This is a genomic window from Pseudomonas sp. BF-RE-21 (genome assembly GCF_019947305.1).
In the GTDB taxonomy this organism is placed as follows: domain Bacteria; phylum Pseudomonadota; class Gammaproteobacteria; order Pseudomonadales; family Pseudomonadaceae; genus Aquipseudomonas; species Aquipseudomonas migulae.
The window spans coordinates 1-56,764 of the sequence record NZ_JAGYGF010000014.1 but is presented as its reverse complement, the minus strand read 5'-3'; the positions used below and the strand labels follow the sequence as shown (position 1 = coordinate 56,764).

The following is a 56,764-nucleotide window of genomic DNA, read 5'->3' as shown; positions in this document are numbered from 1 at the left end:
CGACACGCCACCCTCCACCAAAGTCACTCGGGGCAATGCCGCCAGCAACGGATTGAGGTGCAGCATTTTGCGCGCCTTGCGCCAGGTGCCGTCCGGCACCACCAACAAGAGTGGCTCATCGTTTGCGGTGTAAGCCTGCATCGGTTGCGCATCATCGGCCGGAAACAATAATCGCGCCTGATAGCCCGGCTGATTCAATAGCGCCGGCAAATCCTCGAACACCTCACCCACAACCAATTCGGCATTGTTCAACCCCAACGCCGCCAGCCTTGCGGTGTTCAGCGCATGGTTCACTTCGCTCGGATGCTGCAGCAGCAACACCCGAGTGCGGCTGTCGAGGCTCGGGATCAATGGGCACAGGCAGTGGGTTTGCGGGCGCAGGCAGCGCGGGCATTGGATTCTGGACATGGTTTCAAGCCTGATTGAGCTGCGCCTTGAGCAGGTCGCGGAAGGTCTGGATCAACGGTTCGCGGCTGCGGCCCCGGCGCATGATCATCGAAAACGGCGCCTGGTAACCGAACGTCGCCGGCAGCAACACGCGCAAATCACCCTTGTCGGCCCAGGCCTGGGCGTAATGCTCCGGCAGGTAACCGATGTAGGCGCCGGACAGCACCAGAATCAACTGCGCCTCCATACTTTCCACGGTCGCGGCACTGTGCTTGAAGCCGTGGCGCGCCAGTTCGGCCTGGCTCCAATAGCCGCGGCCGACCATGCGCTGCTGAGTGATGACCTGTTCGGGAATGCGCCGCTCGGTGAACAGCGGATGACGGCTGCTGCAATACAGCCAGTGTTGCTCGCGGTACAACGGCATGTAGACCAGCCCGCTCATGCGCGTGGAAAACGCACCGATGGCCAGATCGAGGCGGTTGTCCTGTACGCCGAGTTGCAGCTCGTACGGGCTCATCACCGACAGGTGCAAATGCACGGCCGGGTGTTCCTGGCTGTAGGCGCCGATGGCTTCGGCGAACGGCAAGGCCTTGTCGCTGACGGTAGAGTCGATGACGCCGAGGTTCAGCGTACCGCGCAATTCGCCCTTCAGCGCCGCCGCGTATTGCTCGAAGCCTTCGAGTTCGCCGAGCAGGCGCAGGGTTTCCTGATGGAACAGCTCGCCTTTACTGGTCAGGCTGAAACCGCCGCGCCCGCGATGGCACAGCACCAGGCCGAGGGCCGCTTCGAGCTGGCTCATGTAGGTGCTGATCGCCGAGGTCGAGAGGTTGAGCTCTTGCTGAGCGTTGGCAAACCCCTGATGGCGGACCACGCTGACGAAGATGCGTAATAGTTTCAGGTCGGGTAAAGCGTTGGCCATGGGGGCTCCGTAGCGTGTATCGGTGAGTCCGCGTTGTTTGACGGCGGTTGCTGCGCAACCGATCGCCAGCAAGCTGGCTCCTACAGGGTCGTGCAGCATTGACGATTATGCTCAACCTGTAGGAGCCGGCTTGCCGGCGATTCGGTTGCATGGACAACCCATCCCTCAAGCCGGGAAGTCTATCCCCCCTCCCGCCATTAGTTTAGAAAAATCTGAACTAAGTATTTGTCCGTAGCGATTCTTCCCGGCCACTACATTTCGCAGAATCGGCCCCTAACGGTGCCCGAGCCTCCCCGGTGCGGTGCAACCGACATAAATAAAACAACGACGATGAGGCCCTACCCGTGGACAAGATTCTTCACCAACCACTGGGCGGCAACGAAATGCCGCGCTTCGGCGGCATCGCCACCATGCTCCGACTCCCCCATGTACCTACCGCTGCCGGCCTGGACGCTGCCTTTATCGGCATCCCACTGGACATCGGTACTTCCCTGCGCCCTGGCACCCGTTTCGGGCCGCGTGAAATCCGCGCCGAATCGGTCATGATCCGCCCGTACAACATGGCCACCGGCGCAGCACCGTTCGACTCGCTGTCGGTTGCCGACATCGGCGACATCGCGATCAACACCTTCAACCTGCTCGACGCCGTGCGGATCATCGAAGAGTCCTACGACAACATCCTTGAACACGATGTGATCCCCCTGACCCTCGGCGGCGACCACACCATCACCCTGCCGATCCTGCGTGCCATCCACAAAAAGCACGGCAAGGTCGGCCTGGTGCACATCGACGCTCACGCCGATGTGAACGATCACATGTTCGGCGAGAAAATCGCCCACGGCACCACCTTCCGTCGCGCCGTCGAAGAAGGTCTTCTGGATTGCGACCGTGTAGTGCAAATTGGCCTGCGCGCTCAGGGCTACACCGCCGATGACTTCAACTGGAGCCGCAATCAGGGCTTCCGTGTGGTTCAGGCCGAAGAATGCTGGCACAAATCCCTGGCCCCCCTGATGGCCGAAGTTCGCGAGAAAGTCGGCGGCGGTCCGGTGTACCTGAGCTTCGATATCGACGGTATCGACCCGGCCTGGGCACCTGGCACCGGCACTCCGGAAATCGGCGGCCTGACCACCATTCAGGCAATCGAGATCGTTCGTGGCTGCCAAGGTCTCGACCTGGTCGGTTGCGACCTGGTAGAAGTCTCGCCCGCTTATGACACCACCGGCAACACCTCGCTGCTGGGCGCCAACCTGCTGTACGAAATGCTCTGCGTACTGCCTGGCGTGGCCCACCGCTGAGGATTGATCATGAACGAGCGTGATCAGGTTCTGCACGCTGCCGCCGATCTGGTGGCAGCCTTTGCCCGTAACGATCGCGAAGCCTACTTCGGCGCCTTCAGCTTTGACGCCAGCTTCGTTTTCTACACCCTCGAGCAGCCTCTGCTGTCGCGCGATGCCTATCAGGCGTTGTGGGACACCTGGCGTGCCGAGGATGGCTTCGAGGTGCTGTCGTGCACCTCGAGCAACGCTTTCGTCAGCCTGCAGGGTGACGTCGCGATTTTCATCCATGACGTGGCCACCGAGCTGCGCATGCAAGGGGAGCAACACTTCAGCCAGGAGCGCGAGACGATTGTTTTCAAGAAACAAGCGTCTGGCCAAGAACAACAAGGCCTATGGCTGGCCTGCCACGAACATTTGTCCGCAATGCCGGAAGGGCTGCCAACCCCTTAGCCAAACAGGTGACGCTCACACACGATGAGCGCGCCTTTATGATCGGAGCAGATCATGAATAACAACAACAACGACCAAAGCCTTACGCACATTGAAACCTACGGGGTCGAACAGATCCCGGACAACGAACGCACCGCAGGCCCGACGGACTTGTTCCGGATGATCTTCGGCGGTTCCAATACCTTTGCCACCGCCGTGCTCGGCAGTTTCCCGGTGCTGTTCGGCCTGTCATTCCAGGCGGGCGTCTGGGCGATTGTGCTGGGCGTGTTGCTGGGCTCGCTGATCCTCGCGCCGATGGGCCTGTTCGGCCCGATCAATGGCACCAACAACGCCGTGTCTTCCGGTGCGCACTTCGGCGTGCACGGGCGGATCGTCGGTTCGTTCCTGTCGCTGTTGACCGCTATCGCCTTCTTCTCGCTCTCGGTGTGGAGTTCGGGTGATGCGCTGATCGGTGGCGCAAAACGCCTGATCGGCCTGCCGGAAACCGACCTGACCCTGGGCCTGGCCTACGGTCTGTTCGCGATCCTGGTGCTGACAGTTTGCATCTACGGCTTCCGTTTCCTGCTGTGGGTCAACAAGATCGCGGTGTGGAGCGCCAGCCTGCTGTTCCTGCTGGGCATCTTCGCTTTCGCCGGTCCTTTCGATGTGAACTACGCCGGCACCGTGAGCATGGGCCAACCGGGTTTCTGGGCTGCCTTCATCGGCGCTGCGCTGGTGGCGATGAGCAATCCGATTTCCTTCGGCGCGTTCCTCGGCGACTGGTCGCGTTACATCCCGCGTGAAACCTCCAAGCGCCGGATCATGGCCGCGGTGGTGATCTCGCAGATCGCAACGTTCATCCCGTTCCTGTTCGGCCTCGCCACCGCCACTATCGTAGCGATCAAGGCGCCGGACTACATCGCCGCGAACAACTACGTCGGCGGCCTGCTGGCCGTCTCGCCGAGCTGGTTCTTCCTGCCGGTGTGCCTGATTGCGGTGATCGGCGGCATGTCCACCGGCACCACCTCGCTGTATGGCACCGGGCTGGACATGTCCAGCGTGTTCCCGCGTGTGCTGTCGCGGGTCAAGGCCACCCTGTTGATCGGTGTGATGTCGATTGCCTTTATCTTCATCGGACGCTTTGCGGCAAACCTGGTGCAGAGCGTGTCGACCTTCGCCGTGCTGATCATCACCTGCACCACTCCGTGGATGGTGATCATGATCATCGGCCTGCTGGTGCGCCGCGGCTTCTATTGCCCGGATGACCTGCAAGTGTTCACCCGCGGCGAGAAAGGCGGTCGTTACTGGTTCACCCACGGCTGGAACTGGCGTGGGCTGGGTGCCTGGATCCCGAGTGCATTGGTCGGTTTGTGCTTTGTGAACCTGCCGGGGCAATTCGTGGGTGTACTGGGGAACCTGGCGGATGGCATCGACATCAGCCTGCCGGTAACCCTCGGCCTGGCGTCGCTGGTGTACCTGGCGCTGCTGAGCCTGTTCCCGGAATCGGCTGCGGTGTTCGGCCCGAATGATCCACGCAGCAAGAGCACGGATTCGCTCGGTAAACCGGCGTTGCGACAAGCCGCCTGATTAAACGCATTACCTGTGGCAAACGCATTACCTGTAGGAGCGAGGCTTGCCCGCGAAGAACGATGACGCGGTCTGCCTGACTGTCCGCGGCGCTCCATTCGCGGGCAAGCCTCGCTCCTACAGAGATGGTTTTTCCACAGGGATTGATTTTCGCCTCACCATAAAAAAGACAATCGGAGACACGCCATCATGGCATTGGATTTATTCGTCGTACTCATCTACGCCGCCGCGATGCTGATACTCGGCTACTACGGCATGCGCAAGGCCAAGACCAACGAAGACTTTTTGGTCGCCGGTCGTAACCTCGGCCCAAGCCTGTACATGGGCACCATGGCCGCTACCGTTCTGGGCGGCGCATCTACCGTCGGCACCGTGCGCCTGGGCTACGTCCATGGCATTTCCGGTTTCTGGCTCTGCGCGGCCCTCGGTTGCGGGATCGTGGCGCTGAACCTGTTCCTCGCCAAACCGCTGCTGAAACTGAAAATCTACACCGTTACCCAGGTGCTGGAAAAACGCTACAACCCGATGGCCCGCTCCGCGAGCGCGGTGATCATGCTGGCGTATGCACTGATGATCGGCGTGGTTTCGATCCTGGCCATCGGCACCGTGCTGCAAGTGCTGTTCGACCTGCCGTTCTGGCTGTCGGTATTGGTCGGCGGTGGCGTGGTGGTGATTTATTCGGCGATCGGCGGCATGTGGTCCCTGACCCTGACCGACATCGTCCAGTTCGTCATCAAGACCGTTGGCCTGATGTTCATCCTGTTGCCGATCTGCCTGTACCGCGTCGGCGGCTGGGATCAGTTGGTGGCCAAACTGCCGGAGGCGAGCTTCAGCTTCACCACCATCGGCTGGGACACCATCATCACCTACTTCGTGATCTACTTCTTCGGCATCCTGATCGGTCAGGACATCTGGCAACGGGTGTTCACCGTCAAGACCGCCAAGGTCGCGCAATACGCCGGTACTGCCGCAGGCCTCTACTGCATCATCTACGGTCTGGCGTGCGCCCTGATCGGCATGGCCGCTCACGTACTGATCCCGGATCTGGACAACGTCAACAACGCTTTCGCCGCCATCGTCAAACTGTCGCTGCCTGACGGTATCCGTGGCCTGGTCATCGCCGCTGCACTGGCTGCCATGATGTCCACCGCCAGCGCAGGCCTGTTGGCTGCCGCCACTACTCTGAGCGAAGACCTGCTACCTAAACTGCGTGGCGGTAAACAGTCGAGCCTGAGCCTGAACCGCCTGGTGACGCTGCTGACCGGTATTGTCGTGCTGGGTATCGCCCTGGTGGTGAACGATGTGATCAGCGCCCTGACCCTGGCCTACAACCTGTTGGTCGGCGGCATGCTGATCCCGCTGATGGGTGCGATTTTCTGGAAACGCGCCACTACCGCCGGCGCCATCGCCAGCATGGGCCTGGGCTTCGCAACCGCTCTGCTGTTCATGGTCAAGGACGGTCTGGATGCCAACACCCCGATCTACTACAGCCTGCTCGCAGGTCTGGTGAGCTTCATTGTGGTGAGCCTGATGTCTCGCCGCCCGGCTGCGGTGGCGAACGCCATCTAAGCTTTCTATAACGACTTGATGCTTTCTTCGACGGGTGTGGCGTCGGTTGCCACACCCGTTTTTTTTCGTCTGGAGAAAACCTTTGATGAAGATTGTTTCTCGCGATCAGTGGTTCGAGGTCAAGCAACTCAGCGACGGCATCCGTCTGATTCACGAGCCTTACATCCGTCCCTTCTACCGCTGCAACCTCTGGCACATTCAGGGCCGTGAAAAGGACCTGCTGCTGGACAGCGGCTCCGGTTTGGTGAGCCTGCGCGAGCAACTGCCGTGGATTACCGAACGGCCATTGGTGGCGGTGGCCAGTCATTGCCATTTCGACCACATCGCCGGCCATCACGAATTTGCCGAACGCCTGGTGCATCCGGCCGAGGCCGACATCCTGGCGGCACCTGACGGCGAAAACGATTTGAGCCGGGCATTCGTCGGCGACGATATGTTCGAGGCGCATCCTGATTGCCCGCTGTGCTACGCCGAGTACCGGGTCAAAGCCGCGCCGGCCACGGGAATGATCGAGGAAGGTGACGTGCTGGATCTGGGCAATCGCGTATTGCAGGTGCTGCACACGCCAGGACATTCACCGGGCGGCATCAGCCTGTATGAAGCGGCGACCGAAACCCTGTTCAGCGGCGACATCATCTACGACGGGCCGCTGATCGAAGACGCTTACCATTCCAACCTCAACGACTACGCGCGCAGTCTGCAGCGCTTGCGTGAGTTGCCGATCCGCACCGTGCATGGCGGGCATTTCGGCAGTTTTTCCGGGGAACATCTGCGCACGATGATTGATGAGTGGCAGCGCTCGCATGGCTGAAGCCTGCTGTACTCGACACCAGGGAAAACAACAGGCATTTAGCGCCGAAGAAGAGCGGATGCTCAAAATCGCCAGGACGGCGAATGATCTGAGTCGGTTTTTGATGGAGATCGGGCGACACTGATTTCGCCCGACTTTTGAATTTACACCTGCTACGCAGCCGAATGCAGCCGTCGACAGCTGCTACAACACGGCTGCGGTGTTCCAGACCTTGACGTTACCGACGACGCTGCTGGCGTCGACGCTGTTCATCGTCAGTGCGAATAGGCACAGGTTGCAGAGGCGGTTCGATCAAACCGAGTGCGACACCCAGGTCATGCAGCCAGTTTTGAATTTTCTCTTTCATGGTGCCCCCTTCAGGGTAGTGCCGAGCGGCTGAAATTCTGTAGCCCCTTCGCACTGATAATAGTCCGAAGTCCTACGAAATGCTCGGCAAAATCCGCAATGATCTGTTACTGAATTGATCAAAATACCTGACCATTAGCTCAGGCAATCGCCTGGGCCTGGATCGACACCCTGGGTTGACCGGTCACTGCTGGCCAAGGGCTTTGCGCAAACGACGGCGCACCCACTGCTCAGCGCTGACAAACGTAATGCCGAGCAGCACCAGCACGGCACCGATGACAAAGTTGAGACTCAGCGCCTCACCCAGCAACACCACACCGAACGTGACACCGAACAACGGCGTCATGAACGAAAACACCGCGAGGTTCGCCGCCAGATACCGGCGCAACAGCCAAAACCACGTCAGGTAACTGAAAAACGAGACCACCAGCCCCTGGAACAACACGCTGGCCACGGCCACGGTGGTCAGACTGACGTGGGTAACCTGGCCGCTGAGCATCGCGATCAGCAGCAGGCCGACGAAACCGACAATCAACTGATAGAACAACGTGAGCGTCACTGGCGCTTCCGACAGGCGCGAGGCCCGCACCACGACCGTGGTAGCCCCCCAGGAGGCACCGGCCAATACGCCCAGCGCATCGCCCATCAACATGCGGTGATCGAGGTTGTCCCAGGACACCCCGCCGGCAAACGCGATGGCAATCCCGACAAACGCCAGAAAAATCCCCAACCATTGCACCGGTCTTAAACGCTCACTCGGCAACAGCCAGTGCACGCCCAACGCGGTGAAGATCGGCGCCGTGTAAAGGAACACCGACATGTGTGCGGCCGTGGTCAGCTGCAAGCCTTCGGAAATGAAGAAAAATTCCAGTCCAAACAGCGCGCCGGCCAGTAATCCACCGCGCCACGTATGGCTGACCTGATCCCAACCGCCCTTCCAGCAGATCAGCAATCCTACAAGCAACGCAGAAATGCCTGACCGACCGGCCGCCTGCATGACCGGCGCGATGTCCGGCGCCGCCCACTTGATCATGACTTGCTGTACGCCCCAGATCAGGCACAACCCGACCATCACTTGCAGGGCAAACCCATCGGCGCTACGCCGGCTGGCGCTCACCGGAACACCTCGACAATACAATCCATGGCAGTGACTCACAGTAGAAAGCAAAGCCCCGACTCAAGGTCGGGGCAAATATTTATGCTGTCGATTATTAACCAGATGGCCAGAAAAAGTAGCCTGTGGGAGACCTTCAAGTCACCACGGACGCCATCTTGCGCGACGTCACTTCAGTTCAATGCGATCGGCATGAATGACGATCTGGCCATTCTTGTACAACGCGCCGATGGCCTTCTTGAAGTTGCCCTTGCTGACACCGAACATGCTGGTGATCACCGCCGGATCGCTCTTGTCGCTCACCGGCAGCGCGCCGTTGTTGTCGCGCAACTTGGCGAGGATCTTCGAGTTCAGGCTGGTGGCGGCTTCTTCGCCCACTGGTTGCAGGCTCAGGCTGATCTTGCCGTCGGCACGGACTTCTTTGATGAAGCCCTTCTCTTCTTTACCGGCGCGCATGAACTTGAAGATTTCGTTCTTGTGGATCAAGCCCCAGTGCTTGTTGTTGATGATTGCCTTGAAGCCCATATCGGTGGCTTCGGCAACCAGCAGATCAACTTCCTGGCCAGGGGTGTAGTTGGCCGGGGTCTTGTCCAGGTAACGGTCCAGACGCGCGGTCGCGGTGATACGACGGGTGTGCTTGTCGAGGTAGACATGCACCACGACATATTCGCCCGCGGTCATCTGACGCTTTTCTTCGGAAAACGGCAGCAACAGATCCTTCGGCAAGCCCCAATCCAGGAAGACGCCGATGCTGTTGACTTCAACGACTTTCAAACTGGCGAATTCACCGACCTGAACTTTCGGCTTTTCGGTAGTTGCGATGAGTTTGTCATCGCTGTCCAGATAAACAAAAACGTTGAGCCAGTCTTCATCTTCGCTGGGAATATCTTTGGGAATATAACGATTAGGCAGAAGGATTTCGCCGTCCGCACCACCGTCCAGATATAAACCGAAGTTAGTGTGTTTAACCACTTGCAAACTGTTGTAACGCCCGACTAAAGCCATTTCCAATACCCTCATTGCGTGGGCGGCATTCTACCCGTTTTTGCAGGCCGCGTTCGGCGCCCGGCCCGGTGGCGCGAGAAAATCCTCTGGGGGCCTTAATTTTCCTGGGGTTTGACAGGCGGGTCTGGCCGCTCGTCAGGCCGACCTGTCGATTCATCGCCCTTCCAGCCAGGTAAAAATCCATTCTTCCCTACCGATGTTCTTATTTAAAACAGCAGCTTAGGGACATAACTCGAATAATAACTTGCGATTAATGGCGCTTTTGTGATGTGTATTTCAGGGGGATATTTGCCAAGCAATTGTCAAGTATTTCCTGTACGATGCGTGGCCAAGTTAATTTTCTACAGGTTAATGGCCGCCATGCGCGTAAAAGCATCCACCAGCAAAGCAAAGCCAGCTCCAGCCGTTGAAACCAGCGAATCGATCAACAATCAGATTGCTGCGTTCCTCAAATCCGGCGGCGAGATCCAGCAAATTGCCAAAGGCGTCAGCGGCCAGACGTTCGGCCCGTCCAAGCAGATTACCTTGGGCAAAAAATAACACCCGCGTTACCTGGTCCCTAAGCGCTTTGAGCTTCGAAGCGCTTGGACTGGAACCCTCCCCGCAACACCCCGCCAAACCCCATCAATATTTCAAAAATCGACGAACGGCCCTCGATGCCGAGCATTCGCCGGTAGCTCCGCCTATTCCGGGCACAACAGTCAGTGCAATGGCCTGGTCACCTTAAAGGCTGAACGCGCGTTTTATTGATTGGCTGAACTGGCAGGCTCATCCTGCGATCACATGAGAACCTACGCTTTCGCAAGGACTCGCCCATGTCGCGCTGGTTGAAGTGTCTCGCCGTCGTCATCACCCTCAGTCTTGCCCTCGGTGCCTGCAGCCGCATGGGCCTGGCCTATCGCAACCTCGACGTGATCATCCCGTGGACGCTCAGCGATTACCTGGACATGAACGGCGAGCAGAAAGGCTGGTTCAACGAGCGCCTCAAGGAACACCTGAGCTGGCACTGCACCACGCAACTGCCAGGCTATCTCGACTGGCTGGACCGTTTGCAGGTGATGGTCGAAACCAATCAGGTCACCGACGCCGCGCTGCAATCCCGCACCCAGGAAGCCAAACAAGCCATCGCCCAGACCGCCCGGGAAATCACCCCGTCAGCCATCGAGTTGTTGCAGGGGCTGGACGACAAACAAGTCGCGGAAATGAACGAAGCCTTTGCCAAGGACCAGCGCAAACGCCAGCAGGACTACGTAAAACCGTCGCTCGTTCAGCAGATCAAGGAACGTAGCGAGCGCATGGAAAAACGTCTGGATGGCTGGATCGGACCGCTGAGCCCGACCCAGCAACAACGGGTCGTAGCCTGGTCAAATGCGTTGGGCGACCAGAACACGCAATGGATTGCCAACCGCGTGCATTGGCAGAAACAGTTCAGTGCGGCGGTTGCGCAGCGTCAGAGTCCAGGATTCCCACAGCGCATCGAGACGCTTCTGGTGAATCGCGAGAGCTTATGGACAGCCGATTACCGCAAGGCCTACGCCAACACCGAAGCTCAGGCACGAAGCCTGTTTGTGGATTTGATGGCCGAAAGCACACCGGCTCAACGCCAGCGGCTGCTGAAAAAAATCGAAGGGGTGCGCATAGACTTCAACGACTTGAAGTGCCTTAAGGCAGCACAACAGAGCTAAGAACAACACAAAAACAATGTGGGAGCGAGCCTGCTCGCGATGGCGGTGTTTCAGACAACATCGATGTCGACTGACACACCGCCATCGCGAGCAGGCTCACTCCCACATTGGTAATCGAAGTTCTTCAGGCAATCTGCGCGTGGGACGCCACCTCATCAAACGTCACCTCTTCCAGGGCATCGTCCTGCTCATCCAGCACCTGCCGCGGATGATCATTGCCTGGAATGCTGCTGTCGATCAGGCTCAACAACCTCGAACCCCGCATCGTCAGCCTGTAATTCGAACCGGTTCCACCCTGCTCTTCAGGTCGAGGCTCGATGTAGCCACGCGCCAACAGTAACTTTTCATACTCGCCGGCCACCGCTTTCAGGTGATCCAGGTTCTCAGGCTCTTCGCCCTCCGTGGCTTTCTCCGCCGCGTACTGCTCGGCATAGGGCCGTGGCGTGAAGCTGGGTGCTGCGTTCTGCACTTCGTGCAGCAGGCGTTCAATCAAATCCCAGTTATAAGTCGTCATCCTGTCCAACCTCCAAAACCTGTGAGTGTGATGGCCTTCATAGCTTGTGACCGACAGCGCTCGCCGCCGTTCAGCGCAGTTCTTTAACGGCGCTGACCGGCGGTATGTCGAATTTGGCATAGGTCAAACGACAAGGTTGTGTCAGTCACCGCCCAGCATTGCGCAGGAGAAAGCCCGATGAACGTTCAGAACCATCCGGTCGTGTCGCGAGAAGAATGGCTCACCGCCCGCAAACAACACCTGGCCCACGAAAAAGCCTTCACCCGGGAACGGGACAAACTCAGCGCCGAACGCCGCGCCCTGCCCTGGGTGAAAATCGACAAGGACTATCACTTCCAGGGCCCCAATGGTGAATTGAAGCTGGCCGACCTGTTCGGCGGTCGCAGCCAACTGGTCATCTACCACTTCATGTTTGCCGACGGCTGGGACGAAGGCTGCCCTGGTTGCTCATTCCTGTCCGACCACATCGACGGCGCCAACCAGCATCTGGCGCATCACGACGTGGCGGTGGTGGCGGTTTCCCACGCACCGTTCGCCGAATTCCAGGCGTTCAAGCGACGCATGGGCTGGAAATTCGATTGGGTGTCGTCAGAAGGTTGCGACTTCAACTACGACTTTGGCGTCTCGGCCCGAGCTGAAGATGTTGCTGCTGGAAAGGCCACCTACAACTACGAAAAAACTGACGGCGCCGAAGAAGAACTCCCAGGTCTCAGCGTGTTTTATCGCAACGAAGCAGGCGAGATTTTTCACACCTATTCAACTTATGCCCGTGGCCTGGACATGCTGGTCGGCGCCTATAACTACCTCGACCTGACGCCCAAGGGGCGCAACGAAGAGCAGATCATGGAATGGGTACGGCATCACGACAGGTATGAAGACAAGGTGAATTCGAGCTGCTGCCATGGGGGGTAGACCACACCTTCGCGAACCAGCTTGCTCCCTCAGCGGTCAGGGCCGGACACAATGTCCGCGAACACCGCAATTCCTGTAGGAGCAAGCTTGCTCGCGATGACTCACTTACAATCAACGCCGATACAACTGACACACCGCTATCGGCTACTTCACAGGTATATACGAATACCCCTTCACCATGGCTTTCCCGTCCTTGGCATCCCGCACCCGAACCATCTCCGCCGCGTACTCCTGCGTGTATTCAACGAAGTACTCTTTACCTGGCTCGACCGAGAGGGTCAGAAATACGTTTCGGGGATGCGGACGCGGCCCGGCCGATACCTTGTGCAGGCCCGGACTCACCAACACCCAGGAATAGGTCTTGTCATTAAGCCCCACCACCGCACTGTCATTGATGCTGAACACGCTGTCATAAAAGCTGCCTTGAATGACCTGGGTCCGCATCATGTAAACCAACGCCTTGCCCTGAGGTGGCGCCGGTGGCTCGAAATAAGGCTGGCTGGAGCTAGTGTGACCGCAGCCGGCCAACAACAGCATGAGCAACAACGCCGGAATACTTTTCATTGCTGCGCTCATTTGTTTTGCCCCAGTAACTGGTTGATCACCGACCCCATCTTTTCCTCGACCGACGCCACTTGGGACGGATCAAAACCGCCCTCGCCCGTCAGGTGGTATTGCCCGAAACCGATCTGCTGATCGCCCTTGAAGAGCCGGACATTGGCATCGGACAAGTACGGGGAAAAGTCCCAGGAACGAATAGCGGTGTAAGTCAGGCGATACTCACAACTGTCCGGAATGGGCGTCGCGTAAAGCCGACTGTCGATGTTGTGCTTGCGCAACAGCGTCTGCAGGCCATCGACGAAATCGCCCACCACCACTTTCGGGTTCTCTTCGATGCAGAGTTGGGAGATTTTGTATTGAGGAGCGACCGGCTCGACTTTGATGTTGGTACAACCGGCCAATACCAGTAGAAGGCTTGCCGTGATGGCTCTGGACAGCATATTCGGTCCCTGAATCCAGAATGATGGCGCAATGATGCCGCATACTAGATCAGCAGAATTTCGGGGTCAATTTACGTCGTTTGACGCGGAGCAGATCGCGGTAGGCTCGCGTTTAGGTCCCAGGAGAACGGCACTGTTCTCAGCAAAAACGGCGCCGCCAATGAAAACGGGCGACCTTTTGGGTCGCCCGTTTTTTATCGCGTGAGCAATAGATGAATCCCTTTCACACCGCAGGTACGCTCGCCACGGGAATACGTTGATCAGGCTGGGTGACATCGTAAACATGCTGTTCGCAATCGGAGCCAATAAACTGGAACTCAACCAGGTAAACCTTGGCTCTTTCCGGGATGAAGGAACTTTGCAGCGGACCGCAGCTATACAAGCCGCTTGCCACCCTGCTATTCGAATATCCCGACACCTGAAACGCCTTATCGGCATCGGCCTGTGCTTCCAACTGCGGGAAGCGTTTGACCGTGGCACTGTTGGCCACTTCGTTGAGTTTGGCTATCCAGCCGAACACCTTGCCCTGGCCCGAATCCACTACAGTTCCAAGCAACTCCATTCGCTGGTCAGGATCGGCGGCACGCTTGACTGAAAACTGTACAGGATGGGTGCTGCCTGTAGCTTTCATGATGACCTTGGCGTGCTGGGCATCTACGGTCACCGTGTTCTGGCGCAGTTGAATGCCGTCTTTCAGCAGGCTGGGGGAAGAGTCCCTGACGTTGGAATGGCAGCCGGTCAATGCGACAGCCAGGGTCAGTGGTAGCAGTGTGATTTTCTTCACGACGTATAGATTTCCTTATAAACGCGTATCTTTTGACTGATAAGAGGACTTACACCAAGGAAAAAATGGGGACAGACCACGTTTTCCACCTGAAAAATTTAATGTTTGCTCGGTTTCCCGGCATCAAGATACCTGCTCTGCGAGGCATACGGCGAGCTCTTTCATACAAGTCAATCCGAAAGCTTAGTCAACCTAAGTAAAATATAACTCCTTTCTATTTTCTATCATTTCGGCCAATCAAAATATGCTTTAGAAAATGTGGCCTATCCTAATTATACTTGGCATCACAAAAAATGTGACCCGCCCCGTTATCTCTTTCTAATTTAAAAATTTACCGATCACAAAATCCATCTCTGACTTAATCTGCTTCAGTTTTTCCTCACTTCCCCCAGCCTCTATTAAATCTTTAACTGTGCATTTTCGATAAACATCGGACAAAACCTCCAGCATATCCTGTGCGTACAGACTATCCTTTGACAACTCAAGACCACGACGGGCGCCTTCGACATATATAGCAGTTTGAAGAATCGCGTTCATGCCAGGAGAGTCAACCCGATGTATACTTTCCGTTTCATCCTGAACATACGCAAACGCCTGCTCAGGCCGAAACCTCTTGTTTACAATAGCATCACTGTAAAGTCTCCGGACCAAGGAAGCCACATCATCAAACTCAAGACAACCCTTCACTTTTAATCCTCCACTGTAAATATACTAAATTGAAGTTTCGGATATCTATCGCAAAATCGCCTGATCATATCAGCACAGCTAGGACACACAGATTTTTCCGATATTAAATTTATTGTCCCCACAGCATTCTGATTACTTCTTTCTAACCTCTGAGCGATAGCTTCAAGGAAAAATGGGGACAGACCACGTTTTCTATACAGGAAATGTAGTCTGTCCCCGTTAGCCCCTCTAACCTTCAACCCGACTTCCCTCAGGTAAAAAGAAATGGGCCGTTAACCAACAGGTAGCCATTGATGCGGCGAACAGCACCAGTAATTCAACAACATAGTCCGAATACTGAGCCCCCTTGATGTTTTGCACCACATTTGAAATAAACAAAAACACCCACGACGCGGCTACACAACTTCCAAAAAAGGAAACAACCATGCAATTACGAAGTGTCTTCTTTACTTTAATTAATACAATCACCAATGCGTAACCCAGAAACGGCAGGAAGAAAGCCAACTGTATGAGAAGCGGGGTCAAAAACGGCATCAACAGCAATTCAGCCCCCCTAACCGAACCCAGCAATTTTGGATTACTCACCAACTCGGTGAGCACTGTTACTGTTCTGATAATTCCAGCAATGAATCCAAGCATTAGCGGACAAAGAAAAAAAGCCAGGAAAACTTTACGACGAGGATAAATAATTTCACTCATGGCGCACTACCTTGGATTTTAGAGCACCCCAGTAATTTGCAACCAAACTCCACCCGAGACGTGTAGAAAATGTGGTCTGCCCCCGTTATCTTATTTTCTATTTATTAAAGGTTTTTGTAGAAATACTGCCACACTCCAAATTTACCAAATAGTCAACTCCATTCCAATTAGCCGCAACCAAGCCCTCATCCTTAACACGAAAAATCACGACGTAGGGTTTGTCCGTCTCGGTCCCATGAGGACTTTCTGCAATTTGCCAAAGAACTTTTCCACTTCTTGCTATCGCAAATACATTTCTATTAAAAATAACACCAATCGCTGGTTCAACCCTAACCGCAAGAAAATCACCACACTCCACAACTTCACCAACCGCACAGGGAAGATCAACCAACTGTCCAGCAATGAAAAGTCTCCCATCCTCAACGCGAAACTCAACCGTACTCATTGACTAAGCCTCACTGGAGGGAATTGGGGGGCAGACCACGTTTGCTATACAGGGAACGTAGTCTGTCCCCGTTATCTCGCATTATCCCAGCTAACAAGAGACGTTCAAACCGCAAGTAGAGATAAAATCACTCATAGCTAAATCAAGAGAACTACTCCCTCCTGCGGAAAGAACATCATGCAAGGTGACAATACCTTTCTCAAAATCTAGAGCAACGTCAAAGCAATTAAACTCGAACTCCCTTAGCAGAACGCCCTCTGAGCGCATCCGTTCATCAAAGGCATCTTTCAAAATAGAACGAACGCTATCGTCCAACTCTTGATCGACAAATCTCTCTATTAGTGTGCCGCCACTGCTCATAACCATTCCTAACTATCGGAAAAATGAGGACAAAAAAAATGGGGACAGACCACGTTCCCACCTGAAAAATTTAATGTTTGCTCGGTCTCCCGGCATCAGGACACGTGCTCTGCGAGACATATGGTGAGTACTTTCATACAAATAAAATCGAAAGCTTAGCCAAACCAATAAAAACAAAACCCCTTTCTATGCCTCATCATTTCGGCTAATAAAAATACGCCTCAGAAAATGTGATCTGTCTCCTTCTTATAATCTTTCCCTCAGCAGTTACAACCGGAGAAATACCTTTTGCACCAAAGCCTGCTTACTCTTCATAGCGAGAGTCTTCTCGCATAAGCCGTAAAACCTCAGACCAGTTCCACAACACCCCTGGAATGTGACTCTCTGGAACTAACTTCCCTCGCTCACTCTCAGGAAAACCATCCATTGCTGTTTTGCAATGGCGATAGAACAGATTGAAACACTCACCTGAGACCTTATCTAAAATGATAAAGCTCTGTGCCTGCTCATCTAGCGCTTCGTATATTGTTCTCATACAGCTTTCTTGGTTTTTAGTGAAAAACTTCCTTGTGCCTTCAACAATACAATCAAAAACACCACCTGACGCCCCCCAACCCGACTTGTCATTTATCGATATATACATACCCATAATTTTCACCGCAGAATTAATATTTTATCTTGCTGTTCCGAGGTTAGCAATTTTATCCAGCCGTTAACCATACCCTGATTTCCGGGTGTAAGATTCCTATAATCAATTGGAACGATATCCGCCTTATCCAAATGGGGAAAATGGGGAAAATGGGGACAGACCACGTTTTCCATACAGGAAATGTGGTCTGTCCCCGTTATCCCTTCTTTCGTCAAGAAGCCCACTGAGTTCTCTCGGGAAAATCACCACTTCTCATAAGACGAATTAGCTTCATAGCAGCTCTTTGAGACCATTCTCCTTCCATATCGAGAGGGCACTCTTTCAACACATGAATAGTTCCATCCTTCTTCCCAAGCCGGATTACTCCAATCTCAAGACCCCTACCGAACGCGTATTCAACATACTCTTCAGTTTCTGCAACTTTATCCATTTCAATATAAAATGCCATATAACCTCTCTCAGCTCCCTAGTGGACTCGGGTACCGAACCTGTGTTTTGTCATGCGAAACACCATAGTCAACTTTAAAAATGCCTTCAAATCTAGCTTCAAAATACTCATGCTTAAACAACTGGACGTCTTCTGCCTTGTAGGTTCCTTTTTGGAATCTAGACCATGCGTCAGCGATACCTGCATCCGGATCAAAACGCCCTACACTTCCATCACGCATTATAGAAAAATGGGGACAGACCACGTTTTCTATACAGGAAATGTGGTCTGCCCCCGTTAGCCCCTCTAACCTTCAACCTGACTTCCCTCAGGTAAAAAGAAATGGGCCGTTAACCAACAGGTAGCCATTGATGCGGCGAACAGCACCAGTAATTCAATAACATAGTCCGAATACTGAGCCCCCTTGATGTTTTGCACCACATTTGAAATAAACAAAAACACCCACGACGCGGCTACACAACTTCCAAAAAAGGAAACAACCATGCAATTACGAAGTGTCTTCTTGACTTTAATTAATACAATCACCAATGCGTAACCCAGAAACGGCAGGAAGAAAGCCAACTGTATGAGAAGCGGGGTCAAAAACGGCATCAACAGCAATTCAGCCCCCCTCACCGAACCCAGCAATTTTGGATTACTCACCAACTCGGTGAGCACTGTTACTGCTCTGATAATTCCAGCAATGAATCCAAGTATTAGCGGACAAAGAAAAAAAGCCAGGAAAACTTTACGACGAGGATAAATAACTTCACTCATGGCGCACAACTTTGTGCTCTTAGAGTACCCCAGTAACTTACAACCAAACTCCACCCGAGACGTGTAGAAAATGTGGTCTGCCCCATTTTACCCATTTTTTTTCAATGACCCAACCAACTCTACTGCCCCATCGGCACCAACTCCAATGAATCCTTTCGACGTGCCTACCGCAAAATCATCGAATGTTATTTCACTTTTGCTCAGGGTGGCAGCGTATCAAAGGTAAACGTTAACGCCTCTTCGACAACAGGACCTCCGACAGCTCGATAGCCAGTCGCTGGCACAGCAGCTCCTTGCGGTGTAACGTAAAAGTCAGCACCTCCCGTAGCCGCGAAACTACCTTTTACACCGTCAAATTAGTTTTAAGACTCTAAGATCATGCCGAAACAACTCTGCTTCGGCTGCAGGCACGCCCGCTAAAATATTGTCAATACCATTTCTCATGATTTGCTCGACGATCAGTTGACGCGCGCTCGAATACCAATTTTGATTCCATCCACCCGATAAAATCAGAAGGACTACTCGCCACATAAAGTCCTCCACCGGACGCTCGAAAGAATTTTCAAATTGATAATCGACATACCCCATGATCTGTTCATGAGGCCACCCCTTCATCACAGCATGATCTCGACACCCCTCGTAATAGCAGTCCAAAGCCCACGCTTTCAGGGTTTCATAAGTCAAACGCTCTTCGTGTAGCATCTTAAAGTCCTTTTTTAGTCGGACGAATCACACCGCCATTATCGAACACATTGACAGTAATATTGGGGTACTTGGCTCTGAATAGCTCAATAACATTTGAACAACTTGCACAGGGCGCCCGCTCCGTTAGTAGATTAATACTCCCCTTCACCGAAGTGTTGTCTCCCAGTTGCGCGGCGATATTGTTCAAAATTTTCGCCTCCGAATCTACTGCCCTGTTCAGCATCTGTGGGGGATTACTCGCCGTCGGTACAACCGAGCTTGGAAACGTCTCAGAGACCTCGCCAACAAACCCCACTGCTTGCTGCTCCGCATTTGGTATGCCAATACGGCTGGACGCTGCCATTGTCGGCTGAATCCCCGAAATGTCGATCTGTGCAACGCCCACATTACCACTAGTTTTAGCACTGCCTGTCAGCATGGCACGCAAGTCTGCAACCTGCTGAGTCAATGCTGTCTGCGTGTCAACCGACACCAAGCCTTTTGCGCCACCTGCAAAATAATCCGGAGGCAAATCACAAGGCCCAGTGTTGTGTACCCAGGTCTTGAGCTCGCCAACGTAGAACGTATGTCCCACATCGACCGTCAGATTGTATGTTTTGCCCTCGGGCAGGTACAGCTCAAGCGATTCGACTTCGGACGAGGTGTTTTCGGTGTCGCCATCAGCCAGTGACTGCAGCAAGTCACCCGGTTTCAGATCGATGACGGGAATGAAGTCACGTTTGGCCGGTACATAGAAGGGGTGACTCGGCGTAACCAGCAGGGTTTCGCTTTCCGCTGCGTCGGCGCCACGAACACTTTTGAGCTTGAGGCGGTAGATCGGCTGATCAGAACGCTGATGCGTTGCCAGAATGGCAGCAGCGAACGGCTTGCCCCCTTTCTCAGGCTTGCTCCAGACAACATCTCCCACCTTGAGCGACTCAATAACGCGGTCGCCTTGCGGTGTAGAAACTTTCGTACCCGCAGCAAAGCAGCAAGGCCCCTTCGTTACTGGCGTTCCCGCTGCGCCTTTTACACCACCATTTTTGACGGAAGCCTGCTCTGCCAGGCTGTCTATTACCTCATCCAGTTTTTTCCCAATAGCCTCGGCGGCCTTTTCCGAAAGCTTGCCACCGGCCTTCGCCGCACTCCCCGCGCCAGAGACGGCGAGAAGCGTCCGAATGGCCAGCAATGTGGTTTGAGCGGTATGAACATCCTGTCCGTAGATGGCGTTCAGCTTGTTGGTAAGTTGCTCATCGAGGCCGACGGCTGCCCCCTCCCCAATCGCATGACCACTTTCCACGAATCCGTCCACCACGCTTTGAGGTAGCTCCTTGGCGCCTTCCCACAACCCACCCAGCACAACATTGGGATGCTCGGTGGCCAGTTTTACGAGATCCACAGCGCCATTTTTTATCTCAATGCCAGAATCCTTCAGTTCTTTGAGCAAACCTGTACTCAGTTCACGACTCACGCCGCTTTGAACGAACTGCTGATAGAACTTCGGATCAGCTGTATCCGCAAACATTTCTGGCCGGAACAGCTGTTGCCCTTTTGCGGTGAACAGCGCTTGTTGTCCGCCGAGGTCATTGGTGAATGTCTGCCCGGAACTGCTCAAGAAGGCTTGCGCTGCACTGTCGTCGCCATCAGTCAAGATGGATCGCCACAGGAAGTCGACATCCTTGAGTGCTTGCTGGCTCAAACGTTTCGTGGCTGCGTCTTCACTGATGCCATTTTTCTCGGCAAACTCTTTGGCATGCGCCTTGATCCAGTCTTGCTCATCGGCGTGAAGCTGACGGTTGTACAGGGTTCCGTTCTGTGCGACCCACGAACCGATTTGCAGCTTGTTGTTATCGGCATCTGGGTCTTGAACAGCGGTTGCCAGCACTCCAATCAGTTGCGAGTTCATGGCCAACAGTCGATCCCTGTCCTCCTTAGACATGCCGGCATAGGCAGAGGCCAACTTACCGACCAAGGCTTCGTTGACTCCTGCCGCTAGCGCCCCAGTCTTGAAATCACCGCCCGCAGCGAGAGAGGCCAGGCCGCCCATCACCGCATGCAAGCCGATTTTGGCGAGGCCTCCTTCGGGCAAGTCGTTCTGCAGGCCGATATCACCCACCAAATTGAAACCATAGGCAGCAAACGCATTCACCAGACTGCTTTGCAAGGCGTCACTCAGGCTGCCCTCGCGCCCCAATGCTTTATTGAGCAGCGCAGAGGTAGTGTTTTGCAGGGCCTGATTCGCGGTGAACTGGGCTATACCTCCCAGGCTGCTCAGTCCGCCTGAATTGTTAACCACGACTTTGCCCGTGTTAGCCAAAACCCCTTTGGTCGAATCGGTCAACGCGGTGCCGGGTTCTGTAGTGGTGTTGGTCCAATCTTTGAACACACCGGCTGAGAGACCCGCCACGGCCCCGGCAACGATGTAATTTTTCATGCTGTCGGCGCTGAAGGTTTCTTTGAACGCGGCGCCAAGATTGCCTTTATTGTTGATGGTGCTGACTGCGGCTGTACTGGCAGCAGAGGTCATCATTGCTGTCAGAGCAGCGTTAGCCCAGCCAACGGCGACAGCGTCCGCCGTTGCGGTCGCTGCAGCACCCGCTGCGAATGCACTGCTCGCCCCTGCGTTCGCAGCAGAAGCCACCAAACTAGATGCCGCACCGGCCGTGAAGTAGCTGACAATGATGACGATAATGATCATCGCCGGACCACCTAGCCCGGAATGACTTTCATCCCAGCTGTCATGCAGCTCTTTGACCTGGCGCCAATCCACATCGCCGCGCGCTTCAACGTCTTTGAGCCAGGCCATGCTCGGGTCAGCCTGGACCATGGCGTCGATCACTTGGCTGACCGTTTGTTGGTCGATGTCTTTGATATCGATGTGTAACCCATCGACTGCTTTGATGAGCGTCCGGCCTTTGGCAGTCAATTGGCTCTGGCGCAGTGTTTCGTCAACCTGGCCTTTGTTTTCCATGCTGGTCCACGCCCAGCTATTGCTGCTCTTTTCGTGGCTTTCCTGATGTGAGTCCTTCACCGCCTCAAACGTGATGCTCCCACCACTGTCCAGCGTAATGTCCTTACCACTCTCAAGCTTGGCCACCTGATACAACTGGTCCCCACCACTCTCCAGCGTCAGGTTCCCTCCGCTGGTGATGTGACTGCCGACATATTTCACATCCGTCACTTCATCACGCTTGGTTTTCTTCGCCCCAAACGCGCCTTTGGCCGTCATGTCATACAGCGTGTAATCCCTGTTTTCCGCGGCGAGCACGTTGAGGTTGTTGCCGGCGTAAACGTAGGCCTCGTCGCCTGCTGTCAGGTTACTGGCCCGCAGCGTTACATCCCCTGCGGCTTTGACCGACAGGTTCCCCCCCGCACTAAACTCGCTGGCCACCTGACGAGTCTGGTCATCGATCTCATGAACCTTTTTGTTGCCCTTCTTGTAGCGGCTCTCAAGGTTGTGTTCGTCCTCGGCCGAGATCAGGTTGATGTCGCCGTCGGCGCTGGCGTTCAGGTCCTTTCCGGCACTGGCCTTGCTGGCCACGGCGTTGAGGTCGCGGCCGGCGTGCAGGGTCAGGTTGCCCGCTGCGGTTACGCTGGAGCCCAACTGGGTGAGGGTTTCTTCGGTGCGCAGGCCGCGACGCAGGGCGTCGCGGGTGACGGTGCGGTCTTCCACTGCGAGCAGGTTGATGTCGTTGCCGGCGGTCAACGTGGCATCGCCGCCGCTGCTGATCTGGCCTTTGCTGGTCAGGTTGTTCGCCGCGTTGATCGTCAGTTTTGACCCGGCGCTGATGCTGCTGCCGGCATCGAGTTGCGTGGCGCTGCCGGCGCCGATGTTGAATGCCGTGGCGGTGCGGTCTCGTAAAGGGTGCGAACGACGCTCCCTGCCTCCAATTACTTCAATTGCAGTAATCGAACCATTCAAAAGAAGATCGTTTCTGTGGCAAGGGGCGGTCCCCTTGCCACAGTGGCCCGGACCTACTCAGTTGGGTCTATCTGATCCAACATCCGATTAGCCGTGATCTCCGCCAGCATGATGCTGTTGGAGATGCCCAGCAGGGCATTACGCGCTCCACCATCGAGAAGGTCCACCAAGTGATGGACCATCACATCGACCGAGGCCAGCGTCTCAACCAAAAAAACCGCCAGGGTTTCGGTCGTGACCTCTGGATCCACAGTAAATAGGGTGCTGGGTGTACGCGGGGTAGCTTTAATGTCGGCAGCCGACGGAAAGTGATAATCGAGAGCCCGCTCGGCGGCCTCGTTGAGTTTGTTTGAATCGGGTTCGTACGGGGATGCCGGATCGGTATCTGGCGGATTCGGTGTAGGCTTTATCATTTGCTGAGTTATCCGAATGATTCGCCAACTCTCTCCGCTGCTAAACGAAGAGGGTGGCAGCTGCACGCAGGTTAGCAGACCGGGAAACTCAGCAATCCGGCGCGCCCGAGGGCGCCCTGCGTACAGCTACCATCAAATACAGGTAATGAAATACCTGCAGACAGATGCACGCACAGCCAAGTTATCGCGAGCTGCTAAACCCGACCACTGATGGGCAGTGGCAGGGAAACAGTAGAGTTCAGGGTCAAGGCGCACAAGCCGGCGGATTCTGGCGTACCCGTAGGCAACGGCGCAAGGTCTTGTAGCTTTCAGGACGTAACACTGAGCACTTTTAAACAAGCATCATTTCACGACCAAATGGAAGAACGAGATAACACACAAAACCCACGTCGATTTTTGAGTTTGAATGATCCACCTACGGCGCAGCCCCTCATATACCACTCAGCCAACGCAACTAACCACTAGAAGAGACTTGTTTCATCCAGTCCTCCCCAAGCCGAACCAAAATATTCATAATATGGGAAAATGGGACAGACCACGTTTTCTATACAGAAAACGTGGTCTGTCCCCGTTACCCCTTGTCCCCGTTACCCCTACTCCGTGGCACCTTCGCTTCGCCACCGTTCAAGATGGAGCGTATGACTTGGATAAAACCATCATTTTTATGGATGATGTACCGATCCGGCTGGGGTTTGAAGGACGTAGGTCAATCCCGAATTTTGGCGATTGATATTTCACGAGAAGGCTTCGAGTGGGCTCTAGCCCATAGCTGCCCCAGTCATCCCGATGCATTAATGAGCAAAGAAGAATGGCTCCAAGTAAAGGAGCGAGCACCGGTCCGAATCCAGTGGGATCCAGAACGAGACTTGTACCTCAAACCGCAAACACATCGTGCCATTCAGATCGGCCTAAGCAAACAAGCCGTTGAGCTTTACATAAATGAATGGATAAAGAACATAACTGACGTAACATCATTGGCGCACAATCTTCACGACTTAGTCCTTGACAACAACATCGAAAAGGCACTAGCAATGCTTCCACTCGAAAAACATACCATCTAACAACAAACAATATAACAGTCTCAAACCAAACCCTAACTAAAAACTGATTACATAGAGGCTAGCAATCGGCCTGCAAGTTCGGACATAACAGGATTTTCTGCCTGAGCCAAAATTCGCAGCTTTTCCTTAGCACTATCCGTACCTACATCATGCAACGCATGTATACACTTAACACCCAAAGAATACTCAGAACCTATATATGGATGATCAGCCAGCGCAGCTTTAAATAAGTAATCAACAGCACCAGGATATTTGAGCGATTGCAATGCACTGGCAATATCTTCATGGCAAACATGCCAATCTTCAATTAACAGACGACTCAAAATATCTGGACACCCCATCAAAAAGCCAAATATAAAACCAATAATCAGCAAACACTCCACGCTATCAGCGTCTTTAATTGCAAGCGCAGCTTCTAACTCCTGACACACGTAACCTTCCGGAATATCGCTTCCAACGAAAACTAACTCAATAAATTTTTCCTTTGAAACTCTTTCAAACATAAGATCAAACACCAACCTTTGCTGCTCACAATTCATCGCTCAATCTCCGAAAACGACCTTATATAATAATTAAAAATATCTAACACCACTCCTTTACCTAGACCAATATTAATTTGGGGAAAATGGGGACAGACCACGTTTTCTATACAGAAAATGTGGTCCGCCCCGGTTACCCCTACCGAGGTACCAGTGGCTTTTGCTCCAATCAGGCAGCAGGATTAAATGATCGCAGCTACGTTTTACGCAACGTCCACCATCGGCAGCTCAAATCAGGTTCAAATATAACTCTGGCCTCTGAAATTGAATCACAAATATCAAAGACAACACGGACTCCCGCTTCTGAACTATCCCGCACAATCTCGATAGACTTCACGTTTTCTGACGAAATGATAGCGAGTTCCTGCATGGCGAACTTCAATATAACCTGAAACGACCCCATAACCGCGCTAAAAGAACAATCCAATTCAAGATCGCTATTTCTTGACTTCACTTTATAACGACACAAGGCCAAACTTTGGTCGACCTCAACAGGTTCGATACCAAACGCCTCCAAAAAATCATTTTCGTTAGGAAACTCCATTACTGCATCCTCAGTGAAGCGGTATGACCGTACTCAGTTTATGAGTTCCGTCATCAAGAATCTGGAACGTGCTCTGAAAGTTAGCAGCTTTGCCCGACGGCCCCACGAATAATGACTCTTTAACCTCGAATTTTCCATACTGGTTTGAGAACGTGTTTATCACATTACCTTCAGTTTTAGCCGAAAGCGCCAAGTGATCCGATAGCATCTGGCGACCAGCGGCATTGGTGATGTTCTCGATCGGGTATTGCGTCACCTCGATCGGAATCGGCGCCTGATTGGCGAGTGGCTGCCCGGCATAGTTGGCGTTCCAGGCGTTGGTCGCGGCCTCGGTGCCCCGGCAGGCACTCTTGCTGACGTTACTCAGGAAGGGATAAAAAGAGACAGACCTCAACTTTATTAATAAAAATGTGGACTACTATCGATACATCCGCCTCAAAAAATGTGGTCTGCCCCGTTATTGAAATTCTTTAATACCCGTACCACTGCCTTCAACTTTAAATATTTGAGTATTGCCTGATGAACTGGCTTTTGCAGGTACAGATGTAACCGTAGCGCCATCCATAATGAACGATTGCTTAATATCGTCTATCGTTCCCCCAAAATACTAGAGGGCTGGTCCACAAGATTACGCGGTATTCCCGCCTGTGTGGCTAAGTCTTCTCGCAGCCCATATCGGGCGATAGCTGAAGTCGCAGGTATCTCATCAGCAACTCCTGCTACCCCTTTTGCACCTATTTATTTTTATGGGCTTATGAAAACGTGGTCTGCCCACTATTTTTATCGAAGGGACCAGTCATGTATTGATATAAACTTGATAACTTGTTCTGGCGCATCTTCCAAGGAAGCTCTGTAGTCTGTAACAAAACTAATCCCTGTCAATATGCTTCCACTTTTTCTTAGAAGAAAGTCATCATCCGCATCATTAAACAAAACATCAAACTCCCTTTCTAAGCTCCGGAGATCATCCCCCACGCTGACACTATTAAATTTTCCACGATACCCTTCACCTACGGCAATCCTATAAAGCCTTCCGCTATTTTCGAAGTACAGCGAGACCACCTCATTCATAAATCGATATGAAAATAAAAGCTCATTGCCAAAACCGATCTTTCTCTTAATTCCGACCCAAGAGTTATTCTGAAGGAGAATGTCACGAACAGGTACTTCCGGACCGTACCACTCAACCGCCCCAACTTTTTCGCTAACATTGGAAAACGATTCACCTAAAGAGAATCCTGCTGCTGACATACCTGGAACAAGGTCAGAGTACAAATCAGGGAATAAATTTCTCATAGATCACTTCCACCCCTTCCACTCACCGCCCTCATATTTCAGACGATTTCCTTGGGCATCATAGTATTGTTGATAACGCGGAGGAAATGTGGTCTGTCCCCGTTATCTCGCCTAGAGGGTGCAAAAACACCAGTGCAAAAGCTGCGCCATATTAAGCATGCTTTTGTAAGCCTACTTATAAATTTTTCAAGGATAAATAAAGTCTATACTTATTTTAACCTTAACCAAATCCAAGACCACCTCACAGCCATTCCAAACAGGCAGCCCCCCTGTAAGTTTATTCTCTACATACCAACTGCGCAGCTCCGTTAAAAGATCTAAAATATCTGTATTTGCTCGTCCACCTGCCGTAAACCAGGCAACATCACCTTGTTCATCAACATAGTCATACTCATACTCACAGCTATCCAGCTCTTGGGATAACTGTGCACGCATTATAACTTTACAGGCTCCTTCGGGAGCAACCTCAAACAAAATAACCCCAATATCATTGTAAATATCATCATCGCTACGCATCAATTTCCACCCGGTGAGTTTTTAAATACAATCTCTTTTGGACGAGCGCCACCTATTGAATACTCCACATTAAAGCTATCTGGCCGAACATTTATTCCAGAATACACGGGCTCAATTTTCACACTAACTTGTTTACCTTCTTTAAGTGCGGACGCCCATGTATTTTCCATAGACTTCCAAGTACCTTTATTCAAATTACCATTCATGGGAAGGAGGTTCAACCTCTCTCCTGGCCCATTGAATATACTAGCAATTAAGTGTCCGCCTTCATCCCCACTGACGCCACACTTGCCTGCCACACATTGCTGATATTTATTCCGATCATTTTTAGTCAATGAAAGACTTGACTCGACCTTCTCAACACGTCCCAAACCATCTGTTTGATAGGTCTTGTTTCCATCCACTTTATAAATCGTATTTGGCTCAGGCTTACTGAGATCTTTGGACCATGCTCCCTTGCCACCAGAGCTTACTTCGACCTCTCGTAAAGTCTGGCTTGCGCCTTTTACACCATCAACTACAACCGCACCGTCCTTCTTAACCCCCGAAACCAGAACCGAAGCCCCAGTCCCCTCCAGGTACTTCCCTGCCCCCTTGAGCAACGCGATTTCCAGCGCGGCCTTAGCTGCCTCTGTCCCATAGTCGCGAAGCGGGTTCACCTCACCAGGGTAGGTAGCACTGTCAAAAGACGCGAGAACCCTACTTCCTTGGGTGTAATCGTAGGGGGCAAACAATTGCCCCGTGGCCTGCCATCCATCAACAAAGGAAGCTGCGCCACCCAACCCCGAAAACGCAGGTATAGCGCAACCAACTCCGCTCACACAAGCCGGCGTAGTGAGTATCGCACCACCGAACCCGGCAGCGGCTCCTATCGCTCCAAGTACCGCCCGGCTGGCCCGCGCTGACTGTTTGAGATCCTTATCATTGAGCAGCAGGTCGTCATTGACCTGATCCCATTTCGAATATTCGTCAAAGGCACCGGTGGCGAACAGCGCATTCTGAGCATCCTTGAATCCTTTCCCAGCAGTTTCAAGCGCTTTTATCTCCTTTTAGTCCCGGTCATCCACCGGTACCGAGGCGGCGCAATGAACCAAAGCACATGCAGCCGCTTTGAGTTCATAAACCTTCTCTGGCGACTTTTTTGTAACTTCTCAAGCGCAATGGTTTCTTTTTGATGAAGCTGACGTGCCACCGGCCTGCACGGTGCCGACATGGGTCGTGTTGTTGCCGGGCATGATGGTGTTGGTGATGTTCTCGATCGGGTATTGCGTCACCTCGATCGGAATCGGCGCCTGATTGGCGAGGGGCTGCCCGGCGTAGCTGGCGTTCCAGGCGTTGGTCGCGGCCTCGGTGACCCGGTAGGTACTCTTGCTGACGTCACTCAGGAAGGGATAAAAAGAGATAGACCTCAACTTTATTAATAAAGATGTGGACGGTCCCCGATATATCCGCCTCAGAAAATGTGATCTGTCCCCGTTATCTCAACGATCTGACCTGGCCCTTTTGCACCCTACATTCTTTTTTACTTTAAGCATTCAACACTGCAAAGCTTACATCACCGGACCTCAAAAATTCTTGAAAACAAGAAATAACGACATCTATATTTCTTGTGACAAAACTCGCCGGATAGTAATCGCCCAGAACATCAACCAATTTTGCTCCAGTCGACGTATTATTAAGAGTACGCACAACATGCTCACCATCATCAAGGTATTGGTTCAGCATCAGAATATAATTTCCAGAATCAGCATAAAGATTGATTTCGTAAGGTCCGACTTCAGGTGCCGGGGAAATAGACAACGAAGCGACGCCGTCGACTTTACTATATTCACATATAATGGACCTTACATCTTCCATGGTCGGCTGATCAATGAGAGGGATTTGCGATCTGCCATGCTCAGGACTAAGGGTATACCCTCCGATGATCATCTATTTTTTCTCCTTAATAGACTTCATACCTGACTCCCAGTAATAGTTTTTCGGGGAAAATTGGAAAGATTTATTTTCTGGCCACCGCATAAAACTAAAAAAAATCAAAAATAAATCCGTCCCCTTTTCTCATATTGCTAGTCGCGCCTTTCGCACCTTTTCTTCCGAAGCCGACCTGATCCCTGCCTCCCGCTTACTGGCGTCAACCCTGTACTGTTGGTCTGAAATCATCAATCGTCTTGTTTTTTTCTTTCAACAGAGACATGACAAACTCAGGATCAAAATCCATCAACAATTCGATAGCATCATAAATCTTCCAACGATGTATTTCTGGATGATCAATTATCGAAACAAGATGCTGTTCAATAGGAGGTACATACTCCAGATATCTTTCTCGCTTCACGAAAGCAAAAGCATCGGTTATTTCAAAAGGTTTACTACCCGCCAACGCTATGATTTTCGACAAGAGTGAGTAGACTTGGGTTCTCGCCACCTCTCTTCCCCCCCTGTCAGCCATATTGGCAAAATACATGGTCACTGCCATAAGTATCTGACGATAAGTATCATCGTATCCATGCAGCCTATGAGAATAGATGCCTTCGATAATTTCAGGTCTTTCCATGCTCTTCTCCAAGGCAATCAGGCCTTCATGGACCCCCCAACTGGTCAATAATTTCGCAGCTAGGAAGCGCACCACATCATTATCTGCGTGAAGAAGCAAACCCATCACAGCATCCATTCTTTCCTGCGGAATATCCTCCGGATCCAAGTCTCCTGCATCAGCAGCATAATCTGCATGTTCCGGAATACTATTAAGCAGGTCGTTTGTTTTCCGATCCATGATAAATACCTATTTATCGATAAGTTTAATATAGTCGGCCGGGACACAGCCCTTGATCAAGCACTCTCCATCACGCGTGGTGTTCCGCAAGTCTGCCTCTGCCCTCGTCAATGAAGTCTCATTTTTCGTGGACGGGTTGTTCGTGTATTTCTCCCGTGCCGCATCTACCCTTGATTGCAACTCGGCCGCGATTTCACGGCTGCTCAAGAACCTAGTATTTGGCAATACACCGGAATCAATATCCTGCTGCAATCGCGTCACGTCGATTTCGATTTGATGCGTACCGTAGTTCTTAGGATTCGAGGCAGCTCTCGGGTCGGTTACGGAGATGTAGGGAGAGTTTTCAGAACCACCTCCACGCACATGTGTTTGAACGCTGCCGGTCCCCTCTGGGTTAGGAGGAACCAAATCGCCATTCTCATTGATATATGCCTTTGGTTTTCCATTTCCCCCGACCGGTGAAGAAAAGTCATTATCGCTGCGCACTACAGTATCACCTGGGGCTTTTGCATTAACCCATTTCCCACCAATCCACTCAACAGCTTTCCCACCAATATAAGCTGTGGCAAGCCCAGTAGTCGTGTCAAAAACCATACCCCCTAACTGCTGGGCAGAGGCGGTCGCTACTTTATCAAACTCCCTTTCTAGCGCATGCGACGGGATCGGGCTGGTAATCCAGTCCTTAATCCCGAGCGCTATCCCGCCGATACCGCCTGCGATTGAACCAATCGTATCGAAAGGGGATAAAAAGGCATCCCAAGCCGATTTTGCTGTGTCAACCACCCCTCCTGGCCACGCAACAGCTCGGTCCTTGAACCCCGTAAATCCTTCTCTGGCCAGAAACCCAGGCTCCATCGACGGGGGGTAGACGGTTGTAAGTTGTTTTGTGTCAACGCCTGAAAAATAACTAGCCTTGGCTGCATTTATTTCATCGAGCGTCCACCCTTCTTGTAGTCCACGCAGCTGAATCTGGCGCCCAAACTCCTCCATATCACGTTGTCTTTCGGCATCCAATGCTGATATTGCCCGGGTGATGTTGTCCCGACACGCTTGAGCACCAATCCCCGAACCACAAGCTGCTCGAGCTTTATCCGCCGCTGTAACTTCTTTGTGTAGCAGCCAGTTGTACTGCGTGGCGTTCTTCGCAATATCTGATCCCTGTTGGAGATCCCCATCCACCGCCGCGGCGGCAAGGAGCCCGGTTAACTGCGACATCATTACGTGCAACTGGTCGTTGCCATCCGCAAGACTGACCAGTTGATTCGTCAGCGCTTCATTAAGCCCCGCCGCTGCCGCGCCGGTGGCAAAATCACCGCCAGTAGCCTTCGATAGCAAGCCCCCCATCAACGCATGCGCTACGGTTTTCTCAAGACTGCCCTCGGGAAACTTGATGGTATCGCCGATCCAGTTAAACCCAGTCGCCATGGCCACATTCCCGGCCTCTCCCACCAGCGCCGCACCAAGGTTGTCGCCAAAGTTGCCGCCACCAATAGCGGTTGAGATGCTGCTGGAGATCACCGCCCGGCCAGCTACCCGTGTCGCAATGTCGGTGAAATTGGTGCTGGTAAGAATGTTTGCGGACTTTGTACCTTCCGCCGCCCCGGCGAACCAATTGGTGTCCGCATAATCGAGCATGCCCGCAGTGAACCCAGCAATTGCGGCACTTTTCAGGCTGTCAGCACTAAACGTTTCCTTGAACGCAGCGCCCAAGTTGCCTTTATTGCTGATGGTGCTGGTGACCGCAGTGGTCGCCAGACTGGTGGCAAATACGCCCCCGGCACCACCGCCCACCAGACCTAGGCCCGCCGGGCCCATGATGAAAGACATCAGGATCGCGATGGCGATTTTCGCGCCGGCACCCAGCCCGGAACTGTCATATTTGAAGCTCTCGTGAATCTCCTTCACCTGGCGCCAGTTGATGTCACCACGCGCTTCCGCCTGCTTCATCCAGGCAAGATTCGGGTCGGCTTCGACCATCGCGTCGATGGTCTGGCTGACGCTTTGCTGATCGACTTGTTTGATGTCGATGCTGATCTGGCCAGCAGCCTTGATGACCAGTCGGCCCTGGGCCACCAGTTCGCTCTGACGCAGGGTTTCATCGGTGCGACCGCTGCCTTTGGTTTCGAACCAGGCCAGGTCGCTGTCACTCTTGGAGTGGTTCTCGTCGTGAAGATCTTTCACCCCTTCAAAAAGAATCGAGCCACCGCTGTCGATAACGATGTCCTTGCCGCTGTCGAGCTTGGCGACCTGATACAACTGGTCCCCACCGCTCTCCAGCGTCAGGTTCCCTCCGCTGGTGATGTGACTGCCGACATATTTCACATCCGTCACTTCATCACGTTTGGTTTTCTTCGCCCCAAACGCGCCTTTGGCCGTCATGTCATACAGCGTGTAATCCCTGTTTTCCGCGGCGAGCACGTTGAGGTTGTTGCCGGCGTAAACGTAGGCCTCGTCGCCTGCTGTCAGGTTACTGGCCAGCAGCGTTACATCCCCTGCGGCTTTGACCGACAAATTCCCCCCCGCACTAAACTCACTGGCTACCTGACGAGTCTGGTCATCGACCTCATGAACCTTTTTGTTGCCCTTCTTGTAGCGGCTCTCAAGGTTGTGTTCGTCCTCGGCCGAGATCAGGTTGATGTCGCCGTCGGCGCTGGCGTTCAGGTCCTTTCCAGCACTGGCCTTGCTGGCGACGGCGTTGAGGTCACGACCGGCGTGCAGGGTCAGGTTGCCCGCGGCGGTTACGCTGGAGCCCAACTGGGTGAGGGTTTCTTCGGTGCGCATGCCGCGACGCAGGGCGTCGCGGGTGACGGTGCGGTCTTCCACTGCGAGCAGGTTGATGTCGTTGCCGGCGGTCAACGTGGCATCGCCGCCGCTGCTGATCCGGCCTTTGCTGGTCAGGTTGTTCGCCGCGTTGATCGTCAGTTTTGAACCGGCGCTGATGCTGCCGCCGGCATCGAGTTGCGTGGCGCTGCCGGCGCCGATGTTGAATGCCGTGGCGGTGCGGTCGTTGACGATGTCGCCTTTGAGGCTGGTGAGGTTGACCTTGTCGGCGCGGATTTCCCCGGCCATGGCGTTGCGGATGCTGTCTTGCGCCAGCAGGGTCAGGTTGGCGTTGGCCTGTGCCAGGCCGCCCTGCAAGATGCTGCCGCCGCTCAAGGCGCTGAGGTCTTCACTGGCGCGCAATGTCCCGACGTTTTTCAGATCGCCGCCGGTGATTATCTCTACGTTGCGCCCTTGAATCAGGCTGCCGCCGCGCAGATTGCGCGAGTCGACTTTGGCCAGGTACAGCACCGGCACCAGCACGGTTTCGCCGTTGATGACCCGTTCTTCCATCCAGACGATGTCGTGGGTCAGGGCGGCCACCTGCTGCGAGGTCAGCATGACGCCGACGCTCAGGTTCAGGGCGTTTTTGCTGCTGATGGCGTTGTCCATCAGGTACTGGAATTGCTCGTAGTCGCTGCTCAGGCCGTCGGCGAGGAAGCGCTGGCCGGTCTGGGCGCGCACGGCGTCGGCAATCAGTCGGGTTTCGTAGCGGCCGTCGCCCAGTCGGCGCGCGGCCTGGTCGGGGTCGTAGCCCAGCTTGCCGATCAAATAGTCCGAGCTCATGAACTTCGAGAGGTCGACGAGCGAGGGGTTGGTTTCGATCAGGTATTTGTTGGCCGGGTTGCGGCTTTGGGTGAACAGGCCGTAACTGCCTTGAGGCAGGCGGAAACTCGGGAGCGAGGTCGGGTCGATGCCGACGAAGGCTGCGCCGGTAAAATCGACCGGGACAAAGCTGACTTTTACGCTGCCGTCGACAGCGACGGTTTCAATGCGTTTGACGTCCTTCAACGGGCCCGGGCTGCCCACCGGGCTGGCGAGGATTATTTGCTGGCCACCGGCGCCAAAGGCCTGGCTGTCGAGGGTGGCGCCGATGAGTTGGGCGTTCCCCTGGTTGGTGAGGCTGCCGTTGACCAGCTCACCGCTGACGTTCAGTTTCAGCGCGCCACCGGCCTGCACGGTGCCGACATGGGTCGTGTTGTTGCCGGGCATGATGGTGTTGGTGATGTTCTCGATCGGGTATTTCGTCACCTCGATCGGAATCGGCGCCTGATTGGCGAGTGGCTGCCCGGCGTAGTTGGCGTTCCAGGCGTTGGTCGCGGCCTCGGTGACCCGGTAGGCACTCTTGCTGACGCCGTCGAGGAAGTAGTTGATGTTCTCTTCGCGATTGTCGAGGGTGAAGCCACGGTTATAAAAATTGCTGGCCGTGATGGTCGTGTGGCGGTTGGCGGCCAGCAGGCTCTGGCCGTTGGTGACGGTGACCGCGTCTAGCAGCAGGTCCTGGTTAGCCAGCAGTCGCGACGCCGGGGAGTCCTTGAGAATGCTGCCTTCGTAAAGGGTGCGGACGATGTAATAGCCGGAGTGAGTACCGCCGCTGCAATCGGTGCAGTTGATCACGATGCGGCGGCTGGCGATGCTTTGGGTGGCTTCGAATTCGGCCTTTTCGTTGGTCAGCTCGCGCACCTTGATGTCGATGTCACTGCCGCTTTCGATGCTGCCGGAACGGTTGATCAACTGGCTGGCCTTGCCGCCATCACGGGCCGCGAAGCTGAGTTTTCCTTTGCTGTAGAAGTCGGCGTAGCGGTTGAACAGGCTGTCGGCGCGCAAGGTCATGTCGGCGCCGCTGAAGATCAGGCTGTCCGCCCGGTTGTTGATGTCTCGGGTAGCGCTGAGGGTGAGTAGCTGCTGCGCGCCAAGGGTGCCGCCGTTGTCGATGCGGTCGGCGACGACGCTCAGATTGGCGCTGGAGGTCAACCGGCCGAGGTTGTCGAGCGTGCCGCTCAGGACCAGTTCGCCGTTGCCGGCACTGGCGATTCGGCCGTCGTTCTGGGTCACGTTGACCGCTTTGATTTTCAACGCCTGCTGGGTCGAAATCAGCCCTTGGTTCGTCAGGTTGCCGGACAGCTTGAGGGTGAGGTCGCCGTCGCTGAGCAACTCGCCGGCATTGCTCAGGCTGACCGCATCCAGGCTCAGGCTGCTGGCGCTGGCGATGCGATCACCGGCTTGCAGGGCGATGCTTTGCAGGCCGCTGATATCCAGCGCACCGTTGACATGCCAAAGGCCGATACCGTCGACGTTAGTGATGTTCCAGTCGCCACTGCCGAGACCGACCAAGCGGCCCTGGGCGCTGAACAGGCGGGCGGAGTTCACGCTGAACTGACCGGTGGCCGCGTGTTCGATCTGCCCGGCGCCGTTGCGCAAGGTGCTGGCCTGCAGGACGAAGTTATCGCTGCCGATGGCGATGTGTCCGCCACGGTTATCCAGTTCGTTTTGCAGGGCGATTCGACTCAAATCACCGAAGTGCGCAAGCAGTCGGCCCCCGGCACTGTTGTCCAGGCTCTGTCCATCGAGCTGCAACTTCTGGCTGGCTTCGATCAAGCCGCCCTGGTTGATCAGACGATCCACCGTCAATTGCAGGTTGCCTGCCAGGCTGACAAGGCTGCCGCCACTGTTATCGACGTCACCCGCGGTCAGGCTGACGCTGCTCGCGCTGAGGGTGCCCGACTGGTTGTCCAGACGGCCCTGACCCAGATCGAGTTCAGCGTGGCTGCCACCGGCGGTGATGTTGCCTTGTTGGTTCTGTAGCCCTTTGGCTTTCAGTTTCAAGCCGTCGCTGCCCGCGAGCAGTTGGCCGCTGTCACGGTTATCAACGGCGGTTTTGGCGTCGACCTCCAGACGGTTGCCAAGCACTTGCCCGGCGCGGTTGTCCAGATTGCCTGACGTGGTGGTCACCGCCACTTTTTTCCCGACTACGACACCTGCGCGGTTGTCGACGCTGCCGGCCTTTAGTGCAACATCACCGTCGGTGGCTTGCAGCCGTCCCTGCTGGTTGTTGACGGCTTGATCCACCGTCACGGTCAGCGCGCCGCTGTCCGCCACGACGCGGCCCTGCTGACTGTTGTCGAGGTGGGTGGCGGTAACGGTGACCGCCTTGCCGAGCATCGCACCGTTCTGGTTGATGACCGTTGCACCGCTGACCACCAGATCAGTCTTCGCCTGAAGGGTACCTTCGGTGTTGTCGAGCCGTTCGCCGACCGTCACTTTGGCGAGCGCCGCGTTCGCGCTCATCAGCCCCTTGCGATTATCGAAGTCTTTTTCGACGTTGGCGGTGAGCTTGCGCGCAGCAATGACCTGGCCCGCGTTGCGCAGGTTTTTGGCGTCGATCCGCACGTCGCCCGTCAGGTTGTGGGTGTTGTCGGCATTGATCCCGGCTTCGATGATGCCGAGGTTGGTCAGTTGGCCGTTACTGGCCAGCATCACGTTGCCGCCTGCAGCGATGCTCTTCTGATTGAACAGGTCTTCACTGGCCGTGACGTTCAGGTTGCCGCCGGCGTACAGCGGGCCATCCGCTTGCACACTTTGCGCCTTGACCGTGAGCGCGCCGCTGGCGCCGGTGGTCGCCAGTGTCAGCTTGCCATTGACGTCGAGGTTGAGATCACCGGCACTGGTCGCCATCTCCCCGCCGAGTTTGACGCCCACGCCCTGCTCGGTGCCCACCAGTTTGATCGCACCGGCGTACATGCCGCCGAGCGCGCTGCTGTCGATTGCCAGCATTGGCGCTGTGGAACCATCCGGCGCCAGGGCCTTGGCCGACAGGCTGGTGGCGTCAACGTTGTTGCGCCCGGTAATGACGTTGAGTTTTTTCGCGTAGAGGTTGGCGTTGATCGTCGCCGAGCGGGTGATGAGGTCGAACTGATCGATGTTGCTCGCGTTGAGCCCGGCACCTTCGATGGCAATGCTGCCTTGATCGACCTGGAAGTGATCGACGCGACCCGCGCCATCAAGCACCGGTTTGCCGGTGGTCAAGGTCACGCGCGGGGTGTTGATGAAGCCGCAGCCGTTGCAGGTGATGCCATAGGGGTTGGCGACAATGACGTGTGCCGACTGCCCCGCCACTTCGGTGTAACCGCGCAACTGGCTGGGGCTGCCGCCGATGACTTCGTTGAGGATCGTCTGCGCCGAACCGCTGTTTTTCAGGTTCGGGTTACCGATGATGATGCCGCCCATTTGCGTGAGCGAAGTCTGCGCCGAGCCGTTGTTGAGAATCAGCCCTTGGGCGCTGACGTTGTAATCATGGAACTGGTTATGCGACAGACCGCTGCCATTGGGCGTGGCGATGTTGACGATTTGCATGCCGTTGCCGGCATTGTCCAGCGTAGTGCCCGGTGTAGCGACCACAATGCCGTCGGCCTGCGCCCACAGCGGTTGCCAGAACATGACGTTGGCCAGCAGGAACGCCAATCCGCGCTTGGGCATACCCCAGAAGTGCTCGCGGGTTTTCACCACGGCAGAAGACTGGCGAGCGAGGAAAGCGTACTGGCGAACGTCCATGTGGAAGGTCTCGATGCAGCGAAATTAAAGGAAGAAATCCACGCGGAAATAGATCGGCGCTTCACGCTCGGTCAGGGTGTCCGGGCGTTCCAGGGAGTGGGCGAAGGTCACGCTGGCGGCGACATGCTGACCGCGTGCAAACAGCTCCACCGAGTTGCTGGACATGCGCCCGTGCTGATCGTCATTGAAACGATTGCCGCGGATCACGCCCTGGTCGTAACCGAGGCTAGTGCCGTATTCAGCGAACACCGGGCGCAGCCATTCGGCGCTCACTGGACGGGTCCAGCGCAGATCGTTGCGCCAGTAACCGCCACTGTCGCCCGACAAGGATTGGTCCTTGTAGCCACGAATCGACGATTGCCCGCCGAGGCTGGTGCGTTGCGGACTGAACAACACGTCTTCACTGCGCTGGCCGGTCATCAGGCTGGTGAAACTGAACGACTCGCCCCACACCTTGAACGGTTGCAGGTAGGACGCGACGGCCATGTATTTGCGGTAACGCGCATCCGGCTCGCCGGGGGCGGGATGGTCATTGCCCTGAGCATCGAGTGCGCCGATGCCTTCCTGCATACCCAGGTCGAGGTTGACGAACGCGCTGCCGACGCGCCGACCGTGATTGATGCCGAACTGCGACTCGGTAATCCGGTTGCTGCTGAACTTGAGCTTGCTGTCTTCAATGAAGTTGTTGGTGCGCAAATAAGAGAGGCCGGCGCTGAGTGAGGTCTTGCTCATGGCATCGCGGTGGATCACCCGCTCGGCCCGCAGCTGATGGTTTTCGGTGTCGCCGGTCAGCTTGAAGGGGTAATCGTTGGCGACAAGCTGCGTGCGGTACTCGTTCTGGGTGTAGGTGTAACTGAAGTCCCACCAGCCCCACGGCAGGCTGTAATACAGCGTTGCGTTGTTGGATGTGTGCTGGTGATCGGTCATCACATCGCCACCGCCGCGCAGCATCAACTGATCGGCCAGCCCCAGCGGACTGTCCCAGTCCAGCGTCGTGCGCCACTGCTGCTCGCCGGTGCTGCGCTGACCGTCGTTGCTGCGCGACAACCCGACGCGCCAAGGCTTTTGCGGTGTGTTCTTGACCAGGATTTCGCTGCCGCCGACGTTCTGGCCCGGGGTCAATTCCATCTGCGCCTGATTCGACGGCAAGCGGTTGAGCTGATCAACCATCTGTTCAATTTCACGCAGATTGACCAATCCGCCACTCTGGCCCGGAAAAGCCATGGCCAGTTCGCGGTCCGAGAGTTGGCTGCCCTGCGCACCTTTCAGACCTTCAAGCCGCCCTTCAACGACCAAGACTTTTAAATGCCCACCGGACAAGTCCTGCTGCGGCAAGTAAGCGCGGCTGGTCACCAGGCCTTTTTCGATGTAGCGAGTGGTGATGACCTTGAGCAATTCGTTGAGCTGAGAGACGCCCAGGCATTGGCCGATGTAGGGCTTGAGCAAGCGTTCGCGTTCACCGGCAGAAAGGCTGTCGGTGCCTTTGAGTTCGATGTCCTGGATAGGGAAGCAACGGCTGTCGGCAGGTGCCGAGGGCTGGACCGGTTTCACTTCCTTGCCGGGCAACTCTTTAAGCTCTTCGAGGCGCCGACGCTGCTCTTCGAGCAGACGATCCTGGCGTTCACGGATGAGGTCGGTTTCACCGGGAGTGGGCGCGGCATGAGCGAGATTCAGTGGAGAAAGGCACAGCAAAGCCAGGCACAACCTCGCCACGAGGGCGGGCAGAGACATGTTCGATCCCTCGAATTAGGGCGTAATAGCAAAATAGTGGCGCGATGTTAGATGGCCACTATCCTGACGTCAATTATTCATCCTGCCAGGAAACGCAAACCGATGAGCGCTATCGCCTGAAACAGACCAATCCGGGAAACGGCAGGAAACCTCTGAACGCATGCTGGAAGAAAAACCAAGGGCAACAGGACGATTCCCAGGCGCTGTTTCCACCGTGTGCAGCAAGCGGAACTTTAAGGTCCCGAGTGGCCTCAACCGATTAACCGCCCAAAACGGAACCGAGGCCCATTCCATGAAAACCTTGCTGAAACTCACCCTCGCCGCCACCCTCGCTTGCGCCCTCCCCGCCTGGGCTTGCACACCCGAGGAGGCCACCGCCAAACGCGAACAACTGGCCAAGGAAGTGGCCAAGCTCACCGAGCAGAATCCGAAGAAGGCCAAGGAGATCAACGATGAATTGCAGAAAATGGATTTGGGCACGGCCAGCGCGGATCTGCCGGACAAGTGCCAGTTGATCGATCAGCGTCTGAGGGAGTTGGAAACAGCAGATAAAAAAGCTGAAAGCTGACCTTGTAGGAGCCAGCTTGCTGGCGATTCGGTTGACCAGATACACCGAGTCGCCAAGGATCGCCGGCAAGCTGGCTCCTACAAGGGTTTGTGCAATGCTTAAGTGATGCGCTCAGCCGCCTTGAGCAATTCGCGATTGTCCCCGCCTAACGCGACGGTCGCCCTGGCCGCTGCGTCGAGCAACAAGCCGCACGCCGTGGCAACTTTCTCCTGGCTGAATCGCTCCGCCGGGCCGGACAAGGTCAACGCACCGGTCAATTCATACGCGGCATTGAATACAGGCACCGACACCGAAGCCGTCTCCGGATCCCGTTCCCCAAAGGAACTTGCCCAGAATTGCTCGCGAATCGCACCGAGGGTCGGCTCGGATAGCGCGCCGAAGGCTCGCAGGACTTTGCCCGACGCCCCGGCATTCAGTGGGAATCGGGCACCTTCATGCAGGGAAACCCTGACTGCGCGCTTCGGCTCGACGCGAAACAACACCACGCGGCTGTCGTTTTCCCGTACGTAAAAAGAGGAGGTTTCGCCGCTCGTGTCGGACAAGGATTCCAGCAGCGGGTAGATCACGTCCCGCAGGCGGAACGAGGTCTGGTAGACCTGCGCCAACCGCAGCGGTTCGGGGCCGACGGCGTATTGACCATCGCCGAGGCGGCGGATGAAACCGGCCCGTTCCAGCGAACTCATCAAACGCAGGATGGTGCTTTTATACAGGCCGGTGCGCCGGGCGATTTCCGCCAGTGGCAGGCTGTTGCTGCCGACGTCGAACGCCGCGAGGATCGCAAAGGCGCGATCCACGGCCGCCACGCCGCCTTCGGCAGCGGGCGTGGAAGGTTCGTCTTCCGATGGGGTTTGTTTGCTCATGTTCGCTCGTGACAAAACTTCAGGACGGCGCCAGCACCGGGCTGCGCAGCGGCTACCTTAACCGTTGAGCGAACGGGCGACCACCCTTCACCCCTCGGACTTGATCACGCCAGCGCGATGCAGTGCGCTGATATCGCTACCCGAATAACCCAACTCCGCCAGCAACTCATCGCTATGGCTGCCCAACTCAGGCACATTCAAGCGCGTACCAAAGCGCTGGCCGTCCATTTCAAACGGCAGCATCGGTACCTTGACCGATTGACCGTCAGGCAACGTCACCTCAGCCATGCCACCCGACTCGTTCAGGTGTTTGTCGTCGAACAGGTCCTGAGGTCGCTGGATCGGTGAAAACGGCAGACCGGCCTTTTCACACAGCGCCATCACCTGTTCCTTGCTCATGCCCGCCAGGCATTCGCGGACTTGCGGCAGGATCACCTTGCGCGCGGCGACTCGCTGGTTGTTGCCGGCCAACTGCGGATCACTGCCGAAGGCATCGAAGCCGAACACCTCACAAAAACTTTTCCACTGACTGTCGCTGACCACGCCGAGGAAGACCTGCTCTTCACCGGCGCAACTGAACACGTCATAAATCGCCCACGCCGAAACCCGACTCGGCATCGGTGCCGCCGGTGTACCGGTGACCACGTTTTGCATCATGTGCTGGGCCACCAGGAACGCCGAATTCTCGAACAGGCCGGTCTGCACGAACTGCCCCTGAGCGCCTTGGTTACGCTGCAACAGCGCCGCCAGAATCGAAATCGCGCTGAACATCCCGCCCATGACATCGTTGACCGACGCCCCGGCGCGCAAAGGCTGGCCGACCGGGCCGGTCATGTAGGCCAACCCCGTCATCATCTGCACCACTTCGTCCAGCGCCGTACGATGTTCGTAGGGGCCTGGCAGGAAACCTTTCATGGAGCTGTAAATAATGTCCGGCTTGATGGCTTTCACGTCGGCGTAACCCAGGCCGAGTTTTTCCATGGTGCCGGGGCGAAAGTTCTCGGTGACCACATCGGCGGTGGCAATCAGCTTTTTGATCGCAGCAATGCCTTCGGCGGATTTCAGGTCGACGGCGAAGCTTTTCTTGTTGCGGTTGTAGGTGGTCCAGTACCCCGCGCCGGAGCCCATCAAGCGCCGGGTGTTGTCGCCCGCAGGAACAGGTTCGACCTTGATCACCTCGGCCCCGAGGTCAGCCAGCACCAGGCCGCAGGTCGGTCCCATGACCATGTGGACAAACTCGATGACCCGAATGCCGGCCAGCGGCAGAGGCTTTTGTTGTTGGCTGGGGCTCATGTTCATAGCGCCTTCTGTGCATAGTGAAAATTCTTGCCGACCCCGGCGTCCGGGATGAAGCCGTACAGCGCTTCTCCCGGCAGGCCCTGGCGCAACCATTCGCGGGCCTGCACCAGCCGATCGATGTCGATGCCAGTGCGCAGGCCCATGGATTCGAGCAGGTACACCAGGTCCTCGGTGACGATGTTGCCGGACGCGCCGGGCGCATAAGGGCACCCGCCGATGCCGCCCTGAGACGCGTCGATGGTGGTCACGCCGACGTCCAGCGCCGCGAGCACATTGGCCAGGCCCTGGCCGCGGGTGTTGTGGAAATGGGCACTGCCGGCAATGCCCGGCAATTCCTGGCGCAGCCGGGTGAACAAGCGCCGTACTTGTGTCGGGTTGGCGTAACCGACGGTGTCGGCCAGCCCCACTTCGTTGACGCCCAGCTCGGCCATGATCAGGGCCATGCGCACGGTGTCATCGTCTGGTACTTCGCCCTGGATCGTGCAGCCAAACACCGTCGACAAACCGGCCTCGATTTCGACGTGCGGGTACTGCTCGTTGCGCAAGGCAACGACGTTGCGCACCTCCTGATAAACCTCGGCGTGGGTTTTGCGGATGTTGGCCAGGGAATGGGGTTCGCTCACCGAAATCGGCATCGTGATTTTCTGCACGCCCGCCTTGAATGCCGCTTCGGCGCCCTTGAGGTTGGGCACCAGCGCGGTCACGAACAGGTTGGGCAAGGTCCGCGCAAAAGCCACCACTGCAGCGGTATCAGCCATCTGCGGCAGCAGCTTCGGCGACACGAAGGAACCCACTTCGATCTCTCGTAGCCCGGCGCTCGCCAACGCGGCGATCCATTTCAGTTTCAGTTCGGTCGGCATGGTCGCCGCGACGCTTTGCAACCCGTCACGGGGTCCGACTTCGCTGACCAGAATATCGATTTCGTTCGAATGACCCATCACCAGCCCTCCTGAGACGCCACGAAAGCCCTTGTTTCAGGGCACTTCGATAAACGTTCTACCTGACAGAATATTGTTCTATTTTTAGTATCTGCCGGGTTTCGGTGGCTTGTCAACGAATGGACAAAAACTTGACAGCTTAAAAATTTGGTCGGAAAGTTGTTCCACCAAAAGGAATGATGTTCTGTCTAGCAGAACAATATCAATGACAAAGCGTTGCTTTCGCCCGCCGTCATACCCGGACAAAACCTATAAAAAACGAGGGAAATCATGCTGACCCTACTCAGCTATTCGATGATCACGTGCTTCATGTACCTGGTCATGAGCAAACGCCTGTCGCCGCTGGTTGCGCTGTTGCTGGTCCCGGTCGCCTTTGCCTGCCTGGCCGGCTACACCACGACACTGGGGCCGATGATGTTCGATGGCCTGAAAATGCTGGCCCCGACCGGGGTGATGCTGACCTTTGCGATCCTGTATTTCTGCATGATGACCGACGCCGGATTGTTCAACCCGCTGGTCAAACTGATCCTCAAAGCAGTGAAAGGCGATCCGCAGAAAATCGTGCTGGGCACGGCGATTCTCGGAATTTGCGTCGGCCTCGACGGCGATGGCGCCACCACTTACATCATCACCTGCGCGGCGCTGCTACCGTTGTATCGCCGCACCGGCGTGCGCCTGCAAGTCATGGCCACGGTGCTGTTGCTGGCCATTGGCGTGATGAACATTCTGCCGTGGGCCGGGCCGTTTTCCCGGGCGGCCAGCGCCATGAAAGTCGACATTACCGAGCTGTTCGTGGCGATGCTGCCATTGATGGCCATTGGACTTGTGTGGGTGATTTTTGTGGCGCTGTACCTCGGACGGCTGGAACGACGCCGCTTGGGCGTGGTGCAACTCGACGCCAATGAAGGGCTGGAGCACTTCACCGAATTTCGCTTGAACGACTGGCGCTTTCTGTTCAATGCCGCGCTGACCATCGCCCTGATCGCGATGATGATGCTCGCGGTGATGCCACCTGCGGTGTTGTTCATGCTCGCGTTCGGTATCGGCCTGGTGGTGAATTTCCCCAACCTCAAAGAGCAGAAAGCGGTGATCGCGCGCCACGCCGATAACGTCATGGCGGTGACCTTGCTGATCTTCGCGGCTGGGATTTTCGTCGGCATCATGGGCGGCACCGGCATGACCAAGGCCATTTCCGAAAGCCTGATCCATGTCATCCCGCAATGGGCCGGCAGTTCGATGTCGATCATCACCGCGTTCATCAGCATGCCGTTCACCTACGTGCTGACCAACGATGCGTTCTACTTTGGCGTGCTGCCGATCCTCGCCGAAACCGCCAGCCACTACGGCATCAGCGGCAAGGAGATGGCAATCGCCGGGTTGATCGGCCAACCGGTGCATTTACTCAGTCCGCTGGTGGCGTCCACGTATCTGCTGTGTGGGTTGCTGGATCTGGACTACGGCGATAACCAGCGCATGACGTTGAAATGGACGATCGGCACGGTGGGGGTGATGTTGTTGGCGGCGCTGGCGTTGGGGTCGATTTCCGTCATCCGGTAATCGTTCTGTAGGAGCCAGCTTGCTGGCGATGGCTGCACCGCGGTGTATCGGTTAGATCGCATCGCCGGCAAGCCGGCTCCTACAGGGGGTGCGTGCAATTTGCGGGCGAAAAAAAAAACCGGACCTGGGTCCGGTTTTTTTATGGGATCGCTACGGCGCTTTATTCAGCAGCCGGGGCTTGCGGCTTGCGGCGCTTGAGCGGGGCCATGCCGTCCTTGCTGACCAGCGACAGGGCGTCGGTCTTCGGGCGGTTGGCGATTTTGCGCTTGGTCGGTGCCTTGGCGCCGGTTTTCTTCTTCTCGCCCTTGGCGTCGACCTTTTTCTTCTTCACGCCAACCGCTTTGCCCGAGGCCTTGACCTTTTTCGGTCCGCCGTAGGTGCCTTTGACTTCCTTGATGGTGCGGCGCTCGAAGCTCTGCTTGAGGTAGCGCTCGATGCTCGACATCAGGTTCCAGTCGCCGTGGCAGATCAGCGAGATGGCCAGGCCATCGTTGCCGGCACGACCGGTGCGACCGATGCGGTGAACGTATTCGTCGCCGCTGCGCGGCATGTCGAAGTTGATCACCAGGTCCAGGCCGTCAACGTCCAGGCCGCGAGCGGCAACGTCGGTGGCCACGAGGATTTTCACGCCGCCTTGCTTCAGGCGATCGATCGCCAGCTTGCGGTCTTTCTGGTCCTTGTCACCGTGCAGCACGAACGCTTTGTATTCCTGCGCCACCAGGCGGCCGTAGATACGGTCGGCCATGGCCCGGGTGTTGGTGAACACGATGGCCTTCTGATAGGTCTCGTTGGCCAGCAGCCAGTTCACGATCTGCTCTTTGTGCTGGTTGTGGTCAGCGGTGATGATCTGCTGACGAGTGGTCGCATTCAGGTCGCTGACGTTGTTCAGCTGCAGGTGTTCCGGGTTGTTCAGAACCTTGGCAACCATCTCGCGCAGGCCCGAACCGCCAGTGGTGGCGGAGAACAGCATGGTCTGCTGGCGATTGGTGCACTCGTCCACCAGACGCTGCACGTCTTCGGCAAAGCCCATGTCGAGCATGCGGTCGGCTTCGTCGAGCACCAGCACTTCGACTTCTTTCAGGTCGAGGTTGCCGGCGTTCAGTTGCTCGATCATCCGGCCCGGCGTACCGATCAGGATGTCCGGCACCTTGCGCAGCATGGCGGCCTGGACCTTGAAGTCTTCACCGCCGGTGATCAGGCCGGACTTGATGAAGGTGAATTGCGCAAAGCGCTCGACTTCCTTGATGGTCTGCTGGGCCAGCTCGCGAGTCGGCAGCAGGATCAGGGTCTTGATGCTGACGCGGATTTTCGCCGGGCCGATCAGACGGTTGAGGATCGGCAAAACGAAAGCAGCGGTTTTGCCGCTACCGGTTTGCGCTGTCACCCGCAGGTCACGCCCTTGGAGCGCCAGCGGAATAGCCGCTGCTTGCACAGGCGTTGGCTCGACAAATTTAAGCTCGGCCACGGCTTTGAGCAGGCGTTCGTGCAGGGCGAATTGGGAAAACACGGGTGCTACCTCGAAGAAATACAAAAAAACAGCTGCATAGGGTAACGGTTTCGAGCGCGAAGGCCGAGTTTCTTTATGCAATCGACCGTAAACAGTGGCTTTTTTGTTGCCTCTTTTGTCCTTAAACGTCATGCAAAGCGTCTTAAATGCTCTAATCGGTCCGACACGGACAATAGAAGAAACGGTTTTACCCATGGATATCAAACAGCTCTGGCTCAACGTCCAAGACATCTGGGGTGCTCTCGATCAGCATCCGCTCCTGCATTCCGGCCTCGGGCTGCTTCTGTTGCTGGTGGTGGCGCTGACCCTCGGACGAGTGGCGCGTTACCTGATCCTGCACACGACCAAAATGCTCGGCCGCCAACCGGCCTTGCACTGGGTCAACGACTTTCGCCAGAACAAAGTGTTTCATCGCCTGGCGCAGATGACGCCGTCGCTGGTGATCCAGTTCGGCCTGCACCTGGTGCCGGAGCTGGGCAAAACCAGCCTGATTTTCCTCGGCAACGTCGCACTGGCCTTCACCATTCTGTTCCTGGTGCTGGCGATCAGCGCCCTGCTCAATGCGTTGCTGGACATCTACGCCCGCACCGAACACGCCCGCACCCGCTCGATCAAAGGCTACGTGCAACTGGCGAAAATGGTGTTGTACGTATTTGGCGCGATCATCATCGTCGCCACGTTGATCGACCGTTCGCCGCTGTTGCTGCTGTCGGGTCTGGGCGCCATGTCGGCGGTGATTCTGCTGGTCTACAAGGACACATTGTTGTCGTTTGTCGCCAGCGTGCAGTTGACCAGCAACGACATGCTGCGGGTCGGCGACTGGATCGAGATGCCGCAAGTCGGCGCCGATGGCGATGTGGTGGACATCACGCTGCACACGGTCAAGGTGCAGAACTTCGACAAGACCATCGTTTCGATTCCGACCTGGCGCCTGATGTCCGAGTCGTTCAAGAACTGGCGCGGCATGCAGCAGTCCGGTGGACGACGGATCAAGCGCAGCCTGTTCATCGACGCCAGCGGCGTGCGATTCATCCGTGATGACGAAGAGCAAAAGCTGTCCCAGGTGCATCTGCTGACCGACTACATCAGCCGCAAACAGGCTGAACTCAAGGCCTGGAACGAGGCTCAGGGCAACGTCGCGGCAATGTCGGCCAACCGTCGGCGGATGACCAACATCGGGACCTTCCGCGCCTACGCGCTGGCGTATTTGAAAAGCCATCCGGAGGTCCAGCCGAACATGACCTGCATGGTGCGGCAGATGCAGACCACAGCGCAGGGGATTCCGCTGGAAATCTACTGCTTCACCCGCACTACGGCGTGGGCGGATTACGAACGGATTCAGGGGGATATTTTCGATTATCTGCTGGCGGTGCTGCCGGAGTTTGGCTTGAGCCTTTATCAGCAGCCGAGTGGCGGGGATCTGCGGGCCGGGTTGCTCCCGGCGATGCTAGGCGCAAGCCACATCCCCGAACCCGAAAAACACATCATGTAAACACCGCCTCTGTAGGAGCGAGCGATGCGGCGGTCCGACTTGCCCGCGAAGGCGGTGTGTCAGTCAACATTAATGTCGACAGACACACCGCCTTCGCGGGCAAGCCTCGCTCCTACAGGGGTAGTGGTGTCAGTTGATTTTTCGCTGCGGTGCCTTGTGCACCATGGTGTAGGCGTAATCCACACCCATGCCATACGCGCCGCTGTGTTCCAGCACCAGTTCCATTACCGCCTCGTAAGTGTCTTTGTGTGCCCAGTCACGCTGGTATTCCAGCAGCACTTGTTGCCAGGTGACCGGCACCGCGCCTGCCTGAATCATCCGCTGCACTGACATGTCGTGAGCTTCTTTGGTGGTGCCGCCAGACGCGTCGGTCACGATGTACACCTCGTAGCCTTCAGCCAGGGCTTCCAGCGCCGGGAAGGTCAGGCAGACTTCAGTCCAGAGCGCAGCAATGATCAGCTTCTTGCGGCCGGTGGCTTTCACCGCGTCAACCAGCGCCTTGTCTTCCCAGGAGTTCATCGAGGTGCGCTCGATCGGCTTCTGCTCTGGGTGAACAGCCAGCAACTCCGGCCAGATAAAACCGCTGAAGCTTTCGGTTTCCACCGAGGTGTAGATCGTCGGCACGTTGAAGATCTTGGCGGCCTTGGCCAGGCCGACGGTGTTGTTTTTCAGGGTCTGACGGTCGATCGACTGCACGCCGAAAGCCATTTGCGGCTGGTGGTCAATCAGGATCAGAGCGGAGTTGGTTGGGTTGAGCAGTTCACGAATAGACATGGCGCGTTCCTTTTGATGTCGATAATTCAAATCAGTAATGGGTTAGTCGACGCGGCTTCCAGAGGCTTTGTCGTCGGCTTGGATGTCACTTTAGGGGCTAGCAAGGAAAGGGACAATTACCTAAAATAGAGAATCATTGATTCTAAAATAGGGACAATCATGGATCGCATCGAATGCATGCGCGCGTTCGTCGTCACGGTCGGCGAGAACGGCTTTGCCGCCGCTGCACGGGCAATGGATGTGCCGCGATCAAAAGTCAGTAAACAGATTCAGGCGCTGGAAGAAGCCATCGGCGTGCAACTGTTGCAACGCACCACGCGCAGCCTGCACCTGACCGAGGCAGGCGCGGAGTATTTCGACGCGGCGCGGGAAGTACTGGCCTCGCTGGACGAGGCCGAACAGCGTGCCCGTAACGGCATCGGCGAGTTACGCGGGGTGCTGCGGGTCAATGCGCCGATGTCCTTCGGGTTGCGCCGGCTGGGGCCGCTGATTCCGCTGTTTCATGAACAACACCCGAACATAGAGCTGCAACTGGTGCTCAGCGATCAGCAGGTTGACCCGGTGCGCGGTGGTTTCGACGTGACCATCCGCATCGCCAGCATGCCGGACTCGACGATGATTGCCCGGCAACTGGCGCCGGCCCCGCGAATCATGGTCGCCTCACCTGCGTATCTCGAACGCGCAGGCACTCCGCAGACGCCGCAGGATCTGCGCGCCCATCAATGTTTGAACTATGGGTATTTGCAAAGTGGCGTGAGTTTGCAGCTGTGTAACGGCAAGGAAACCCAACGGGTCAACGTCACGGGCCCGCTGCACGCCAACAATGGCGACTTGCTTGCCCAAGCCGCCGAGGCCGGCATGGGCATCGCGCTGTTGCCCAATTTCATCGTCGAGGATGCGCTGGCGGCTGGCCGGTTGGTGCCGGTGATGTGTGAATGGCAGGCGCCTGCGATCACGATTAACGCGGTCTATCCATCGGCACGCCGGGTACCGCAGAAGACCCGGACGTTCATCGAGTTTCTGGTGGCGCAACTGGCAGAGAAATAACACGTCCCTTGTAGGAGCCGGCTTGCCGGCGATGGCGGTGTCATATGCAACATTGATGTCAGCTGATACACCGCTATCGCCGGCAAGCCGGCTCCTACAGGAGTCAGGTGATTGCCAAGGACTTTCGTATGCCCAACCGGCTGATCCACACCGCCATCAAAATCACCGATCCGCCAAAGAACAACCGCCCCAGCTCTTCATGCTGATTCCAGATCAGCAGATTGATCAGCAACCCCACCGGCACATGCAGATTGTTCATCACCGCCAGCGTCCCGCCATTCACCAGGCACGCGCCCTTGTTCCACCAGTACAACCCCAGCGCGGTCGAGACCAGGCCGAGGAACACCAGCACGCCCCATTGCAGCGGTGCTTCGGGCAGGAAGTTCTGTTTGCCAAACAACAGAAACGCCGGCAACGCCACCGCCAGAGCGCCGAGATAGAAATAACCGAAGCGCCGGTAATGCGGCAGATCGCTTGGATGACGCGCCACCAGGTGCTTATAAAGCACCTGCCCGGCGGCGTAGGTGAAGTTGGCCAGTTGCAGCAGCAGGAACCCCATGAAGAAATCCGGGTTGATCCGGTCGTAGCGAATCACCGCCGCGCCGAGCACCGCCACCAGCGCCGCGACCAGGGCCCAAGGATTGAAGCGTCGGTTCAGCGCGTCTTCGATCAGCGTCACATGCAGCGGTGTGAGGATGGTGAACAGCAACACTTCCGGCACCGTCAGCACCCGGAAGCTCAGGTACAGGCAGACGTAAGTCACGCCGAACTGCAACGCACCGATCAGCAGCATGCCGCGCATGAACGCAGGCTCCACCGAGCGCCAGCGCGTCAACGGAATAAACACCAGCCCCGCCAGCAGCACGCGCACCAGCACCGCGAAGTAACTGTCGACATGTCCGGCCAGGTATTCGCCGATCAGACTGAAGGAAAACGCCTGGATCAGCGTGACAAAAAGTAGATAGCCCATGCTCGCCTCGTTTTGAATGGCGGCGACGATAGCGGGTTTTGCCGGCGATCGCGAGACACGCAGGCCCCTGTAGGAGCCGGCTTGCCGGCGATAGCGGTGTATCAGCAGACATCAATGTTGCATATGACACCGCCATCGCCGGCAAGCCGGCTCCTACAGTGGTACGCGTACCCATCAAATCGCAGGCAAAAAAAAGCCCGATCTCGCTAAAGCGTTCAATCGGGCTACAGCACTCAGGAGCAACAAGTGCAAAGGGAGGTCGATGCGCGTACAGGCTTGAAGGGTTGCGCCAGGTCACTAGACCATCCAGCGATTATCTGGCGATTAAAGCCTCAGGCCACTTGGGAAAGCTTGGCGTTGGCCTGGTTCAGGCCCTTCTCCTGGAAGTCACCGCCCAGGTTCATGCCTTCGGCGTGGATGAAGGTCACATCGTGGATTCCGATGAAACCCATCACCTGACGCAGGTACGGTTCCTGATGATCCGCAGTGCTACCGGCGTAGATCCCGCCGCGAGCGGTCAGCACGTAAGCGCGTTTGCCGCTGAGCAGGCCTTGCGGGCCGGTGTCGGTGTATTTGAAGGTCACACCGGCTCGCAGCACGTGGTCGAGCCAGGCTTTCAGCGTGCTGGGGATCGCGAAGTTGTACATCGGTGCGGCCATGACCAATACGTCGGCGGCCAGCAATTCATCGGTCAACTGATTGGAGCGCTCCAGGGAAGCCTGTTCGCTGTCGTTGCGCTGTTCGGCGGGTTTCATCCAGCCGCCCAGCAGGTTGATGTCCAGATGCGGCACCGGATTGACAGCCAGGTCACGGACGGTGATCTGGTCGTTCGGGTGAGCGGTTTTCCACTGGTTGATGAAGGTCTGGGTCAGTTGACGCGAAACCGAGTCTTGCTGACGGGCGCTGCTTTCGATGATCAGAACGCGGGACATGGGATGTAGCCTCCATCTGAGAATGCTGTAAGTCGATGGAGTGAAGGTTAAACAGAGTCATATCGATGAAAAAGCGCAAATAACTGCTATAACCCATCAATAAATTCGTTTATAAGCTGAGCATGACCTGTAGGAGCGAGCGGTGCGGCGATCCGACTTGCCCGCGAAGGGGCCGTGTCATTCAACATTGATGTCGACTGATACATCGCCTTCGCGGGCAAGCCTCGCTCCTACAGGGTCTCATGTTATTTCGGGGTGCAGGTCAGGTTGATGCGCATCTTGATGATGGTCCGGTTGAACTTGGCAGTGGCATTTTTGTGCTTGCCGGCAGCCACTTCGATATTGCGGGTGCGCGGCGCTTCCGGACCGTTATTGAAAACCACCTTACAGACTGCATCGGTGCTGCCGAAGTTGTTGACCTGAATGGAGGCGATGTCGGTATCCGTGTCATACGCGTTGTAGTCGATGTCCATGCCGTTCAGCTGTTTTTGTACGTCGATCGGGTAGGCAAACGCAGTCAACGGCAACATCGCCAGCACCACACAACAGAATTTTTTCATTCGGCAGTCTCCAATAAGGACCGCCAGCTTAGGACAAGAGGAGCTCAAGATGAAAGCGCCCCGCGTGACCCTTGATCAATGGCGAACGTTACAGGCCGTGGTCGACCACGGCGGTTTCGCCCAGGCCGCCGAAGCGCTGCATCGCTCGCAATCGTCGGTCAGCTACACCGTGGCGCGCATGCAGGATCAACTCGGCGTGCCATTGCTGCGCATCGACGGCCGCAAGGCCGTGCTGACCGAGGCCGGCGGCGTCTTGCTGCGTCGCTCGCGGCAACTGGTGAAACAGGCCAGCCAACTGGAAGACCTGGCGCATCACATGGAACAAGGCTGGGAAGCGGAAGTGCGTTTGGTGGTCGACGCCGCCTACCCCAGCGCCCGCCTCGTCCGCGCCTTGACCGCGTTCATGCCGCAAAGCCGTGGCTGCCGCGTGCGCCTGCGCGAAGAAGTATTGTCGGGCGTGGAGGAAGTCCTGCTCGAAGGCGTGGCCGACCTGGCGATCACCGGGTTCAGTATTCCCGGCTATCTGGGCGCGGAGTTGAGCGACGTCGAATTCGTCGCTGTCGCCCACCCCGAGCACGCCCTGCATCGATTGAACCGTGAGCTGAATTTCCAGGACCTGGAAAGCCAGATGCAGGTGGTGATCCGCGACTCCGGCCGTCAACAGCCACGCGACGTCGGCTGGCTCGGCGCCGAACAGCGCTGGACCGTCGGCAGCCTGGCCACCGCCGCGACATTTGTCAGCAGCGGCCTGGGATTTGCCTGGTTGCCGCGGCACATGATCGAACGCGAACTGAAGGAAGGTACGCTCAAGCTGCTACCGTTGGATCAGGGCGGTAGCCGGAACCCGAGTTTCTACCTGTATTCAAACAAGGAAAAACCCTTGGGCCCGGCCACGCAAATCCTCATCGAACTGCTGCGCACCTTCGACACCGCGCCGCTGGATGCGCCCTTCGCTGCCCCAGAACAAGCCTGACACGGAGTGATCGCATGGCCTATTTCGAACACGAAGGTTGCAACCTGCACTATGAGGAATATGGCCACGGCACGCCGTTGCTGCTGGTTCACGGGCTCGGTTCCAGCACCCTGGACTGGGAAAAACAGATCCCGGCATTGGCGACCCGCTACCGGGTGATCGTCCCGGATGTGCGCGGCCACGGTCGCTCCGACAAACCCCGCGAGCGCTACAGCATCGCCGGGTTCAGCGCCGACCTGATCGCCCTGATCGAACATCTGAACCTCAGCCCGACACATTACGTGGGACTGTCGATGGGCGGCATGATCGGCTTCCAACTGGCGGTGGATCAGCCGCAATTGCTCAAGAGCCTGTGCATCGTCAACAGCGCGCCCGAGGTCAAATTGCGCAGCCGCGACGATTACTGGCAATGGTTCAAGCGCTGGAGCCTGATGCGTGCGCTTAGCCTGGGCACCATCGGCAAGGCCCTTGGTGGCAAACTGTTCCCCAAGCCGGAACAGGCCGAATTGCGTCAAAAGATGGCCGAACGCTGGGCAAAAAACGACAAACATGCTTATCTCGCCAGCTTCGACGCGATTGTTGGTTGGGGGGTTCAGGAACGACTTTCCAGAGTGTCCTGTCCAACCCTCATTGTCAGCGCCGACCGGGACTACACGCCGGTAGCGTTGAAAGAGAACTATGTAAAACTGCTGCCCGATGCGCGGCTGGTGGTGATCGCCGATTCGCGTCACGCCACCCCGCTGGATCAACCCGAACGCTTCAACCAAACCCTGCTCGAGTTTCTCACCGCAGTCGACACCACCACACTCAGGATCACTGACCCATGCTGAAAAAAATCGCCCTCGTCGCTGGCACCGTTCTGTTTGCCGCCAACCTGATGGCCGCTACGCCCGCCAAGGCCCCACACGTTCTGCTGGAAACCACCAACGGCCAGATCGAAATCGAACTGGACCCGGTCAAGGCGCCGATCAGTACCAAGAACTTCCTTGAGTACGTCGACAGCGGCTTCTACAACAACACGATTTTCCACCGTGTGATCCCGGGCTTCATGGCCCAGGGCGGCGGTTTCACTGCGCAGATGGCGCAAAAAGACACCAAGGCACCGATCAAGAACGAAGCCAGCAACGGCCTGCATAACGTGCGCGGCACCTTGTCGATGGCGCGTACGTCGAACCCGGACTCGGCCACCAGCCAGTTCTTCATCAACGTCGCCGACAATGCGTTCCTCGACCCGGGTCGCGACGCCGGTTACGCGGTGTTCGCCAAAGTGGTCAAGGGCATGGACGTGGTGGACATCATCGTCAACTCCCAGACCACCACCAAACAAGGCATGCAGAACGTGCCTATCGACCCGGTGCTGATCAAGTCGGCCAAACGTATCGACTAAGATCCACAGGCACAGGGATGTTGAGCGGCCGCCGGTATTCGGCGCCGCTCATAGTGTTTAAAGGAGAGCCCGCACGCGGGCGGAGAACCGATGCTTTATCGCCGTTTTGAACAATTGATTGACGTGTTCCGTGACGCCCCGACGGCGGCTCCGCCCGACCGTGTTTTCCCCTTCTATACCTATTACCTGAAGCAGGTCTGGCCGAGTTTCGCCGCCCTGCTGACCGTCGGCCTGTTCGGTGCATTGATCGAAGTGGCGCTGTTCAGCTACCTGAGCCGCATCATCGACCTGGCCCAAGGCACGCCGAACGTCAATTTCTTCAAGGAACACGGCATCGAACTGGCCTGGATGGCCGTCGTGGCGCTGATCCTGCGCCCGGTGTTCGTGGGTCTGCATGACTTGCTGGTGCACCAGACCCTGAGCCCGAGCATGACCAGCATGATCCGCTGGCAGAACCACAGCTACGTGCTCAAACAGAGCCTGAATTTCTTCCAGAACGACTTCGCCGGGCGCATCGCCCAACGCATCATGCAGACCGGCAACTCGCTGCGCGATTCCGCCGTGCAAGCGGTGGACGCGCTGTGGCATGTGCTGATCTACGCGATCAGTTCGCTGGTGCTGTTCGCCGAGGCCGACTGGCGCCTGATGATCCCGTTGTTGACCTGGATCGCTGCCTACATCGGCGCCCTCTACTACTTCGTGCCACGGGTGAAAGAGCGCTCCGTGGTGTCTTCGGATGCGCGTTCCAAGCTCATGGGCCGGATCGTCGACGGCTACACCAACATCACCACGCTGAAGCTGTTCGCCCACACCAACTTCGAGCAGCAATACGCCAAGGAAGCCATCGAAGAACAGACGGTCAAAGCCCAACTGGCTGGCCGCGTGGTCACCAGCATGGACGTAGTCATCACCAGCATGAACGGCTTGCTGATCGTCAGCACCACGGGCCTGGCGCTGTGGCTGTGGTCGCAGTCGCTGATCACGGTGGGCGCCATTGCGCTGGCCACCGGCCTGGTGATCCGGATCGTCAACATGTCCGGCTGGATCATGTGGGTGGTGACCGGCATTTTCGAAAACATCGGCATGGTTCAGGACGGTTTGCAGACCATTTCGCAACCGGTCAGCGTCACTGATCACGCAGAGGCCAAACCGCTGACCGTCGCCCGGGGCGAAGTGCGCTTCGAGCACGTGGATTTTCACTACGGCAAGAAGAGCGGGATCATTGGCGACCTCAACCTGACGATCAAACCCGGTGAAAAAATCGGCTTGATCGGCCCTTCCGGCGCCGGTAAATCGACCCTGGTCAACCTGCTGCTGCGCCTCTATGACGTGCAGGGCGGGCGGATCCTGATCGACGGCCAGAACATCGCCGAGGTCGGCCAGGAAAGCCTGCGCGAGCGCATCGGCATGATCACCCAGGACACGTCGCTGCTGCACCGTTCGATCCGCGACAATTTGCTCTATGGCAAACCGGACGCCACCGATGCCGAGCTCTGGGAAGCGGTGCACAAGGCCCGGGCCGACGAGTTTATCCCGTTGCTCTCGGACGCCGAGGGGCGCACCGGTTTCGATGCGCATGTCGGTGAGCGTGGGGTGAAACTCTCCGGTGGTCAGCGTCAGCGGATCGCCATCGCTCGCGTGCTGCTCAAGGACGCGCCGATTCTGATCATGGACGAAGCGACTTCGGCGCTGGATTCGGAAGTCGAAGCGGCGATTCAGGAAAGCCTGGAAACCCTGATGCAGGGTAAAACCGTGATTGCCATTGCTCACCGGCTCTCGACCATCGCCCGGATGGACCGGCTGGTGGTGCTTGAGAAAGGCAAGATTGCCGAGACGGGGACCCATGCTGAGTTGCTGGCGCATGGCGGGTTGTATGCGCGGTTGTGGCAGCATCAGACTGGGGGGTTTGTTGGGATCGATTGATTGGGGATTGGGGTTGGGGGCATATCCGTTGCTGCGGTAACGGCTTCTATTGGTTTCGCCCTTACGGCGAGTCACTTTGGAAAAGCCCCAAAGTAACCAAAGCGCTCTTGCCCCTTTCGTTCGGTGCCTCGCTAATGCTCGGCATGCCCTCGCTCCGGTCCTGCTCCGTGGGCACGCCGCCATCGGCCATCCATGGCCGGGGGCGGCTAACCCGGCATCCATGCCGGGTTGCCCACTGCGCAGAACCTCCACTCGGCCTCTCGAGGGGGCGCTCAGATCAAAAGCTGAAGGCGAGCTAACGCTCGGCCTGATGAGTGGTGAAAATCAAAAGCGTACGTGCCCCCTGTAGGAGCCGGCTTGCCGGCGATGGCGGTGGGTCAGTCGACGTATTTATTGCCTGAAAGGACGCGATCGCCAGCAAGCTGGCTCCTACAGGGGAAATGCATATGTGTCTGGAGAAATACGATCCCCTGTAGGAGCCGGCTTGCTGGCGATAGCGGTGGATCAGTCGACGCATCTATCGCCTGAAAGGACGCCATCGCCAGCAAGCCGGCTCCTACAGGGGAGCGGTGTTCATGTTCGGAATGAGTGAGCGCAGCAGAGAAGAAGAATGCGGACAGCTGAGAGCCAGGTCGGCTTTCAGGCCGCCTCGGCGGCTGTGGCGGTAGTCGCCCCCTCGAGAGGCCGAGTGGAGGTTCTGCGCAGTGGGCAACCCGGCATGGATGCCGGGTTAGCCGCCCCCGGCCA

At 56.2% G+C, this 56,764-nt stretch carries 56 protein-coding genes and 2 pseudogenes (1 of these 58 cut by a window edge); 18 read left to right on the top strand and 40 right to left on the bottom strand.

What is annotated here, in order from left to right:
* Together KGB25_RS12515 and KGB25_RS12510 are read right to left on the bottom strand one after the other, a co-directional pair.
* Positions 1-408, bottom strand: the 5' portion of a protein-coding gene (locus KGB25_RS12515) for a tRNA-uridine aminocarboxypropyltransferase (protein ID WP_008040967.1). 189 nt of this gene lie to the left of the window's left edge; 408 of the gene's 597 nt are visible here — the first part of the coding sequence; the start codon lies at positions 406-408; its stop codon lies off the left edge, out of view.
* 4 nt (positions 409-412) lie between these two features.
* Positions 413-1,306, bottom strand: coding sequence for a LysR family transcriptional regulator (locus KGB25_RS12510; protein WP_008034255.1), 894 nt, complete (start codon positions 1,304-1,306; stop codon positions 413-415).
* Positions 1,307-1,650: 344 nt separating this feature from the next.
* Here KGB25_RS12510 and speB point away from each other — a divergent pair, with 344 nt between their 5' ends.
* From speB to KGB25_RS12480, 6 genes and pseudogenes are all read left to right on the top strand, one after another.
* Positions 1,651-2,601, top strand: a complete 951-nt coding sequence (gene speB, locus KGB25_RS12505; RefSeq protein ID WP_008034256.1) for an agmatinase — start codon at positions 1,651-1,653, stop codon at positions 2,599-2,601.
* A 9-nt stretch (positions 2,602-2,610) separates the two neighbouring features.
* A complete protein-coding gene (locus KGB25_RS12500) occupies positions 2,611-3,033 on the top strand; it encodes a YybH family protein (RefSeq protein ID WP_008034257.1) in 423 nt (140 codons plus the stop codon).
* 54 nt (positions 3,034-3,087) lie between these two features.
* Positions 3,088-4,599 carry a purine-cytosine permease family protein gene (locus KGB25_RS12495; protein ID WP_008034259.1) on the top strand — a complete coding sequence of 504 codons (1,512 nt, stop codon included), beginning with the start codon at positions 3,088-3,090 and terminating at the stop codon, positions 4,597-4,599.
* 189 nt (positions 4,600-4,788) lie between these two features.
* Positions 4,789-6,168 carry a sodium:solute symporter gene (locus KGB25_RS12490; RefSeq protein ID WP_008034261.1) on the top strand — a complete coding sequence of 460 codons (1,380 nt, stop codon included), beginning with the start codon at positions 4,789-4,791 and terminating at the stop codon, positions 6,166-6,168.
* A gap of 85 nt (positions 6,169-6,253) precedes the next feature.
* Complete coding sequence (locus KGB25_RS12485; RefSeq protein ID WP_223435078.1) at positions 6,254-6,979, top strand: MBL fold metallo-hydrolase; 726 nt, start codon at positions 6,254-6,256, stop codon at positions 6,977-6,979.
* 34 nt (positions 6,980-7,013) lie between these two features.
* Positions 7,014-7,103: pseudogene (locus KGB25_RS12480) on the top strand (acyl carrier protein); the annotation flags it as partial.
* Positions 7,104-7,196: 93 nt separating this feature from the next.
* Here the strand turns inward: KGB25_RS12480 and KGB25_RS30390 are convergent.
* The 3 genes from KGB25_RS30390 to KGB25_RS12470 form a co-directional block, all read right to left on the bottom strand.
* Positions 7,197-7,325, bottom strand: a complete 129-nt coding sequence (locus tag KGB25_RS30390; protein WP_007914492.1) for a PA1414 family protein — start codon at positions 7,323-7,325, stop codon at positions 7,197-7,199.
* 183 nt (positions 7,326-7,508) lie between these two features.
* Positions 7,509-8,441 (bottom strand): DMT family transporter, encoded by a 933-nt coding sequence (locus KGB25_RS12475; RefSeq protein WP_223435077.1) that lies wholly within the window; start codon positions 8,439-8,441, stop codon positions 7,509-7,511.
* Positions 8,442-8,606: 165 nt separating this feature from the next.
* On the bottom strand, positions 8,607-9,443 hold the full coding sequence (locus KGB25_RS12470) for a S1 RNA-binding domain-containing protein (RefSeq protein WP_192225978.1): 837 nt from the start codon (positions 9,441-9,443) through the stop codon (positions 8,607-8,609).
* A gap of 351 nt (positions 9,444-9,794) precedes the next feature.
* Here KGB25_RS12470 and KGB25_RS12465 point away from each other — a divergent pair, with 351 nt between their 5' ends.
* Together KGB25_RS12465 and KGB25_RS12460 are read left to right on the top strand one after the other, a co-directional pair.
* The gene (locus tag KGB25_RS12465) at positions 9,795-9,983 is read left to right on the top strand and encodes a hypothetical protein (RefSeq protein ID WP_028621608.1); all 189 of its coding nucleotides are present in this window, start codon (positions 9,795-9,797) and stop codon (positions 9,981-9,983) included.
* Positions 9,984-10,258: 275 nt separating this feature from the next.
* On the top strand, positions 10,259-11,128 hold the full coding sequence (locus tag KGB25_RS12460; protein WP_223435076.1) for a DUF6279 family lipoprotein: 870 nt from the start codon (positions 10,259-10,261) through the stop codon (positions 11,126-11,128).
* 124 nt (positions 11,129-11,252) lie between these two features.
* Here KGB25_RS12460 and KGB25_RS12455 read toward each other — a convergent pair whose 3' ends face one another.
* Positions 11,253-11,642: a transcriptional regulator gene (locus tag KGB25_RS12455; RefSeq protein ID WP_223435075.1), complete on the bottom strand. Its 390-nt coding sequence runs from the start codon at positions 11,640-11,642 to the stop codon at positions 11,253-11,255.
* A 177-nt stretch (positions 11,643-11,819) separates the two neighbouring features.
* Here KGB25_RS12455 and KGB25_RS12450 point away from each other — a divergent pair, with 177 nt between their 5' ends.
* A complete protein-coding gene (locus KGB25_RS12450; protein WP_223435074.1) occupies positions 11,820-12,554 on the top strand; it encodes a DUF899 domain-containing protein in 735 nt (244 codons plus the stop codon).
* A 144-nt stretch (positions 12,555-12,698) separates the two neighbouring features.
* Here the strand turns inward: KGB25_RS12450 and KGB25_RS12445 are convergent, their stop codons facing one another.
* The 15 genes from KGB25_RS12445 to KGB25_RS12375 form a co-directional block, all read right to left on the bottom strand.
* Complete coding sequence (locus KGB25_RS12445) at positions 12,699-13,118, bottom strand: DUF2846 domain-containing protein (RefSeq protein WP_008040975.1); 420 nt, start codon at positions 13,116-13,118, stop codon at positions 12,699-12,701.
* An 8-nt stretch (positions 13,119-13,126) separates the two neighbouring features.
* Complete coding sequence (locus tag KGB25_RS12440; protein ID WP_223435073.1) at positions 13,127-13,555, bottom strand: Sbal_3080 family lipoprotein; 429 nt, start codon at positions 13,553-13,555, stop codon at positions 13,127-13,129.
* Between the two features lie 223 nt (positions 13,556-13,778).
* On the bottom strand, positions 13,779-14,339 hold the full coding sequence (locus tag KGB25_RS12435) for a hypothetical protein (RefSeq protein WP_223435072.1): 561 nt from the start codon (positions 14,337-14,339) through the stop codon (positions 13,779-13,781).
* A 318-nt stretch (positions 14,340-14,657) separates the two neighbouring features.
* Positions 14,658-14,876: a hypothetical protein gene (locus tag KGB25_RS12430; protein WP_157222780.1), complete on the bottom strand. Its 219-nt coding sequence runs from the start codon at positions 14,874-14,876 to the stop codon at positions 14,658-14,660.
* Between the two features lie 152 nt (positions 14,877-15,028).
* Entirely contained in the window at positions 15,029-15,265 is a 237-nt protein-coding gene (locus KGB25_RS30570) for a deaminase domain-containing protein (RefSeq protein WP_157222781.1), read from the bottom strand.
* Positions 15,255-15,725 carry a hypothetical protein gene (locus KGB25_RS12420; RefSeq protein ID WP_008040980.1) on the bottom strand — a complete coding sequence of 157 codons (471 nt, stop codon included), beginning with the start codon at positions 15,723-15,725 and terminating at the stop codon, positions 15,255-15,257. The genes KGB25_RS30570 and KGB25_RS12420 overlap by 11 nt, the downstream gene beginning before the upstream one ends.
* A gap of 97 nt (positions 15,726-15,822) precedes the next feature.
* On the bottom strand, positions 15,823-16,170 hold the full coding sequence (locus KGB25_RS12415) for a hypothetical protein (protein WP_223435071.1): 348 nt from the start codon (positions 16,168-16,170) through the stop codon (positions 15,823-15,825).
* Positions 16,171-16,260: 90 nt separating this feature from the next.
* On the bottom strand, positions 16,261-16,530 hold the full coding sequence (locus KGB25_RS12410) for a hypothetical protein (RefSeq protein ID WP_223435070.1): 270 nt from the start codon (positions 16,528-16,530) through the stop codon (positions 16,261-16,263).
* 304 nt (positions 16,531-16,834) lie between these two features.
* Positions 16,835-17,179, bottom strand: coding sequence for a hypothetical protein (locus KGB25_RS12405; protein ID WP_157222782.1), 345 nt, complete (start codon positions 17,177-17,179; stop codon positions 16,835-16,837).
* A 5-nt stretch (positions 17,180-17,184) separates the two neighbouring features.
* A complete protein-coding gene (locus KGB25_RS30565; RefSeq protein ID WP_223435090.1) occupies positions 17,185-17,352 on the bottom strand; it encodes a hypothetical protein in 168 nt (55 codons plus the stop codon).
* Between the two features lie 38 nt (positions 17,353-17,390).
* Positions 17,391-17,627, bottom strand: coding sequence for a hypothetical protein (locus tag KGB25_RS12395; protein ID WP_032832583.1), 237 nt, complete (start codon positions 17,625-17,627; stop codon positions 17,391-17,393).
* 285 nt (positions 17,628-17,912) lie between these two features.
* The gene (locus KGB25_RS12390; protein WP_223435069.1) at positions 17,913-18,383 is read right to left on the bottom strand and encodes a hypothetical protein; all 471 of its coding nucleotides are present in this window, start codon (positions 18,381-18,383) and stop codon (positions 17,913-17,915) included.
* 351 nt (positions 18,384-18,734) lie between these two features.
* A complete protein-coding gene (locus KGB25_RS12385) occupies positions 18,735-19,085 on the bottom strand; it encodes a hypothetical protein (protein WP_008037447.1) in 351 nt (116 codons plus the stop codon).
* A gap of 1 nt (position 19,086) precedes the next feature.
* A complete protein-coding gene (locus KGB25_RS12380) occupies positions 19,087-22,989 on the bottom strand; it encodes a deaminase domain-containing protein (RefSeq protein WP_223435068.1) in 3,903 nt (1,300 codons plus the stop codon).
* A gap of 53 nt (positions 22,990-23,042) precedes the next feature.
* A complete protein-coding gene (locus KGB25_RS12375; RefSeq protein ID WP_207286306.1) occupies positions 23,043-23,402 on the bottom strand; it encodes a DUF6124 family protein in 360 nt (119 codons plus the stop codon).
* A gap of 557 nt (positions 23,403-23,959) precedes the next feature.
* Here KGB25_RS12375 and KGB25_RS12370 point away from each other — a divergent pair.
* Entirely contained in the window at positions 23,960-24,463 is a 504-nt protein-coding gene (locus KGB25_RS12370) for a DUF4291 domain-containing protein (protein WP_223435067.1), read from the top strand.
* A gap of 47 nt (positions 24,464-24,510) precedes the next feature.
* Here the strand turns inward: KGB25_RS12370 and KGB25_RS12365 are convergent, their stop codons facing one another.
* The 11 genes from KGB25_RS12365 to KGB25_RS12315 form a co-directional block, all read right to left on the bottom strand.
* Complete coding sequence (locus tag KGB25_RS12365; protein ID WP_223435066.1) at positions 24,511-25,002, bottom strand: hypothetical protein; 492 nt, start codon at positions 25,000-25,002, stop codon at positions 24,511-24,513.
* 196 nt (positions 25,003-25,198) lie between these two features.
* Positions 25,199-25,546 carry a hypothetical protein gene (locus KGB25_RS12360; RefSeq protein ID WP_223435065.1) on the bottom strand — a complete coding sequence of 116 codons (348 nt, stop codon included), beginning with the start codon at positions 25,544-25,546 and terminating at the stop codon, positions 25,199-25,201.
* A 10-nt stretch (positions 25,547-25,556) separates the two neighbouring features.
* On the bottom strand, positions 25,557-25,940 hold the full coding sequence (locus KGB25_RS12355) for a hypothetical protein (protein WP_223435064.1): 384 nt from the start codon (positions 25,938-25,940) through the stop codon (positions 25,557-25,559).
* Positions 25,941-26,326: 386 nt separating this feature from the next.
* Positions 26,327-26,842 carry a hypothetical protein gene (locus KGB25_RS12350; protein ID WP_223435063.1) on the bottom strand — a complete coding sequence of 172 codons (516 nt, stop codon included), beginning with the start codon at positions 26,840-26,842 and terminating at the stop codon, positions 26,327-26,329.
* Positions 26,843-27,028: 186 nt separating this feature from the next.
* Positions 27,029-27,358 carry a hypothetical protein gene (locus KGB25_RS12345; RefSeq protein WP_192225951.1) on the bottom strand — a complete coding sequence of 110 codons (330 nt, stop codon included), beginning with the start codon at positions 27,356-27,358 and terminating at the stop codon, positions 27,029-27,031.
* Positions 27,358-28,092: a DNA/RNA non-specific endonuclease gene (locus KGB25_RS12340; RefSeq protein WP_223435062.1), complete on the bottom strand. Its 735-nt coding sequence runs from the start codon at positions 28,090-28,092 to the stop codon at positions 27,358-27,360. Before KGB25_RS12340 ends, KGB25_RS12345 begins: the two co-directional genes overlap by 1 nt.
* 417 nt (positions 28,093-28,509) lie before the next feature.
* Entirely contained in the window at positions 28,510-28,770 is a 261-nt protein-coding gene (locus KGB25_RS12335) for a hypothetical protein (RefSeq protein ID WP_223435061.1), read from the bottom strand.
* A 115-nt stretch (positions 28,771-28,885) separates the two neighbouring features.
* Entirely contained in the window at positions 28,886-29,287 is a 402-nt protein-coding gene (locus tag KGB25_RS12330; RefSeq protein WP_223435060.1) for a DUF6911 family protein, read from the bottom strand.
* Positions 29,288-29,489: 202 nt separating this feature from the next.
* On the bottom strand, positions 29,490-30,128 hold the full coding sequence (locus KGB25_RS12325; RefSeq protein ID WP_223435059.1) for a hypothetical protein: 639 nt from the start codon (positions 30,126-30,128) through the stop codon (positions 29,490-29,492).
* Positions 30,129-30,137: 9 nt separating this feature from the next.
* Positions 30,138-37,499: a DUF637 domain-containing protein gene (locus tag KGB25_RS12320; protein WP_223435058.1), complete on the bottom strand. Its 7,362-nt coding sequence runs from the start codon at positions 37,497-37,499 to the stop codon at positions 30,138-30,140.
* Positions 37,500-37,523: 24 nt separating this feature from the next.
* Positions 37,524-39,230: a ShlB/FhaC/HecB family hemolysin secretion/activation protein gene (locus KGB25_RS12315; RefSeq protein WP_008044006.1), complete on the bottom strand. Its 1,707-nt coding sequence runs from the start codon at positions 39,228-39,230 to the stop codon at positions 37,524-37,526.
* 292 nt (positions 39,231-39,522) lie between these two features.
* Here KGB25_RS12315 and KGB25_RS12310 point away from each other — a divergent pair, with 292 nt between their 5' ends.
* Positions 39,523-39,798, top strand: coding sequence for a hypothetical protein (locus KGB25_RS12310; protein WP_008044007.1), 276 nt, complete (start codon positions 39,523-39,525; stop codon positions 39,796-39,798).
* A 98-nt stretch (positions 39,799-39,896) separates the two neighbouring features.
* Here the strand turns inward: KGB25_RS12310 and KGB25_RS12305 are convergent, their stop codons facing one another.
* The 3 genes from KGB25_RS12305 to KGB25_RS12295 all read right to left on the bottom strand — a co-directional run bounded on the left by KGB25_RS12305 (position 39,897) and on the right by KGB25_RS12295 (position 42,895).
* Positions 39,897-40,658, bottom strand: coding sequence for an IclR family transcriptional regulator (locus KGB25_RS12305; RefSeq protein ID WP_008044008.1), 762 nt, complete (start codon positions 40,656-40,658; stop codon positions 39,897-39,899).
* An 87-nt stretch (positions 40,659-40,745) separates the two neighbouring features.
* Positions 40,746-41,957: a CaiB/BaiF CoA transferase family protein gene (locus KGB25_RS12300; RefSeq protein WP_223435057.1), complete on the bottom strand. Its 1,212-nt coding sequence runs from the start codon at positions 41,955-41,957 to the stop codon at positions 40,746-40,748.
* A complete protein-coding gene (locus KGB25_RS12295; RefSeq protein ID WP_008044010.1) occupies positions 41,954-42,895 on the bottom strand; it encodes a hydroxymethylglutaryl-CoA lyase in 942 nt (313 codons plus the stop codon). The genes KGB25_RS12300 and KGB25_RS12295 overlap by 4 nt, the downstream gene beginning before the upstream one ends.
* 270 nt (positions 42,896-43,165) lie before the next feature.
* Between KGB25_RS12295 and KGB25_RS12290 the strand changes: the two genes are divergently transcribed.
* The gene (locus KGB25_RS12290; protein WP_008044013.1) at positions 43,166-44,452 is read left to right on the top strand and encodes a CitMHS family transporter; all 1,287 of its coding nucleotides are present in this window, start codon (positions 43,166-43,168) and stop codon (positions 44,450-44,452) included.
* 160 nt (positions 44,453-44,612) lie between these two features.
* Here KGB25_RS12290 and KGB25_RS12285 read toward each other — a convergent pair whose 3' ends face one another.
* Positions 44,613-45,959: a DEAD/DEAH box helicase gene (locus tag KGB25_RS12285; protein ID WP_223435056.1), complete on the bottom strand. Its 1,347-nt coding sequence runs from the start codon at positions 45,957-45,959 to the stop codon at positions 44,613-44,615.
* Between the two features lie 193 nt (positions 45,960-46,152).
* Here KGB25_RS12285 and KGB25_RS12280 point away from each other — a divergent pair, with 193 nt between their 5' ends.
* On the top strand, positions 46,153-47,451 hold the full coding sequence (locus tag KGB25_RS12280) for a mechanosensitive ion channel family protein (RefSeq protein ID WP_223435055.1): 1,299 nt from the start codon (positions 46,153-46,155) through the stop codon (positions 47,449-47,451).
* A 129-nt stretch (positions 47,452-47,580) separates the two neighbouring features.
* Here the strand turns inward: KGB25_RS12280 and KGB25_RS12275 are convergent, their stop codons facing one another.
* A complete protein-coding gene (locus KGB25_RS12275) occupies positions 47,581-48,225 on the bottom strand; it encodes a hydrolase (protein ID WP_192225943.1) in 645 nt (214 codons plus the stop codon).
* 159 nt (positions 48,226-48,384) lie between these two features.
* Between KGB25_RS12275 and KGB25_RS12270 the strand changes: the two genes are divergently transcribed.
* The gene (locus KGB25_RS12270; RefSeq protein ID WP_008034284.1) at positions 48,385-49,272 is read left to right on the top strand and encodes a LysR family transcriptional regulator; all 888 of its coding nucleotides are present in this window, start codon (positions 48,385-48,387) and stop codon (positions 49,270-49,272) included.
* Positions 49,273-49,375: 103 nt separating this feature from the next.
* Here KGB25_RS12270 and KGB25_RS12265 read toward each other — a convergent pair whose 3' ends face one another.
* From KGB25_RS12265 to KGB25_RS12255, 3 genes are all read right to left on the bottom strand, one after another.
* Positions 49,376-50,242, bottom strand: a complete 867-nt coding sequence (locus tag KGB25_RS12265) for a carboxylate/amino acid/amine transporter (protein ID WP_207286302.1) — start codon at positions 50,240-50,242, stop codon at positions 49,376-49,378.
* Positions 50,243-50,574: 332 nt separating this feature from the next.
* Positions 50,575-51,174 (bottom strand): FMN-dependent NADH-azoreductase, encoded by a 600-nt coding sequence (locus KGB25_RS12260; RefSeq protein ID WP_008040941.1) that lies wholly within the window; start codon positions 51,172-51,174, stop codon positions 50,575-50,577.
* 245 nt (positions 51,175-51,419) lie between these two features.
* Positions 51,420-51,734: a hypothetical protein gene (locus KGB25_RS12255; RefSeq protein ID WP_008034289.1), complete on the bottom strand. Its 315-nt coding sequence runs from the start codon at positions 51,732-51,734 to the stop codon at positions 51,420-51,422.
* A gap of 49 nt (positions 51,735-51,783) precedes the next feature.
* On the opposite strand from KGB25_RS12255, the gene KGB25_RS12250 reads away from it, so the two are divergent.
* From KGB25_RS12250 to KGB25_RS12235, 4 genes and pseudogenes are all read left to right on the top strand, one after another.
* Positions 51,784-52,707 (top strand): LysR family transcriptional regulator, encoded by a 924-nt coding sequence (locus KGB25_RS12250; protein ID WP_008034291.1) that lies wholly within the window; start codon positions 51,784-51,786, stop codon positions 52,705-52,707.
* 14 nt (positions 52,708-52,721) lie between these two features.
* Positions 52,722-53,527, top strand: a pseudogene (locus KGB25_RS12245) (alpha/beta fold hydrolase).
* A gap of 3 nt (positions 53,528-53,530) precedes the next feature.
* Complete coding sequence (locus tag KGB25_RS12240; RefSeq protein ID WP_008040944.1) at positions 53,531-54,094, top strand: peptidylprolyl isomerase A; 564 nt, start codon at positions 53,531-53,533, stop codon at positions 54,092-54,094.
* Between the two features lie 90 nt (positions 54,095-54,184).
* Positions 54,185-56,017 (top strand): ABC transporter ATP-binding protein, encoded by a 1,833-nt coding sequence (locus tag KGB25_RS12235; RefSeq protein ID WP_008040945.1) that lies wholly within the window; start codon positions 54,185-54,187, stop codon positions 56,015-56,017.
* The last annotated feature ends 747 nt before the right edge of the window (positions 56,018-56,764 follow it).

Bases quoted from the DNA above. Each gene is read 5' to 3' on its own strand.
- KGB25_RS12510 (WP_008034255.1), bottom strand. From the start codon at position 1,306: ATGGCCAACGCTTTACCCGACCTGAAACTATTACGCATCTTCGTCAGC.
- KGB25_RS12500 (WP_008034257.1), top strand. From the start codon at position 2,611: ATGAACGAGCGTGATCAGGTTCTGCACGCTGCCGCCGATCTGGTGGCA.
- KGB25_RS12495 (WP_008034259.1), top strand. From the start codon at position 3,088: ATGAATAACAACAACAACGACCAAAGCCTTACGCACATTGAAACCTAC.
- KGB25_RS12490 (WP_008034261.1), top strand. From the start codon at position 4,789: ATGGCATTGGATTTATTCGTCGTACTCATCTACGCCGCCGCGATGCTG.
- KGB25_RS12485 (WP_223435078.1), top strand. From the start codon at position 6,254: ATGAAGATTGTTTCTCGCGATCAGTGGTTCGAGGTCAAGCAACTCAGC.
- KGB25_RS30390 (WP_007914492.1), bottom strand. From the start codon at position 7,325: ATGAAAGAGAAAATTCAAAACTGGCTGCATGACCTGGGTGTCGCACTC.
- KGB25_RS12470 (WP_192225978.1), bottom strand. From the start codon at position 9,443: ATGGCTTTAGTCGGGCGTTACAACAGTTTGCAAGTGGTTAAACACACT.
- KGB25_RS12465 (WP_028621608.1), top strand. From the start codon at position 9,795: ATGGCCGCCATGCGCGTAAAAGCATCCACCAGCAAAGCAAAGCCAGCT.
- KGB25_RS12460 (WP_223435076.1), top strand. From the start codon at position 10,259: ATGTCGCGCTGGTTGAAGTGTCTCGCCGTCGTCATCACCCTCAGTCTT.
- KGB25_RS12455 (WP_223435075.1), bottom strand. From the start codon at position 11,642: ATGACGACTTATAACTGGGATTTGATTGAACGCCTGCTGCACGAAGTG.
- KGB25_RS12450 (WP_223435074.1), top strand. From the start codon at position 11,820: ATGAACGTTCAGAACCATCCGGTCGTGTCGCGAGAAGAATGGCTCACC.
- KGB25_RS12445 (WP_008040975.1), bottom strand. From the start codon at position 13,118: ATGAAAAGTATTCCGGCGTTGTTGCTCATGCTGTTGTTGGCCGGCTGC.
- KGB25_RS12440 (WP_223435073.1), bottom strand. From the start codon at position 13,555: ATGCTGTCCAGAGCCATCACGGCAAGCCTTCTACTGGTATTGGCCGGT.
- KGB25_RS12430 (WP_157222780.1), bottom strand. From the start codon at position 14,876: ATGAACGCGATTCTTCAAACTGCTATATATGTCGAAGGCGCCCGTCGT.
- KGB25_RS12420 (WP_008040980.1), bottom strand. From the start codon at position 15,725: ATGAGTGAAATTATTTATCCTCGTCGTAAAGTTTTCCTGGCTTTTTTT.
- KGB25_RS12415 (WP_223435071.1), bottom strand. From the start codon at position 16,170: ATGAGTACGGTTGAGTTTCGCGTTGAGGATGGGAGACTTTTCATTGCT.
- KGB25_RS12410 (WP_223435070.1), bottom strand. From the start codon at position 16,530: ATGAGCAGTGGCGGCACACTAATAGAGAGATTTGTCGATCAAGAGTTG.
- KGB25_RS12405 (WP_157222782.1), bottom strand. From the start codon at position 17,179: ATGGGTATGTATATATCGATAAATGACAAGTCGGGTTGGGGGGCGTCA.
- KGB25_RS30565 (WP_223435090.1), bottom strand. From the start codon at position 17,352: ATGGAAAACGTGGTCTGTCCCCATTTTCCCCATTTTCCCCATTTGGAT.
- KGB25_RS12395 (WP_032832583.1), bottom strand. From the start codon at position 17,627: ATGGCATTTTATATTGAAATGGATAAAGTTGCAGAAACTGAAGAGTAT.
- KGB25_RS12390 (WP_223435069.1), bottom strand. From the start codon at position 18,383: ATGAGTGAAGTTATTTATCCTCGTCGTAAAGTTTTCCTGGCTTTTTTT.
- KGB25_RS12385 (WP_008037447.1), bottom strand. From the start codon at position 19,085: ATGCTACACGAAGAGCGTTTGACTTATGAAACCCTGAAAGCGTGGGCT.
- KGB25_RS12375 (WP_207286306.1), bottom strand. From the start codon at position 23,402: ATGATAAAGCCTACACCGAATCCGCCAGATACCGATCCGGCATCCCCG.
- KGB25_RS12365 (WP_223435066.1), bottom strand. From the start codon at position 25,002: ATGAATTGTGAGCAGCAAAGGTTGGTGTTTGATCTTATGTTTGAAAGA.
- KGB25_RS12360 (WP_223435065.1), bottom strand. From the start codon at position 25,546: ATGGAGTTTCCTAACGAAAATGATTTTTTGGAGGCGTTTGGTATCGAA.
- KGB25_RS12350 (WP_223435063.1), bottom strand. From the start codon at position 26,842: ATGAGAAATTTATTCCCTGATTTGTACTCTGACCTTGTTCCAGGTATG.
- KGB25_RS12345 (WP_192225951.1), bottom strand. From the start codon at position 27,358: ATGCGTAGCGATGATGATATTTACAATGATATTGGGGTTATTTTGTTT.
- KGB25_RS12330 (WP_223435060.1), bottom strand. From the start codon at position 29,287: ATGATCATCGGAGGGTATACCCTTAGTCCTGAGCATGGCAGATCGCAA.
- KGB25_RS12325 (WP_223435059.1), bottom strand. From the start codon at position 30,128: ATGGATCGGAAAACAAACGACCTGCTTAATAGTATTCCGGAACATGCA.
- KGB25_RS12320 (WP_223435058.1), bottom strand. From the start codon at position 37,499: ATGGACGTTCGCCAGTACGCTTTCCTCGCTCGCCAGTCTTCTGCCGTG.
- KGB25_RS12315 (WP_008044006.1), bottom strand. From the start codon at position 39,230: ATGTCTCTGCCCGCCCTCGTGGCGAGGTTGTGCCTGGCTTTGCTGTGC.
- KGB25_RS12310 (WP_008044007.1), top strand. From the start codon at position 39,523: ATGAAAACCTTGCTGAAACTCACCCTCGCCGCCACCCTCGCTTGCGCC.
- KGB25_RS12305 (WP_008044008.1), bottom strand. From the start codon at position 40,658: ATGAGCAAACAAACCCCATCGGAAGACGAACCTTCCACGCCCGCTGCC.
- KGB25_RS12300 (WP_223435057.1), bottom strand. From the start codon at position 41,957: ATGAACATGAGCCCCAGCCAACAACAAAAGCCTCTGCCGCTGGCCGGC.
- KGB25_RS12295 (WP_008044010.1), bottom strand. From the start codon at position 42,895: ATGGGTCATTCGAACGAAATCGATATTCTGGTCAGCGAAGTCGGACCC.
- KGB25_RS12290 (WP_008044013.1), top strand. From the start codon at position 43,166: ATGCTGACCCTACTCAGCTATTCGATGATCACGTGCTTCATGTACCTG.
- KGB25_RS12280 (WP_223435055.1), top strand. From the start codon at position 46,153: ATGGATATCAAACAGCTCTGGCTCAACGTCCAAGACATCTGGGGTGCT.
- KGB25_RS12275 (WP_192225943.1), bottom strand. From the start codon at position 48,225: ATGTCTATTCGTGAACTGCTCAACCCAACCAACTCCGCTCTGATCCTG.
- KGB25_RS12270 (WP_008034284.1), top strand. From the start codon at position 48,385: ATGGATCGCATCGAATGCATGCGCGCGTTCGTCGTCACGGTCGGCGAG.
- KGB25_RS12265 (WP_207286302.1), bottom strand. From the start codon at position 50,242: ATGGGCTATCTACTTTTTGTCACGCTGATCCAGGCGTTTTCCTTCAGT.
- KGB25_RS12260 (WP_008040941.1), bottom strand. From the start codon at position 51,174: ATGTCCCGCGTTCTGATCATCGAAAGCAGCGCCCGTCAGCAAGACTCG.
- KGB25_RS12255 (WP_008034289.1), bottom strand. From the start codon at position 51,734: ATGAAAAAATTCTGTTGTGTGGTGCTGGCGATGTTGCCGTTGACTGCG.
- KGB25_RS12250 (WP_008034291.1), top strand. From the start codon at position 51,784: ATGAAAGCGCCCCGCGTGACCCTTGATCAATGGCGAACGTTACAGGCC.
- KGB25_RS12240 (WP_008040944.1), top strand. From the start codon at position 53,531: ATGCTGAAAAAAATCGCCCTCGTCGCTGGCACCGTTCTGTTTGCCGCC.
- KGB25_RS12235 (WP_008040945.1), top strand. From the start codon at position 54,185: ATGCTTTATCGCCGTTTTGAACAATTGATTGACGTGTTCCGTGACGCC.